This is a genomic window from uncultured Roseovarius sp., from assembly GCF_947489715.1.
In the GTDB taxonomy this organism is placed as follows: Bacteria; Pseudomonadota; Alphaproteobacteria; order Rhodobacterales; family Rhodobacteraceae; genus Roseovarius.
In genome coordinates, this window is record NZ_CANLER010000003.1 from 339,993 (window position 1) to 394,515 (window position 54,523).

A 54,523-nucleotide genomic window follows, 5' to 3' on the forward strand; every position below is an offset into this window, starting at 1 on the left:
TGCTGCTGGCCGAGCAGGTTTCAATTCGAAATCTTCCCCTCATCATCGAGGCCACGGCAGAGGCACGTCAATTGCACACTCAAACCGAAACGATTTGCGAACATGTCCGTCAGCGGCTGGGCTTCCAGCTTGTTGCGAATTTGCAGCGTCCGGACGGCAGTCTACCCCTGATCCAACTGGCCCCCGAATGGGAAGATACATTCACCACCTATCAGATCGACAATGACCGCGGACGTATGGACGTGGCGCTGCCACCTGAAATTTTCAACTCGCTTACCGCGTCAGTCACAGAACAGGTGACACGGGCAGGTGAACAAGGGATTTTTCCGGCAATTGTGACATCGACTCTCCGTCGCCGTTTCCTCAGAACAGTGCTGTCGGCGCGCGACATTTCAAACCCGGTTCTGTCGTTTGAAGAAATAGGCCTTGATACGAAACCGTCGCTCGTCGGGGTCGCCGCGGCATGAATGCTGCTGCAGAACTTCTGCAAATCTCACAACAGATTTTGTGGTTGAATTTCATTGTTTTCCTGCGTGTCGGGCCTGTGATGTCTTTGTTTCCTGGCTTTGGCGAACGTTCGGTTCCCGCACGTGTGAAACTGATTCTTGCCCTCATGTTTACGGTTGTCGTTTCGCCCGCGGCCGAACCATTTCTTTCTGACGCTGTGAAACAACCACCACCGCTGGCGTGGCTTATCTTAAGCGAGACGGCCGTCGGGGTGGTAATTGGCATCGGCATCAGATTATTCCTCATGGCCCTTCAAACCGCAGGCTCAATTGCGGCGCAGGCGACATCCCTCGCACAAATCCTGGGCAGCGCCGGTGTCACACCCTTGCCGGCGATTGGACATTTGCTGGTTGTTGGCGGGCTGGCGCTGGCGATGATGTTGGGGTTGCATGTTCGCGTCGCTGAAATGATGATTCTGACCTACAATCTGTTTCCGGTTGCCCAATTACCCGATGCCGCCGCGATCACACCCTGGGGTATCCGGCAGGTTGCTGCATCCTTCGCGCTGGCTTTTACGTTGGCCGCCCCGTTTGTCATCGTCTCTGTCCTTTACAATCTGACCCTCGGCATCATCAACAAAGCGATGCCCCAATTGATGGTCGTGTTCGTTGGCGCCCCGGTCATTACGGCCACCGGATTGGGGTTATTGCTTCTGTTGGCGCCAACCATGCTGACCATCTGGGTGCAAGCAATCGAGTCATTCGTTACCAACCCTTTCGGAGGTAACTGATGGCAGGCCAAGATGACGATACCGAAAAGACCCATGAACCGACGCCGCACAAACTAAACGAAGCACGTAAAAAGGGTGAGATTGCCCGATCTGCAGACCTGACCACCGCGGCCGCCTATGGTGGATTTCTGCTGGCGGCGCTGGCAATCGGCGGAACGTCGGTAAAACAGGTCAGCACTTCGTTGATGGTATTGATCGACCAGTCAGAGAAACTGGCAGATCTGTTTTTCAACGGCCAGGCAACGACCGCAGTCGGCGGATTGCTAGGAGCGATTGGTCTGGGTCTACTTGGTTGGTTTCTGATACCCGCCACGACATCCATTTTATCGGTGGTCGCGCAACGCGGTCTTGTATTTGCCCCCAGCAAGCTTTCATTCAAAGCGTCACGCATCAATCCAATACAAAATGCCAAAAATAAGTACGGACCGTCGGGTTTGTTTGAATTTGGCAAGAGCTTCGCAAAATTGCTGTTCTATTCGATACTGCTGGGTGTCTTCCTCTCCTATCGTATCTCAGACATGGCAGGGGCCCTTCACGGCGATCCAAAAATAGTCGGGTCGTTGATGGCGCGTGTGATTATCGAGTTCATGTTTGTTGTGCTGCTTATCGCGTTGGGTGTTGGCGCCATAGATTTCATGTGGCAACGCCACGATCATCTTCGAAAAAACCGCATGTCGCATAAGGAAATTCGGGATGAGCACAAACAACAGGAAGGTGATCCATATATGAAGCAGGAGCGCCGCCAGCGCGGAGCTCAGATCGCCTCGGAACAAATGATGGCGGACGTACCTACAGCCGATGTCGTTATCGTCAACCCGACACATTATGCCGTGGCCTTGAAATGGAGCCGGGCACCCGGTGCCGCGCCTGTCTGTGTCGCCAAGGGTGTCGATCACGTTGCCCATTCGATACGGGAATTGGCAATTGAAAGTGGTGTGCCTATCCACAGCGATCCGCCCACAGCGCGGGCAGTTCATGCGGGTACTCAGATCGGCGAGGAGATCGACCCGGATCAATATCGCGCGGTTGCCGCGGCGATCCGCTTCGCCGAAGCGATGCGCCGCAAGGCAAGGAGTTTCGGCTGATGAATGACCCGCTCAAGGATCTTTCAAATTTGACCGATGCGCTCTATCAGGCCGAGCTTGGAAAAATGCGGGCTGTAAACGCACGCGAAGCCAGCCTGAGGCATGACCTGGCAGAGCTCGAAAACCTTCGGCGCAACAACATGACCCTGCCACAAACCGAGCTGCATACTGTGCGTCAAATCGGAGCAGACGTTTTGTGGGAAGGGTGGGTGAGCCGCACACGCGCCGACCTGAACACCCAATTGGCCCAGGTACTGGCGCAAAAGGCGCGCATGACCGCCGAACTGCGCCGCGCTTTTGGAAAACAGATTGCCGCAGGGGAATTGCTGAAGGAGGCTACTGATACCAAAAAACAGAACCGTGAAAAACGGAAACGCCAGGTTCAAGATGACCTGCAACTGATCAGTTCGCAGAAACCATAACGCGCAGAGCTGCGCTTAAATGCCTGACCGAGAAGTGATCAGACGTCCTGTCGGGCGATATCGGTGATCAAAATACCACTGACAGTATCACCCGCAATTTTTTGCGCGACTTCAGTCAACGCTGTTTTCAGTACTTCAAGGTTTTTTGCATTGGTAAATTCACCTCGAAATCCACCGATATTCGCGTGATCGAAAAGAACCTGCAAAAATGCATCACGCAGCTTGGGCTCGCGCGAAAAAATCATCTCACTCTGCCCGGCTGAGACTTCGATGCTCAACGACATGACAACCAGGGCCTCGATCAATTGATCGGACACAACCGGTACCAGGAATTGGTTGTTCAGTTTGACATATTCCCGGAGGTCTTCTTCGTTATCTTCTGCTTTGCTGTCATGCGTGTCATCTGCATGTGCCATGTCATGACCCACGTCGCCACAGGGATTTTCCATGGCCATTTCCGAAGGTGCCGGTTTGAGGGCTAAACCAGCCCCCACACCGCCGCCAACACCAATTACAGCCAGCAGAACCGGCAAAAGCTTCCCAATCATCACACCCTCCTAGAACGGTAACACCGCATCAAGTACCTGTTGACCGATGCGCGGTTGCTGCACGTCGGTGATCTGTCCGCGTCCGCCATAGGAAATTCGGGCGGCGGCGATTTTGTCATAGGTGATTTCATTCTGACGCGAGATATCCTCCGGCCGGACATAGCCGCTGACCAGAAGCTCCCGAAGCTCGAAGTTGACCCGAACCTCCTGCGTGCCTTGAATGGAAAGCACACCGTTCGGCAGAACTTCCATCACGGTTGCGGCAACCCGCAAGGTCAGCTCTTCTTTACGGCTGACGGACCCATCGCCACCCGAACTCCCCTTGGAATCAACCGAAACCGCATCATCGGTAGAAGCCCCTTCGGGCAATCTTTTATTGATGCGCTGTGGAATGCCAAACAGGTGCGGAACACTCAACGATTCCGATGCTTTACGTGATCTTTCGGTCGAGTTTGAAATCTCGGCCTCCTCATCAATTTCAATCACGACAGTCATGATATCACCGCGTTGGATCGCCCGACGATCCCCAAGCAAAGATTGACGGCCACCGCTCCAAAGGGACGCCCGGTCAATCTGGCGTTGCGGTTCAAGCGTCAGCGGCAGACCGGGGTTGAGCATGGCAACATGTTCGTTCGATTCGCGGGTCGGCGTGAAGGTTGGTGGCTTGCCAATGTGGTCAAAGCGACTGCATCCAGCGACACCAAGCAAAACACAGAGACAAAGGCTGACTTTTTTCTCGAACATGACACTTCCTATTGTGAAACAAAAATCCGTCCGTCAGGCATGACCCGACCGGAAACAGTTGCGCGCGATGACAGGTTCATCACGCGGACAAAATCGCCAGCACCGGCCCGCGACAAGGAACGACCTTCGGTCGAAATCTTCAGACCGTTCTGCTGAAAGACCAGCGGCACAATCTGATTACGCTTGACCAGCGCAGGCGGCCCAATATCTGCCAGCGCAATTGGCCGACCGGCGTATAGAGTGACCCGCGCTTCGGAGCCGATCAATTGATCCGGGCTGCTGGCGGTGCCGACAAGTTCCCCTGCTTTGACCAATACATCTTCTGCGGTGATGATCCCACCTGGCCGGATTGTCCGTGCGGCCAGCATTATATCTGCCGTTGCCTGATTGGCCACGAGAAGGCAGGCAATGATCAAAGGAAGTTTCATCAACGCACCTGTGTGGTTGCGCCCAGCATCTGATCGGATGCTGAGATGACCTTGGCGTTCAGCTCATATCCACGCTGCGCTTCGATCAGTTCAGTGATTTCACGCACCGGATCCACGGAGCTGTCCTCAAGATATCCCTGTCGCACAGTACCCAATCCATCCTCACCAGGGGTTGCGACATTGGCTGGACCCGAGGCTTCGGTCTCGGTGAAAAGGTTGCTGCCAATGGCTTCCAAACCCTTTGGATTGGTGAAGCTGGCCAGACTGATTTCGCCGATGGACTGGGCTTCGGTTGCGTCGGTGAAATAGGCGAAAACCTCTCCCGAGGGATTGATCGAAATGCTACGGGCGTCTTCGGGGATGACGATCTCGGGCGTCAGTGGGAAACCATCTGAGGTCACGATCTGCCCCTCAGCCGATCGTTTCAGCGCCCCGTCGCGGGTATAGGCCGACAGCCCCGAGGGCAAAGATACTTCCAGATATCCTTTCCCGTCGATCGCGACATCCAGATCGCCATTGGTGACCGACAGCGATCCCTGTTGCAGGTTGACCGAAACCGCGGCCGGGCGAACGCCCAAACCCAATTGTACGCCCGTTGGCAATACGGTGCCATCGGCGGCATTTACGGTGCCTGCTCGCGCAAGCTGCTGGTAATGCAAATCCGAGAATTCTGCCCGCCGGGCATTGTAGCCTGTGGTCGACATATTGGCGAGGTTGTTCGAGATGGTTTCGACCCGCATCTGCTGGGCGGCCATTCCGGTAGCGGCAATTTTCAGGGCGCGCATAGGCACCTCCTTGGGTTACTGGTTAACGGGTGAATGTATCCAGGGCAGACAGGATGCGTTTGTTTTCTGCATCCAGAAAGCTCTGGCCCATTTCATAAGCACGTTGCACTTCAATCATACGGGCGATCTGACCCACCGGATCCACGTTGGCTCCTTCAAGAAAACCCTGCAAAACCCTGCCATCTTCTATTGGCTCAACCTCACCCTCGGTACGAAACATCACGCCATCTTCGCGGATCAGGTCAATTGGATCGACGGGTTGAACCAATCCGATCTGTGAGATTGGCCTGCCATCAGCACTGACCGTACCATCCGGAGAGATGCCCAGGCCTGTTGCATCAGGTGGGATGAAAACCGGCGCACCGCCCGCATCCAGAACACGAAACCCGTCATTGGTAACCAGATCGCCTTCGGCGGAAAGCGCAAAATTACCAGCACGCGTCAACCGCTCACCGCTTGGGGTTTCGATCATGAAAAACCCACCACCTTCGATGGCCAGATCCAGATCCCCACCGGTTTGCGTCAACGCGCCTTGCAACATCGAAGTGTTGCGCACATCGGCCGACGCCATCGACAGTGACGGACCATCACCCGTGCTGCGGACGAATTCGGAAAAGATCAGGCCTTCCTGCCGGAAGCCGGTTGTTGCGCTGTTGGCGATGTTGTTGGCAACCACCTGCATCTCGCGCAGCAGGCCGGTTTGCCGGGTCAGGGTTGTGTAACCTGTGTTTTCCATCTCTCAACCTCCGATGATCAGGGGGATCAGCCTGTCGTGAAAAAAAGCGACCAGTGTCTGGGTCATGAATCCCATCGACAGCCAGAACACCACGACGATCGCGGCCAGCTTTGGCACGAATGTCAGCGTCAGTTCCTGGATCGACGTGAGGGCTTGGAACAAGCCCACCGTGACCCCGGCCAGCAAGGCAACGCTCAGGATCGGGAATGAGATGATCACAGCCACCCACAGCCCCTGTCTCAGGGTGTCAAAGAAAACCACTTCGTTGAGCATGAGATCAGACCGGCATCCGCAGTATTTCCTGGTAGGCCTCGACCACCTTGTCGCGCACCGTCACCGCCGTTTCGACGGCCAGTTCTGTCTGGGCCAGCGCTTGTACCAGCGCATGAGGATCCGCCTCACCTGTCATCGCGGCTTTGGCAATGTTTTCACTTTCCTGAAGGGTGGTGGCGAAATCTTTGGCGAGACCCTTGAAGGCCTCACCCGCCCCGCCCAGACCGGCGTTTGGCTCGGTCACGGGGCGGGAGGCTGCATATTTCTGAACAGCATTTAGGGCTTTGATATCCATTCTGGATCTCCTTTATCGACGTAACAAATCCATCAGGCTGGATGACATTTTCCGTGCCTGGTCGAACATTTTGAGGTTCGCCTCATAGCTGCGCTGCGCTTCGCGCGCGTCAGCGATCTCGATGACAAGGTTCACATTCGACCCATCATAATGACCCGTCTCATCGGCCATCGGATGGCTGGGATCATAAACCTTGGGCAGTTCACTTCGGTCCAGATGGACCCGGCTGGTTTCGACCCGGCCGATGTCATCACCAATCCCGAATTCGAGTTCAAACGAAACGCTCTTGCGCCGGTAGCCAGGCGTATCGGTGTTGGCAATGTTTTCTGACACATGACGAAGACGTTGCGCCTGGGCTTTCAGACCACTGGCCGAAACAGAAAGAGATTTCATGAAATCACTCATAACCGCGCCCTCCTATCGGCGACCGAGTGCTGATCGCAGCACCGTGAGGGAAGACTTATAAATGGCCAGCGCCCGATCGTGATCGCGCTTGACATCAACGGCCTTCATCATCTCGGTTTCAAGCGAAACGGAATTGCCGTTGGGATCAGTCTCGACATCGCGCATTTTCGCGATGCCCATATCAAAAGGTAGCGTGGCGGCATGAAGGTGCCCCGAGCGAGTGGCGCGGGGAACAAACCCCGAATCACCGCCTTCGATAATCTCTTTGAACGGTTTCACATCGCGGGCGATGTAATCCGGTGTGTCCGCATTGGCCATGTTCTGGGCCACGACTGACTGGCGTGCGCCCGCATGGGTGGCCAGGGCATTCGCAATGCGAAAGATTTCAAGTTTTTCAAACATCGGGGCTTCTCCCTCGATTGGCTTCAACCAAGGCTTAACCCTGATTCCTTTAGAAATTGTTTTCAGAAGATGATTGGAGAGTTCGATGATCAAATCCGGGCTGGCCTGCCTGCAGGCTGAAATCGCGACATTACAGGCGGAACGCGTTATTGGGCGGGTTCGCGCCGTTCATGGCAACACGCTTCGGATCAGCGGATTCGGTGGAGAGGCGCGGCTAGGTGATCGAATCAGAGTGACGCGCCGTGAAGGTGGCTGGCTGTCGGGCGAGGTGCTTCAGATGGATGAAGACAGCGTCCTGATGCTTCCTGATGACGCACCAACCGGAATTTCTTTAGGAGATCGGGCGTCCCTGCTCGAAGCCAGCAATATCGCCCCTACCGATGGCTGGGTTGGCCGCATAATTGATCCTTTCGGGCAGCCCTTGGATGGGCGACCTCTGTTGCGTGGCCCTGAATCGCGACCGTTGCGTGCCGATCCGCCGGCTGCCGCAAAACGCCGGTCGCTGGGCAATCGCCTGGATACAGGGATGACGGCCTTTAATACCCTGCTCCCCATAGTACGCGGACAGCGCCTTGGCCTTTTTGCCGGCTCCGGCGTCGGCAAGTCGAACCTGCTGGCGCATCTGGGCCGAAACATGGAGGCTGACATCGTCGTCTTTGCCCTGATCGGTGAACGCGGCCGCGAGCTTCGCGATTTCGTAGAGAATGTGCTAGGTCCCGAAGGGATGCGCCGCTCGATCGTTGTCGCCGCGACCTCGGATCAATCGCCTTTGGTGCGCCGACGCTGCGCCTGGACCGCGATGAGTGTGGCCGAACATTTCCGCGATCAGGGAAACCACGTTTTGTTCCTGGCCGATTCGATCACCCGATTTGCCGAAGCGCACCGCGAGGTCGCCACCGCCGCCGGCGAAATGCCTGCCTTGCGCGGATTTCCTGCCTCGACGGCCCACATGATCATGTCGCTTTGCGAACGTGCCGGACCGGGTGAAGAAAATAGCGGCGACATCACCGCCCTGCTCAGCGTTCTCGTTGCGGGGTCGGACATGGACGAACCCGTGGCAGACATTCTGCGCGGTGTTTTGGACGGGCACGTCGTGCTTGACCGGCAGATCGCCGAGCGTGGGCGATACCCGGCCATCGACCTGCTACGTTCGGTTTCCCGCAGCCTTCCGAAGGCAGCCAGCGACGATGAGAACCAGTTGATCCTGCGCGCGCGCCGCCTGTTGGGGGCTTACGCCCGTTCGGAAACAATGGTCAAAGCTGGCCTATATGCTGAAGGGACCGATGCCGAACTGGACCAGGCGCTCCGCGTTTGGGGAGACCTGGACAGCTTCTTGGCCGAAAAAGAAGCCGTATCGGTACAAAACAGCTTTGACCGCCTGTCGATCATCCTACGCCGCGCCGGACAAGCCAGGCCTGTGGCTGGAGCCGCCAAACAACAATCCACACCGCATAAAACCCAGAAAACGGCCGCAAGAGCAGAGCTTCCCTCGTTGGGGCAAAAGCGCCCGCTTTCGCGGTGACGTACTTTTAGCGTGTCGGGTCTCAGAGGTAGATGTGCGCATCTTTGCGACACGACAAACGGCTGCGAAAAGAAGCGTGGCTCTTCGCACAGCGGTGTTAGGACGTTAGAAGCATGTCTGAACTGGCGTCAGGCGTCCCTGAAGTAATTCGGCGCCGATTGAAGCAAGGTCAGAGCAATCGAATTACTTGATTGGAACTGGAACGAAGCGATTTGATCACGCAGCAGGTAGCGCCGGATGAACTCTTCATTCGTGTCTTCTGATGCCAGATCAGCAAGAGACTCGATCCCCAATTGCCTGCTCGCCTGAGTCTTGAATGTCTCCAACTGACGGTCAATATCAATCTGACCAAAACTGCTTGGCAAACCCAATGCCACTTCAAAGACTTTCCGAAGCGGCGGATTACCCATGATCGCGAACCATTTGGCATTATCCGATTCGTCACCGGTTACGATGTCGGCAAGCTCTCGTTGCGCGTTCATCGCCAGGCGCAAACTCTCATCCTGTTCGCCCACGGCCACTTCGAATTCAAGCTCACGAAACTTATCTGTAATCTCGCGGCCAAACCCGGCCAGTTGCGTTCGTGGCAAGGCCAGCTCGCCAAATCCGAAAGCATCGGTAAACTTCTTATACCGTTCATCCGCAAGCCGATTTGCCAGCGCATCATCGGAAACGGTCCCCTCCTCCAGAATACGTTTGACGAGCGCCTGGCTGTTAAGATCTTCTCCCAATCCGAATGCGCCAAGCGCCACCCGTAAAAGCCGCCGATCATCGACCAGTTGCTCTGCGGATTGAATCTTGCCTATGTTCTGCTCAAAATAGTCCGTATCGCGCACGATCTGCGGCGATTTGTTGAACACTTCGGTCTGGCGTTCCATGGTCTTGTTCAGCAACACCCAGCCCGGCAGACCGCCCACGGGAACCAACGGTTGAAAATTCATGACGGCCAATGCGCCAGCAGCCGGTCTTCGCGCGGCAGCAATGCCCGCAACGCTTTCAGGCATTGATAGTGCTGGTCCTTCAAAAGGGCATCGGTGGCCTGGGTCAGATGCGACCGGCTGTCCGCATCAGTCAGAACCTGGCTCAGTTCCTCGATATGGCGCAATAACTGCAACCGCGACTCTTCCGGCTCGGCATCGCCGGACAGGATAAGCTGCGCTGCATAGCAGACACGCCGGACCGGCGTCGTGGCCTCTTCTGGATGGATTGCATCGCGCAGCCGCAGGATATTCGCATTCGGCGTCATGATCGACAAACGCGACCGGCGATCGCCATTTTCAATCACCGCCCCATTGATCAGGACACGCTCCTTGGGGCTCAGTTTCAGGACAAGACCTGTCATTATTTCACCCTCTCGTTCCGCAAACCGCGCATGATTGCGGTGTTAATCTCAATAAGAATGTCAGCCGTGGCCTGACCCATCAGGACCTTGCTACTGTGCTGGCGTGTAAAATCGGAAAGATATGCGATGCGGGCGCGTAACGCCTTCGGCAAGGTATTGGCGCTGTCAGCTACATCCGTCACCAGAATAGCCCAAAGCTTTCTGTTATCGTGCAGGGCATCCACCAAATCCCGAAACCCCTCTTTGCCTCGGCCTGAATAGGTCTTTAACCGATGCGTGATCTGGGCAAATGCGTTATATTCCGTGTCTCGATCGGTTCGAATAAGCTGTGCGTCATTACGGTACGCGTTCTGCGCCTTGGTAATCGCGTTCATTTCATGTCCTTCCGGGAAATCTTTCACTTGTTACGGCGTTCAGGGGCGCCAAAAAAGCGCCCCTGAAATCAAGCTTGTTAACGGAACAGCGACAAGATTGCCTGCGGTGCCTGGTTGGCGATCGACAGCGACTGCGTTGCCAGCTGCTGCTGTACCTGCAGGGCTTGCAATCGGGCCGAGGCCTCTTCCATGTCGGCATCAACCAATGCGCCGATACCGGTTTTCATGGCGTCAGTCAGTTTACCGACAAACTCATTCTGGTCACCGATACGCTTGGCCGAGGCACCAAGGTTGGCAGCGCCTTCAATGGCAATCTGCAAATAGCCTTCGATCTCGGTCAAAGCGGTCTGGGCAGTTGCCGCGTCAGCGATATTCGTACGGCCCGGAACGTCCAGGTTGGCTTCGAAATCTACCGATGCCACGTCAATCGTCGAGATGGTCGGTGCGTTACCGTTTGCAGACGTGTTTGCACCCGCACGGTCAAGCGACGACAGCACAGTCAGCTGAGAGCCACCGTTACCATCCACATCGGTCAGCAGCAGGTTCACACCATTGAACTGTGCTGCGGCCTGGATAGAAGCGATCTGCTCTTCTTTCTGAAGCATGTCGGCTTCGATCTTGGCATGGTCCGCGGTTTCGCTGACACCAGCAACCGCAAGCGCTTTCATTTCCTCCAGAACGCTCACGATCTGTTCTGCGGCAGTCGAAGCCACCGAAACAGTCGATTCTCCGACGGCAAGTGAGTCGGAAATCGCGTTGAAGCTGGACACATCCGATTCCATGACCTTGGAAATCGCCCAGATCGCCGAGTTATCCTTGGCGGTCGCAACCGATTTACCAGTCGAAATCATGTCCTGGGTTTTGGCCAGGCTCGAGTTGATCGATTTCAGGGTTTGCAGCGCTACCATTGCGCTGTTGTTTGTCAGAATGCTGGACATAGCATTTTCCTTTAGCTTTTTGGCGCTTTTGCGCCAGTTTCACGTCCCGCCCCCACTCGGAAGACGGCCTAGCTGTCTTTCTGACATCTGCAGTTGAGCGTGATCGCCCTGCCGCGCCACCCGTTCTTTCGGATGCCCGCATAACATGGGCTTCGAAGTGCTAATGGAGTGCTAAATGCCGCCTTCTAACTACCCGGCATTTGAGACAAATCTGCTCAGGCGCGCTTCTCGACCCGGCGTTCGGTTTCGCCCTGAATCGTGCGTTTGCGCCCGGTTTCGTCATATGTTTCTAAAGAACGACGAATACGCCGAAAGGCCGCCATGCGAGCCGCTACCTTTCGGATGCCCTGAAGTGCACCATCCAGCAGCGCCTGATTTCGTTCAACTTTTAACTGTAATTCCTCAAGGCTGAGGCTGGCATCCGGCTGACCGGCATTCAGCGCATCAATCAGGCGCTCTTTTTCTTCCAGTAGGACCGGAATCTTATCCAGCTCCCCCTGCAACAATGCGGCACGTTCAAGTTCCAGCAATTCGTCAAGGCGGGTGATGATGTCTTGTTGCGTCTCAGTTTTCATCGCTCTTCTCCATCATGGATTTATAAAATGCTTCGGCCAGCCCGATACCGCCCCTCTTGACCATTTGTTCAGCCATCGCCGTACGTTGGAACGAGGCGAACTGGTCCTCTCCAGCGCTACCACTGAACGAGTTTTCCTGCTCACCAAAACCGGCCGATTTCAGCATTTCGGCCAGAAAGGTAGCTTCCAGTTTTTCCGCAGCCTGCCGCGCAGACATCTCCTTGATCACCGTCGCTGTGGGCGGCCGGGTCGCGGGAATTGGTAAAGAATCTGTCACGGGAATACCTCGAATTGGATGAACTCTGATCCATTGAACCTCAATTCGGTAAAGAAGCAGTAACCGTGTTCTGCGATGTTCCGTGCCACGTGGAAGAATCCCGGAGAGTAGACCTATGAATTCATCAATCAGCCCGGTTGCATCCAGCCAGAACGCCAGCCTGATGCCCGTCGTGACGGGAAATGGTAACGGCAACAATCAGGACGCACCCGCGCGGAACAGAGAAACTTTCCAATCGGTCATGGCCGAAAAATCCCGCTCGGGCGACATCGATGCAAAACGTGACGGACGTGGTCGAAACGACAAGGCCCGCGCGACGGATGACCCACAGGGTAAACCACCGGAAAATTCATCCGCGGAAGAATCAGACGCTTTGGCAGATGCCACTGCGTCAGACACCGAAACAGAATCGGATCACGCCGAATTCAGCGAAACAGAGCCGTCGCAACTGCTGTCAGACGCGCCGGATAGTGAAGAGGTCACCATCACAACCGATGTGCCCGTATCTGAGGCTGATCCGCAAGCAACCACATCGGAAAAAGGTACGACAGCCGGGGCGTTCAGCGGGTCGGAAACCGGCGTACCGTCATGGTTTGCCGCCACGCCGGAGGCCAGCGGCAAGACAGTCCAGACCGGGCAGACGGGCGCACAATCGACCGCTGCACAGGCTGCTGCGATGCCAACGGGCGCTGCATCTGCAGGCCGCACCGGTGATCTCAGCAGCACCCCGCCGGCACCTGACGATGCGCTCGTCCCCGGTGGCAATCAAACCAAAGCGCAGGGTCAAAGCGGTGATGCCGCCGGAAGTCAGGTTAGATCCGCCGCCGCCAACACGGCCAGCGCCAATCTTGCGGCGCTTGCCAATGCGCCTGGTCAAACAGCAAAAACAGACAAACTGCCTGACCATGTGACCGTGCGGAAGGACGCAGGCCACGACATGACGACCACATTCGCGACATCACGGGCGGACAAGCCTGCAATGGTCGCGCCGGTTCTGCCACCGGTACAGGCCGCGATGATGCAGAACCCGGGCATGTCGCCGGGCAGCGCCGGTGACGATGGCAAAATTCGCTGGTCGTCCGAGGCAAGTTTTACCGCCGACATTGCCGCGTCCGAGATGCCGGCCACCTCAAGGCTGCAACAAGCCACGCTGCTTCAGCAACCGGATCTGCCGCGCAACATCGCGGTTCAACTGGCGCAGGCCATGCGGCAGGGTGGGGCCGAGCGCCCTATGGAATTGGTCCTCAATCCGGCAGAACTGGGCCGCGTGCGCATTTCAATGCAGGCCGGCGATGGCACAATGACCGTACAGGTTTTGGCCGAACGCCCTGAAACGCTTGACCTGATGCGCCGCAATATCGACGTGCTGGCCCAGGAATTCCTCGACATCGGCTTTGGCTCGGCGGAATTCGCCTTTGGCCAGAACGCCCCGGACGGCGACGGCTCACCGGATGGTGAAGCCACTTCGGACACCCGGGCAACTATCACCCAAATCAGCGACGCGGACGGTGAGAATATGCCTGACGCTCCGGCGCATCTCTCCATTCAATCCGATCGCGTCGATATCAGGCTTTAGAAAGGCATCAACATGGAAGTTTCCTCAACCACAACCGCCGCAGCACAGGCCAGCCAGAACGCTGCCGCCACCCAACCGCAACGCAACGCCATCAGCTCGGATTTTGAGACATTCATCAAGATGCTGACGACCCAAATGCAAAATCAGGATCCGCTCAATCCTATCGAGTCGGCAGATTTTGCGGTGCAGCTCGCCACGTTTTCCACCGTCGAACAACAAGTGAAAACCAATGACCTGCTGACATCTCTGGCGGATCGCGTTTCGGGTCTGGGCGTGGCGCAGCTCTCGGGCTGGGTGGGCATGACCGCCCGGGCCGAAATGCCGGTGGCCTTCAATGGTGCCCCGGTCTCATTGACGGTCAAATCCCCACCCCAGGCCGACCGTGCGGAACTGGTCGTGCGCAACAGCTCTGGCGAAGTGGTCATGCGTCAGGCCGCGCCTGCCGAAAGCGGCACCCTGGATTGGGCCGGTGTGGATGAAACCGGCGCGCCACTGCCGATCGGCACCTATTCCATCGCCCTGGAATCCTACGAAGACGATGAGTTGCTGGAAGCAAACCCGGTCGAGGTGCATGACCGCATCGTCGAAGCCCGCAACGAGGGCGGCCAGACCATTCTGGTGATGTCGGGCGGGCAGGAAGTTCCGGCAGCCGACGTTCTGGGAATTCGCGAATCCGATAGTTAAGATAACAAGCGGGCGACCATCGCTGCCCGCTTGCCCCCTTCTCCGGTCTGACGTAGCGTCCTGCGACCCGACGCCAACCGACTGGACCCTGCTTCGTGCCGCAACTCAGAACGAATACATGTGGCGATGCGCTTGCATATCAGCTTCGGGCGCGCGGTCATGTGGGGGCGGCTTCGCGGTGGACACCGCTTCGTGGTGGACGGACGAACCGACTCTGGCAAGTTTCGCGACCCCATGGCGATATCGTGATCAAACTCTTCACCGGCCCGTCGAATAACCCGCTTTTCCCCAATGATCCGGCCAGCGAAATCCTGGCATTGCAGCATCTGGAAACCCAAGGCATCGCCCCACGGTTTGTCGACCACTTTCAGGTCGGGTCCGATACTTGCCTCGTATATGAACATTTACCCGGGCAGGGTTGGCAGGCAGGGGCCGCGAAGGTAGCCGAATTGCTTTACCGGGTACATCAACTGCCGCCGCCGCAAAACCTGCGCCGGGCCGCAAATGGCAGCCTTGCCCTGCAACACCAGACCCGCACCATCCTGGCGGCCTGTCCTAAACCGCGTGCGCGGGACCTTCACATGCTGGCGCCGACCGAGCATGCATCCGGAAACGGGCCGTCACGTTTTCTCCACGGCGATCCGGTTCCGGCCAACATAATCGCACATACAGAAACGCTCAGGCTGATCGACTGGCAGTGCCCCGCCACCGGCGACCCGTGCGAGGATATTTCGATCTTTTTATCCCCGGCCATGCAGGTGACCTATCGCGGGGCGGTGCTCCGCACCAAAGAGGTTGACGCTTTCCTGACTGCCTATCCCGATCAGCAGGTCATCAAACGGTATCACAGGCTGGCGCCCTGGTATCATTGGCGCATGGCGGCCTATTGCCTCTGGCAGGAATGTCGTGGCGATCCGGTGGCCAGACGCGCCGGGGCTGCGGAAATCGACGCGTTGCAGGCGTCCATTGCAGCGCAGGAGGATGCCGTATATTCGGTCTAGAACAGCCAGAACCCAGCGGCCATCGCTCCCGATCCGACCAGCACGCCCAGCGCACCCCATAACAGGTATGTCGGCCAGCGGCGTTCGGACACCTCTTCCTGGGGCATGGATTGCCGGATCAGCGCATTTTCCACGATGACCGGCAGTCGCGGACCGTAGCGCGCCAGAACCGCAAGGGTTTTGCCCAGATCCCGCAGTGCCGCCGCCGGGCCGATGCTCTGCTTGATGTAGCTTTCCACGACCGGCTTGGCGACCTTCCAGATATTGATATCCGGGCTCAGAGAGCGGGCGACGCCCTCAACCACCACCATGGTGCGTTGCAACAGGATCAGCTCGGTCCGGGTTTCCATGCCAAACCGCTCCGTCACCTCAAACAGGTAACTCAGCAGGCTGCCCATCGAAATCCGGCTGGCATCCATCCCGAAAATCGGCTCTCCCACGGCACGCAAGGCGCGTGCAAATTCATCCACGTCGCGGTCGGCGGGCACGTACCCAGCCTCGAAATGCACCTCGGCCACCCGGCGGTAATCGCGCTTGATGAAACCATAGAGGATCTCGGCATAGACCCGACGGGTATATTCGTCGATGTGGCCCATGATGCCGAAATCATAGGCGATGATGTTACCATTGGCCGCGACCTTCAGGTTGCCCTGATGCATGTCGGCATGGAAATACCCGTCGCGCAGCGCATGGCTGAGGAACAATTGCAGCACCCGCTCTCCCAGCGCCACCCGGTCGTGCCCGGCAGCATCCAGCGCGGCATTATCGCCAAGGGGCACACCATCGGCCCACCCCATCGTCATCACCCGCCGGCTGGAAAGGTGCCACTTTACGACGGGCAGCTCAAACCCTTCGTCACCTTCGGTATTGGCCGCGAATTCCGAGGCCGAGGATGATTCCAACCGCAAATCCAGCTCGCCCATCACGACGCCTTCGAAATGCGCAATCACCTCGGTGGGCCGCAACCGGCGCGATGCGGGCGACAGGAATTCGACCATCCTGGCGGCAAAGTAAAACGCGTCGATATCCTTGCGAAACGCTTTTTCGATGCCGGGACGCAAAACCTTGACCGCCACCTCATCACCCGTGTCGCGCGCCCGCGCCCGGTGCACCTGCGCGATCGACGCCGCTGCAACCGGCTCACTGAAATCGGCAAACAGCTCTTCGACCGGCTCGCCCAGCTCCGAGGCGACGCTTTTCTTGGCCAGCTCTGTGGAAAACGGCGGCAGCTTGTCCTGCAAGACCCGCAATTGCGTGGCCAGTTCGTCACCCACCAGATCGGGGCGGGTGCTCAGGATCTGACCGAACTTGATATAGGCCGGCCCCAAGGCGGTCAGCGCTCGCGTCGCGGGCGGCATGGCTTTATCACCGCGATAGCCCAACCACTGGAAGGGCCAGGCCAGGAACCGCATCGTGCCACGCACCAGCGGTGGCGCATCCATCGCATCCATGACCACGCCCATCGCGCCCGTGCGTTCCAGCGTGGCGCCGGTGCGCACCAGCCGCAAAATGTTGTGCGGACCTCTCATTCAGATTTTCCAACCTGAATGCAGACAGGCGACACCCATTGTCAGGTTGCGATACTTGGCATTTTCGAACCCGGCATCGCGCACCATCTGCAAGAACGTCTCCTGATCGGGGAATTGCCGGATCGATTCCACCAGATACTGATAGCTGTCGCGATCCCCGGCAATCGCCTGTCCCATGCGCGGGATGATGTTGAACGAATAAAGATTGTAAACCTTCTGCATCAGATCATTGGGGATCTGGCTGAATTCCAGCACCATCAGCCGCCCACCCGGGCGCAGCACCCGATACGCCTCGGCCAACGCATCGGCGGGCCGGGTCACGTTTCGGATACCGAAACTGATCGTATAGACATCAAAACTGTTATTCTCGAACGGCAGCGCCATCGCGTCGCCCACGACCCAATCAAGGCTTGCACCCAGCTGTTCCGCCTCGGCACGCTTCCGCCCCTCGACCAGCATCGGCTCGGTCAGGTCCAGCACCGTGGCATGGCCACTGCCCGCGCGTTTCAGGAATCGGAACGAGATATCGCCCGTCCCCCCCGCCACATCCAGCAGGCGCTGACCGGGCCGTGGCGCCAGCCAATCCATCATCGCGTCTTTCCAGACCCGGTGAATGCCAAAGCTCATGACGTCGTTCATCACGTCATATTTCGACGCGACAGAGCCGAAAACACCCTGCACCCGCCCCGCCTTTTCGGCCTCGGGCACGGTTTCAAATCCGAAATGCGTGGTTTTCTCGCTCATGGGTCTTGCCGTTCCTTCTTCCCGCCCTTCTTATAAGGCGCTGCCGGGCGGTGACAATGCGCCGTTTTCACACAAAGGAAAGGTCGAAATGCCTGAATTGCCAGAGGTTGAGACGGTTCGCCGCGGATTGACCCCCGCGATGGAAGGCGTGCAGATTGCTCGCGCCGACATCAACCGCCCCGATCTGCGCTGGCCCTTCCCGCCGCGCATGGCCGCGCGCCTGACCGGCCAGACCGTGCTGCGCCTGCGGCGGCGGTCCAAATACATCCTTGCCGACCTTGCCAGCGACGAAACCCTGCTTGTTCATCTGGGCATGTCGGGGCGGATGTTGATTTCGGGTGATCCGCTGGGGCAGTTCCTGCATGATCACCCCGCGCCTGAAAAACATGATCACGTAGTCCTGCACATGGCCAATGGCGCGCGCATCACCTTCAACGATCCGCGCCGCTTTGGCGCGATGGACCTGATGGAAACGGCCACGTCCGACCAGCATCCGCTGCTGGTCAAACTGGGCCCAGAACCACTGGGCAATGCCTTCAACGAAAGCTATCTGCAAGCGGCACTCAAGGGTAAGAATACCCCGATCAAATCCGCCCTGCTGGATCAGCGAATCGTTGCGGGGCTGGGCAATATTTACGTCTGCGAGGCGCTCTACCGGGCCCGAATTTCGCCAAAACGCCGCGCTGGGCAGATATCTGCTGCCCGTGTTGCAGCCCTTGTTCCGATCATTCGCGCTGTGATTGCAGAGGCGATCGAGGCGGGTGGCTCTTCCTTGCGTGATTTCCGCCAAACCGATGGTGAATTAGGTTATTTTCAACACCGTTTCGACGTTTACGACCGCGAGGGGCACCCCTGCCGCACCCCCGGTTGTACCCGCATCATTGCGCGTATCACCCAATCGGGCCGATCCTCTTTCTACTGCCCTCTATGTCAAAGATAGGTTGAACCCCCCGATAAGGGTGATAAGAAAACGGTCCTGACTGGAACAAGCGAAAGCAGATTTCATGGCCTTTGAGACGATCATCGTCGAACTGGAAGACCACGTCGCCCTCATCAAGCTCAACCGCCCCGATGCGCTGAACGCATTGAATGACCAGCTCCTGACCGAGCTGGCAACGGCATTGAGCGAGGCGCAGGAGAACGAAAAGGTGCGCTGCATCGTGATCACCGGCTCGGAAAAGGCATTTGCCGCCGGGGCCGATATCAAGATGATGAGCGAGAAAAGCTTTGTCGAAGTGTTCGGTGACGATCTCTTCGGCCCCGAGGCGGACGCCATCATGCGCATCCGCAAGCCGATCATTGCCGCCGTGTCGGGCTATGCGCTGGGCGGTGGCTGTGAATTGGCGATGATGTGCGATTTCATCATCTGCTCCGACACTGCCAAATTCGGCCAGCCCGAGATCAATCTGGGCGTCATGGCAGGCCTTGGCGGGTCTCAGCGCCTGACGCGCTTTGTCGGCAAGTCCAAGGCGATGGACATGAACCTGACAGGTCGCTTCATGGATGCCGAAGAGGCCGAGCGTTCCGGCCTTGTCAGCCGCGTGGTCCCGGCCAAGAAACTGATGGAAGAGGCGACATCGGCGGCCCACAAGATCGCCGAGAAATCCATGATCACCACGATGGCTGTCAAAGAGGCCGTGAACCGCTCCTACGAGATGACCCTGCGCGAAGGGTTGCTCTTTGAACGCCGCGTGTTCCACTCGCTCTTTGCGACCGAAGATCAGAAAGAGGGCATGGCCGCCTTCACCGAAAAACGCGAGGCACAGTTCCGCGACCGCTGATCGCCTGACAGCACCAATTCTGCAAAGCGGCCGCAAGATGCCTTGCGCGCCGCTTTTCTTTGCCCCACGGGACAACCAGAAAGCGATGGGTGGTCGATAAGAATTGACACCACGCGCCCCGGCTTTAGCAAGGCCAATGGGGGTACGGAAACGGCAATGTCGCTTATTCTTTTCATCGAGCAGGCACTCAACGGGCTGCAATTCGGCATTATGCTGTTTCTGATGGCATCGGGCCTGACGCTGGTGTTCGGTGTCATGGGTCTGATCAACCTCGCCCACGGCTCGCTTTACATGATCGGTGCCTTTGCAGCGGCAGCGGCAGCGGCCGCCACCGGGTCGTTTCTGCTGGCGCTTGCCGCCAGCGTCATCTTCGCTGCCTTCGCGGGCGTCCTGATCGAAATCATTGTCATCCGCAGGCTCTATGCCCGCGACCATCTCGATCAGGTGCTCGCCACCTTTGCCCTCATCCTGATCTTTTCCGAAGGCACACGTTGGGTCTTTGGCTCCTTCCCGCTTTTCCTCGACCGTCCGGATTGGCTTGCGGGGACGGTGTCGCTGCCCTTCGGGATCGAATATTCGCTTTACCGCCTCGCCATCATCCTCACGGGGCTTGTCATCGCCGCCGGTCTCTTCTGGATGATCGCCCGCACCCGCATCGGCATCCGCATCCGCGCCGGCGAAAACGACCGCGAGATGATCGGTGCCCTTGGCGTCAATATCTCGCTGCTCTACACCTTCGTCTTTGCCCTCGGCGCAGGGCTCGCCGGGTTCGCTGGTGCTCTCATCGGGGCGATCCAGTCCGTACAGGTCGGCATGGGAGAGCCGGTCTTGATCCTCGCCTTCGTCGTCATCGTGATCGGCGGTATCGGGTCGATCAAGGGGGCACTTGTGGGGGCAATCCTCGTTGGCTTGACCGACACCCTGGGCCGCACGCTTCTGCCGATGTTCTTCGGCCTGTTCATGGACGCATCCTCGGCCACGTCAATCGGCGCGTCGCTCGCCTCGATGTCGATCTATATCCTGATGGCAGGCGTGCTTCTCTTCCGGCCCAAGGGCCTTTTCGGGGTGGCATAAGATGCGCAAGGAAACCGCCCTCAACACAGCCCTTCTTGCGCTCCTGCTGGCCTTCCCCCTCTGGGCCTGGGCCGCGGATGAGCCGTTTCTGATCACCCTCACTACCCGCGCCGTGATCTTTGCCATTGCCGGCATCGGCTTGAACGTGGCGCTTGGATTTGGCGGGCTGGTCAGCCTGGGTCATGCGGCGTTTTTCGGCATCGGCGGCTATGCGATGGGCGTTCTTGCCTTTCACGCGCAAAACTACACACCGCTGATGACATGGCCGCTGGCGCTTGACGGCACGACCTCCATGCCGGTGATCTGGCTGGTGGCGATCATTCTCTCGGCCCTTCTGGCCCTTGCCATCGGCGCGCTATCCCTACGCACCAGCGGGGTCTATTTCATCATGATCACGCTGGCCTTTGCCCAGATGCTGTTCTACTTCGCCATCTCCTGGCCCGCTTACGGCGGCGAGGATGGGCTGTCGATCTACATCCGCAACGGCTTTCCCGGCCTCAACACCATGGACCCGATCCAGTTCTACGCGATCTGCTACGCACTCCTGCTCTTGGTGCTCTTCTTCGTCTGGCGCGCCGCGCGGTCCCGCTTTGGCCTGATGCTGGGCGCCGCCCGCCAGAACCCCGAACGCGTGCGCGCCATCGGCCAGACACCCTATCGGCTCTACCTCGTCGCCTTCACCCTGTCGGGGGCCATCACCGGGCTGGCGGGCGCACTTTTTGCCGACCTCAACCGCTTTGTCAGCCCGTCGATGTTTTCCTGGCAGACCTCTGGTGAAATCATGGTCTTTGTCATCCTTGGCGGCGTCGGGCGCGTCTTCGGTCCGGTGGCGGGCGCAGTTCTTTTCATCCTGCTGGAACATATCCTTGGCGGGCTCAGCCCCTATTGGCACATCTATCTGGGCGCGATCCTGCTGGGCGTGGTCCTTTTCGCGCGCGGCGGCCTTTACGGCCTGATAGCAGGCCGCGAGGTGGCGCATGACTGATCCGGTCCTCGACATTCGCGGTCTCAGCAAGAATTTCGGCGCGCTGACAACAAGCAACAACATCACCCTTGATCTGCACCCCGGCGAAATCCACGCGCTGATCGGCCCGAACGGGGCCGGAAAATCCACCCTGATCAAACAGATCACGGGCGAGCTGCCCCCGGATAGCGGCAGCGTACACTTCAACGGGCACGACGTGACCCACCTGCCCACCGCCGCCCGCGCACGTCTGGGCATGGGGCGCACGTTCCAGATTTCGTCGCTGGCGATGGATTACACGGTGTTGCAAAACGTCACGCTCGGCGCACTTGGGGCGCAGGGTGGCGTGTTCCGGTTCTTCCGCCCGGCGATGCAGGACAAGACCCTGCTGCACGCCGCCCGGCACGCACTGGAACAGGTCGGGCTTGAGGCGTTCCAGAACACCCGTACCTCAGAACTGTCACATGGCCAGCGCCGCCAGTTGGAGGTCGCGATTGCCCTCACGCTCTCTCCCAGCGCGTTCCTGATGGACGAGCCGATGGCGGGCCTTGGCGTTGAAGGCTCCCATCGGCTGATGGGGTTCCTGGACGGGCTCAGGCACAAGGCGCCGATCCTGCTGGTGGAACATGACATGGATGCGGTCTTTAAACTGGCAGACCGGATCAGCGTGTTGGTCTACGGGGAAATCATCGCCACCGGATCGGTCGATGAGATCAGGCAGAACTCAAGGGTTCAAAGCGCCTATCTGGGTGAGGAGACCCTGACATGAGCCTGCTCAGCCTTGAAAACATCTCGGCCTTCTACGGCCCCAGCCAGGCGCTTTTCGATGTCAGCCTGAAGATTGCGGATGGTCAGGTGCTGGCCCTGATGGGGCGCAACGGCATGGGCAAGACCACCACGGTCAAGGTCATCTGCCGCATGCTCCGGCATCGCGATGGGACCGCGCTGTTCGACGGGCATGATCTGGGCACCCTGCCGGCGCATCGCGCAGCACGGCTGGGCATCGGCCTTGTGCCCGAAGGCCGGCGCTGTTTCACCAACCTGACCGTGTTCGAAAACCTGATCGCGGCGGCCCGCCCGGGCGAGTGGGACTTTGCCGCCGTTACCAGGCTCTTTCCGCCGCTGGCCGAACGTCGGGACCAGCTTTCAGCGTCACTTTCGGGAGGCGAACAGCAAATGCTTGCCATCGCTCGCGCCCTGATGACCAACCCCCGCCTTCTGATCCTTGACGAAGCGACCGAGGGCCTTGCCCCCGTCATCCGGCAAGAAATCTGGGCCGCCATCGCCCGCCTCAAGGCCGAAACCGGCATGGCCCTGCTGGTGATCGACAAATCCATCAAAGAGCTGTCGGCAGTCGCCGATACCGCGGTGATCCTCGAAAAGGGTCAGTCTGTCTGGCATGGCAGTTTTTCAACGCTCAATGCCGACGTCACCGGCAAATATCTGGGCGTCTAGAGCGTTTCCAGTTTTCGTTGAAACAAGCATCATCGCTTTTTGCGTTCGAGCATGGCGAGAAGCAGCGAACAAGCGATTCAATGTGAACTGGAAACGCTTTAGGACAGCAGCAATGCGGTCTACTCAGCCCGGCGCGTGGAACTCTTCAGGCATTCGCGGGTTCTCCGGGTGGCACATGACGCCGATTTTCCGGAAGGTTTCCATTTTGCGCAATCAATTCATGAGCTTGATCCAAACGCTTAACCGCGCCACTCAAGGGCTCTTGTGGCGAAGCGTCAATATCTCTACTTTCCCTTCATGAGCGAGTGGGAACGGCGCACAGCAACCTTAGATCATCCGGACTATGTGGTTGCGATTGGCGCTTCCGCTGGTGGCCTTGCTGCGATCAAGGATCTGATAGCAATGCTGCCCTCTGATCTTGATGCCCCGATTGTCATTGCCGTGCACAGCGAACCCGCGTCCAAACTCACCGAGGTTCTGAAGCAGGCCAGCGCTCTGTCCATCAAGAAAGTCGAAGATTGTGAAGAGTTGAAGAAAGGCTGGATTTACATCGTTCCTGGCGCGACGCATGCCTTTTTCCGGAACGGCAAGGTTCACCTGTCCGAGCTTGTGCGGAATTCCGGGTTCCGCCCCTCGATTGACGCCTTGTTCATAACGCTCGCTGCCGAATACGGGGACAGAGCCATCGCAGTGGTTCTCTCAGGCGCATTAAAAGACGGGATGAGAGGCGCCCAGGTGATCTACGACATGGGCGGACAAACGATTGTACAGGACCCGCAAGAGGCTGAGTTTGCCGGCATGCCAAACAGCGTCATTTTCGGCGATAACCAGGAAACGGTCCTGTCAGCCGCAAAACTTGGTGTTTGGCTTCGGGACCTGATCGGACAATCCACGCCAGGCTGAAGACCTTGGGTCGCTGCTTTTTCGATGGCGAATTGTCTTAATCTCTTGAGGGCCACGAGACGTCTCTTCCAGCACGCGTGGCGCGCCCTAAGCGTCAAGCACCTCAGCCGATGATCAGCTTGGCCGCGATCGCCCACATGGTCAGCCCCACGATCAGGTCCAGCACCCGCCAGCTACCCGGCTTCTTGAACAGAGGGTCCAGCACGCGCGCGCCGTAGCCCAACCCGAAGAAGAAAACAAAACTCGCTGTCATTGCCCCGATGGCAAAATTCAGCTTCTCGGCATATTGCGCCGAAACCGATCCGAGCAGGACAACCGTATCCAGGTAGACATGCGGGTTCAGCCAGGTCAGCGCCAGACAGGTAATCAGCGCGGTGCGCAGGTTGCCCGTGCCGCGCGCGTCATCCAGTACCTCACCGCCGCGCCATGCCGCCAGCAGGTTGCGCGCGCCGTACCAGATCAGAAATGCTGCCCCGCCGTAGCGCATCGCCTGTTCCAGCCACGGCACAGCCTCGGCCAGCGCGCCAAATCCGGCGACACCGGCAGCGATCAGGATCGCATCGGACAGGGCGCAGGTCAGGCAGACGGCAAAGACATGTTCGCGCCGAAGGCCCTGCCGGATGACAAACGCATTCTGCGCCCCGATGGCAAGGATCAGGGAAAAGCCTAGAATGAACCCGGCAATCGCTGCCTGCATCGCCTGCGCCCTCCCCTATCTGCCGGTCAAAATCCAGCCAAAACATACGTTCCGTACACACCGCGCCAACCCGACCCCGGGTTACGTACGTTTCGGGCGTACATTCCGTACGGAGTTTACGTTTTGCCGGATCGTTTCAAAGCTGCTCCATCACCTCGTCACTGGCCTCGAAATTGGCCGTGACGCGCTGCACATCGTCGTCATCGTCCAGGGCATCCAGCAGCTTCATCAGCTTCTGCATTCCTTCCAGATCCAACTCCGTACTGGTGGTGGGCCTCCAGGTCAGCCGGGTCTCTTCCGACTCGCCAAGCTCGGCCTCAAGCGCGTTTGATACGTCATTCAAATCGGTATCGGCACACCAGATCGTGTGGCCATCCTCGGATGATTCCACATCTTCTGCCCCAGCCTCAATCGCGGCCATCATCACCGTGTCAGCATCACCGGCTTCCGCGGTATAGGTCACCTCGCCCTTGCGTTCGAACATGAACCCGACCGATCCGGTCTCACCCAGATTGCCGCCGTTCTTGGTAAAGGTCGACCGCACATTGCTGGCCGTCCGGTTCAGGTTATCGGTCATCGCCTCGACGATCACCGCCACCCCGCCGGGCCCATATCCTTCATATCGGATTTCCTTGTAATCCTCAGCATCCCCGCCCGTCGCTTTCTTGATCGCGCGGTCGATATTGTCGTTGGGCATCGACTGCGACTTGGCGCTCTTCACCGCCAGACGCAGACGCGGGTTTTTCTCGGGATCCGGGTCGCCCATCTTGGCGGCAACGGTTATCTCTTTGGAAAGTTTAGAGAAAAGCTTTGAGCGTGCCGCGTCCTGGCGCCCTTTGCGGTGTTGAATATTCGCCCATTTTGAGTGGCCGGCCATATGCGTGCCTCCGATAAGTCCTCAGGATTTTCGCCTCTATACGGCAGTGGCGGGTCCGCTCGCAAGCCGGTTGCTTTTGGCGTGCAGATACGATTGGTTCAGGTGACAGCGAAAGGACCGCATGACAACCGATCAGATACTTCTCTTCAGCCTCTTCGGATTGGTCTTTGGCTTCCTGCTTTGGGGCCGCTATCGCTATGATCTAGTTGCGTTTTCGGCCCTGATGCTAGGGGTCGTGCTGGGCGTCGTCGACACCAAGGACGCGTTTTCAGGCTTTGGTCACCCGGCCACGATCGTGGTGGCGCTGGTATTGGTTGTCTCCGCGGGGCTTGTCCGGTCCGGCGCGGTCTTCCTGATCACCCGCACGTTGATCGACAGCGGTCGGGCTTTGGGCGGGCACATCGCCCTGATGGGGGCCGTAGGTGGATTGTTATCGGCCTTCATGAACAACGTCGCAGCCTTGGCTTTACTCATGCCGGTGGATGTCCAGACCGCGCGAAAAGCGAAACGATCTCCGGGGCTTAGCCTGATGCCCCTTTCCTTTGCGACGATCCTTGGTGGCATGGCAACGCTGATCGGCACGCCGCCCAACATCATCATCGCCTCGTTCCGCGAAGATGCCCTTGGCGAACCTTTCAGGATGTTCGATTTTGCCCCGGTGGGCGGTTTGACAGCACTGGCCGGGCTGGTTTTCGTGGCATTAATCGGGTGGCGCCTGATCCCGAAACGCGAAGATGCCGCGCTTAGTGCCTCAGAAATCGCCCAATACATTGCCGAACTTACCGTGCCTGAAGGCTCGGATCATATCGGCAAGCGGCTTTTCGAGTTGGAAGAGGTCGCTCAAAAAACTGATATCGCCATTCTGGGCCTGATCCGCGACGGCAAACGCCGTTATGGCACATCACGCAACGCCGTACTCAAGGTCGGTGATGTTCTGGTGCTCGAATCTACCCCGGACGCTTTGGATGAATTCCGAACGGCGCTGTCGCTGGCCTTTTCCGATGAAGAAAGGGAAAGCAAACTTAAAGCGGCAGGGGAAGGGTTGGACATCATCGAAATCGTGGTGCCAAAAGAGGCTCGGGTCGCCGGCAAGACGGTTCTGTCGATTGGGCTACACTGGCGTCATCATGCTGTTTTAATGGGCATTTCCCGACAAGGTAAGAAGATCACGCAGCAAGTGCGCAAAACCATCGTACAACCCGGCGACATACTGCTGGTTCTGGTGCCCAAGGATACTGGCGGCGTTGTGACAGATTGGCTGGGATGCCTGCCGCTCGCAGATCGCGGTCTGGCCGTCACCCAAAACAGCAAGACGTGGCTTGCCATCGGTCTCTTTGCTGCGGCTGTGCTGGCGGCCAGCGTGGGGCTGATTTACCTGCCAATTGCACTGGGTTTGGTCGTGATCGGCTATGTGCTTGTCAAAATCGTACCGTTGAGCGAGCTCTACACCCATATCGAATGGCCCGTCGTTGTGCTTTTGGGGTCGATGATCCCGTTGGGCGCGGCGTTGGAAAATTCGGGTGGGACCGAGCTGATCGCAGGCAGCTTGATCGCGCTGACTGGCAACTTACCTCCCTGGGCCATTCTGACCGTTCTGATGATCGTCACGATGAGCTTGTCGGACGTTCTCAACAATACCGCGACAACCATCGTTGCCGCACCGGTTGGCATACAGATGGCACAAGTACTGGAGGTCTCGCCGGACCCGTTCCTGATGGCCGTTGCAGTCGCTGCATCCTCTGCCTTTCTCACGCCCATAGGACACAAGAACAACACCCTGATCCTTGGCCCCGGCGGCTATAGTTTTGGAGATTACTGGCGCATGGGATTACCGTTGGAAGTCTTGGTCGTCGCCGTATCTATCCCGGCCATATTGGTCTTTTGGCCGCTTTGATATTGCGGCGATCTATAGCATTCTAATCGTTTTGAGCGTTCCCGCCACCGCCCTGATTAAGCCTTGTTTAAATCGTTTGTGTAACCCTCGCATAAATCGAAGAAAAAGGTGCGCGGTCCAGAATATGACTCAAAAAATGAATTGCCTTGTCATCGAAGACAGCCTTTTCGATCAAAAGATGATTAAACGTGCAGTAGCGGGCGCGCGGATCAGTGCCGACCTGGCATTTGCCGATACGCTGGACGCCGCACGGCACGCACTGGCACGTAATCGTTATTCGATCATCCTTTGTGACAATAACCTGCCCGACGGGAACGGTTCTGATTTCGCTCAGGAATTGTCGCGTGAACCGAAATTCCGTGATGTCGCCATTGTTATTATTTCAGGCTGGCCTTCACCATTCATGTGGGCAAAGGCAAGAGCCGCTGGATTGCAGGTCATTGACAAGAACGACCAGCCACAAACCAAAGTGCTGGAAATTTTCAAACGGAAACTCGGGCAGAATCCTGTGGAAAAATCTGTCGCGACAGCTGGCATGAAAAAACAATTTCTACAGTAGCGACAAAAAAACCCCGCCAATATGGCGGGGTAGGTAAGTAGTGCACGTGGAAGTCAGACCACAAGCACCGGCGGTGTCCTTTAAAACTTTCAGTTCGACATTTCTGCGCGGATTTGCTGACGTAGCAGATCTATCGGAACAGTCTTTCCGTCGCGTTTGAAGCACCAGTAAGTCCACCCGTTACAGCTTGGCGCGCCTTCGAGATGAGCGCCAACCTGATGAATGGAACCCTTGATATCGTCACCGATCAACGTGCCATCGGCACGAACTTTGGCCTTGTGCCGCTTGTTCATCGAATAAAGCTCTTCGCCCGGTCGCAGCATCCCGCGCTCAACCAGTTGGCCAAAAGGCACGCGCGGCTCTGCCCGCTTGCTGACGGATACCTGCAATGCCTCCCGGTCGTATTTGCGCGTGGCTGCAAGCCGTTTTTCAGCGACATTTCTATAGGCCGCTTCCCGTTCGATCCCGATATAATTGCGACCCAGCATCTTGGCGACAGCGCCTGTTGTGCCGGTGCCAAAAAACGGATCCAGCACTACATCGCCAGGATTTGTGGACCCGACCAGAACACGGTGCAAAAGCGACTCGGGCTTTTGCGTTGGATGCGCCTTGTCGCCCTTTTCATCCTTCAGGCGCTCATGGCCCGTACAGAGCGGCAGCACCCAGTCACTGCGCATCTGGATACCTTCATTCAGTGCCTTAAGAGCTTCGTAGTTGAAAGTGTATTTTCCACCTTCTTCTTTACTGGCCCAGATCATCGTTTCATGCGCGTTGGTAAATCGCTTGCCACGGAAATTGGGCATCGGGTTCGATTTACGCCAGATCACATCGTTCAGAATCCAGAACCCGGCGTTCTGCAATGCAGCGCCAACGCGGAAAATGTTGTGATACGAACCAATCACCCAAATCGCGCCGTTGGGTTTCAGCAATCGGCGCGCTGCTTTCAACCAGCCCCTGGTAAATCTGTCATACACCTCAAAGGACGAAAACTGATCCCAAGCGTCATCAACCGCATCCACCTGGCTGTTGTCGGGGCGATGCAGATCACCCTTAAGCTGCAAGTTATATGGGGGATCGGCAAAAATCAGATCAATACTTGCCTCCGGCAAACTGTTCATCACGTCGATGCAGTCGCCGGAAAGAATCGTGTTCAACGGGAGCGCAACAGCGCCCTTTGCTTTGCTTTTGGTCGTCATTTTCTGCCTCTGTCCCTGGCGCTTCGGCGCTCTGGATCGTTGGGTTCAAAGATGATTCAAAGCTGATTCGCCGTCAATTTCTTTTTTGAATCAAAAGCTTAGTTATTTTCTTGATACAAGATATTGTGGACCGGCTTGAAGGAACGTCTATGGTGTGGGGTCACACCAAGATTTTGGAGCGCCTCTCTGTGTCTTTTTGACGGATAGCCCGCATTTGTTTCCCACCCATAGCCCGGATACTGTTGCGCCAAATCCCACATGATCTGGTCACGGCAGGTTTTCGCGACAATCGACGCCGCAGCAATCGAGACGGAAATCGCGTCTCCCTTTATGATGGTCTGGGCGCGAATAGCCAAACCCTTTGGAATCATATTGCCGTCAATCAGGGCCAAATCCGGTGTTTGTCGCAATCCGGCTATCGCGCGCTCCATCGCCAGATGCGAGGCGCGTAAGATATTCAGCTCGTCAATCTCTTCAACACTTGCATGGGCGATCGAGACATCAGCACAATCAATCAATTGAGTATTCAATTCGTTCCGGCGCTTGGCAGGCAAGCGCTTTGAATCGTTCAAACCCTTCGGGATACATGTCGGGTCCAGTATAACCGCAGCGGCAGTCACCGGCCCTGCAAGTGGGCCACGACCGACCTCATCCACACCTGCAACAAGGGCTGCGCCGGATTCATGTGCGCGTATTTCAAAAGAATAATCTGGACCGTCCATGCTCGTGTCAAAACACATGCGGTCTGGGAATGCAAAAAGGAAGGGCCGCGCCCTTCCTTAACACACCAGCATCAGGTCATTCAGTAATTAGCGGCAGCATATCCGTTTTTGATTAGGCAGCGATCATTGTAAACAACGGCACGTCTGTTGTTGTGCAGCACCCGCGCACTTGTCGCACAGCGCCCCGGAAGCGATCTGATATGCGTGTATTTTCTTTGCAGGCACCAATTGCTGTAGGCTAGGAAATCACCGTGGCGATTGCGCGCGTGAACCCGGCAGGATGCTGGCAACTGCTTGGCCTGTACCCGCTTGGGAAGGGGACGTGCATAATGGTCGTTGCGATGGTGGCGGCGCTTGTTGTCAATCCGGTGACCACAATTGGCATGGTGCTTATGGCCATGATGCTTGTGACCATGATGTCTGGTTCTTGGACGATGGTGTTGTGTGTGCCTCGGTTTGGGAGTGTAGTAATCATATCGTCGCGTGACGTCATCGTTTCTGTCTTTGTTTTTGGCAATCGCGGATCCGATGATTGCTATCGCAGCAACACCGCCAAGGATCTTGAGCAGATCGTTTTCTGATGCACGTGCGGGCGCGACTGTCAGGCCGGTTATAGCAACGGCGGTTGCCAGAATAACCGCTATGAATTTACGATACTTCATTGGCTTTCCTCTCGAACCTTTTGGGTTTGGATTCTCCTTGGGGGCGGAGAATGAATTACGATCCGAGGATGGGGTCAGTATCGAAAGACAGGCAATATCGACACAATGTTATCTAATAACAGGGGAATTCAGGGGCCTTTTACCTCAGTTGTTATTGAATAGCTGCGAGCGGTCGCGCATGTTCGTGCCATGAGACGTGTATTGATCACCCCCGTTATCGTCGTGACCCTTTTGCTTGGTGCCCAGGCGGCAAATGCTGCTTGTTCGGTTGAATACAAAGCCAAGCGCGACAACCCGCTTGAACTTTTTTACGATGTCGCGCAGGTAGGCGGCGATTGTAGCATTGCCGCAGTCACGCCAAAGCTGGCAAAGAAGCTCAAGAAAAAAGGGCTTACATTGCTCAAGGTTTTGTCTGTGAAGAAGCAATAGAGCCGGGAAGGATCGGTCTTGCATGAACTGACGAATTCTGCCGCCGACGCACGCCGCACCGGAAACCGAGCCGTTGTATTCGGCCTGGCTGGTGTTGTCCTGATTCTCGTGCTTGCAGCAGTTTTGCTTTTCATCAGCCTTCCGGATGCCAATGCATTCAACGCACGGGTCGAACGTATTTTTGTCGAAAACGATGCGCTGACCACAGATGCCGAGATCAAATTATTGGAAATCCTCGCTCTCTCTGGCACAGCATTTTCTGAAACGCTTGTCAGCTACCGCATGGTGATTTTCGTACTGCTGGTCTTTGCTGCCTCTCTCCTGATTGCTGCGCTGGTGTTTCTGATCATGCTCATCACCATGAACCGCCGCATGGCGCAGATCGAACGCTCGGGAATTCAGGTCAGTTCGCTGCTGATAAGCCGGGAAGAAAAGACCGTTTATCTGAATAATATGGGCTTCAAGTTGACAGAGGCGGCGATGGAAACACTCTCCATACTGGCCGAAGCGCGGATGGACGATGACGTCCTGTCCGGGGCCGAGATTGAGGGTATGATCTCAGGTCGTAGTGCGTCTGACTGCGAAGAGGCCGCAGGGGCGACCCGGATCAAACGTTTGCGTGATACGTTGGGCAATCAGTTGGTCAGCGAGTTACTGGTCAAAAACATCGCCCGTCGCGGATATATGCTGGCCATCGACAAGGAAGTCATTCGGGTCATCTAAGCAGCGCTGCGCCCAAGCTTAAGGTTCATCAAAAAAGCTCCAGCAATTTGAAAATTGCTTAATGTCGATGCCATGCGCCTGGCGACTTTTATCCATTCTGGAAAAAATGGATTTCGAAGCTTTCGCACGGGCAAGGAATTCGCACACAACGCGCCCGGCAACCTGATCTTTGGCAGACAGCTCCAACAACAATGCATTGGTGTTCAAAATCAGATCGGATCCACCCAGTTTGAAGCGATCCAACCCGGCAAACCCCATCTTTGTTTTAGGCATCTTATCTGGATAAACAGCGTCCGGCGGCATGCTCTCAAAGGCACGCTCAGCCTCATATGCCTTTAGCATGTTGGCATAGAAATAGGCGCCTGATCCGATCACTTTCTGATGCTCATTGATCCCATGATCAAGAAATGTCTGGAAGCTGGAGATCAGCCATCTTGTCGGCAAAAGCCCCAGCAGGACTTTGTACTCTTCTTTCCATAATCGTTGGAAAAGTGTCGCTGCATGCTGCGTATGCGGCGTGTTACGTCGCAGGTAGCTGATGACGAGCCCCAGCAGAAAACAGACCTCTGTCTGACCTCGGAAACGAAAGGTTAGAATTTCCGCCTGGTTCACCATTTTACCCCGACTGATTTCGGGTAGATCACCATCGGCGTCCACGATACGGTGCCGCAAGGATCGCAGATCAACATCTAGATCGGGCATCAGATTAGGTTGATCCTGTGTTGCCACACGTTTCTCTACACGTTTCCACAACGGCATTAGCGCTTTTGGCAGATCGGTGGGCCGGTCCGGTGTTTCCAGCCAGACCGACGTGGCAGACATAGCTACCGGTACTCTTTTATCGTTCGGTTCGAATAAAGAGAGTTTGGCGCGCCTCTTTGCTTCATGCGTTGCGCTCGACCTGTTTATCGCCTCCATCACCGCGATATCCTTATCATTCGCGGTTTGATTGGCTGTTGTCTCAACAATCGTCTGGAGATCTTTCCCTGCACAACCCGGAATAGCCGCAAGCAGAGATCGCATAGCAGTTTGTTTCGTGGCAGACGGATACTCAACAATCACAAAAGATTTTCCCAGCTTACGCAGGGGGATCGAGATCACATCGTCCCAAAGCTCGTCCATGTTCAGGAAATTGGCGAAATCATCGAACCTGCTGAATTTCTGGCGATGCTTTAGATTTTGCACATAGGCACTTCTGGCCCACTCTGCGGGTTGGCGCAAAAAGAAATAGTAACGACGGTCATACGACGCAAAGACGTTCTCCAGAACCTCAAGATTGGTCCAAAGATTTGGATATAGCTTCCGCTTGCCTCGCGCGCCCGGAATGGACCCGGAAAAATCCTCGCACGAAATGATACAATCTCCGTCAGCATCGGCGCAGAGGTCGGCGACGCTTTCCAGAGCTACCACAGCATCTTGGGTCCGGTCAGAATTCAGGAATTTTGCCGCCTTGGGAATGAGCGGGCTTTTAATGTTTGTCAGGCCAAAATCCGCACTCAAGACAGCCGCATTTTCACGCAGGGCGCGTTGAATGGCGGTAGAGCCAGTTTTGTGCGGCCCCAGATGAAAGTGTATTGTCTTTTTGGCCATCCACTCACCTGCTGCTATCTCAACGCCGCCAGCGCTATTTCGGAGATTGTTGCGCCAATGTCTTCAAACATTGGACAACTTTCAATGCTGTCGTGCTGGAAAGCAAAAGGTGTTGCAAATTGTTTTTGCCTGTGAAGCCACATCGCCATCATCACAGAGGAAACGTACTTAAGGAGAGCCAACAGGCTTAGAGGCTGAACAGGTCGTCCGTCACATCGACCGCTGCGACAGAGCGCAGTTCGATGATACTCTCTCCATCGACTTGCAGCTCGACTCCGTCATCCGTTGAAACAACGTCAATATCGTCAAACGCGATATTGAGGTCTGTCAGGTCAAGCAGGTCTTCAGACGTGTCGAAATCGAGGATTACATCCGAGCCACCATCGCTGCTGTAGACAAACGTGTCCTGACCTTCCCCGCCGCTCAGCGTATCGTTGCCCTGGCCACCATCAATCGTGTCATTCGCCGTGCCGCCATAAATGACGTCATCATCAGCACCTCCATCGACAGCCACTTCCGCAGCATAGGACAGCAATCTGTCGTTACCTGCGCCAAGTTCGACATTGGCGCTACCGAATTCGGCCAGAACGAAATCATTGCCGCTGCCGGTATCAACATCGGTTTCATCCCCCCCAAGAAAGCGAATAAAATCATCGCCACCGCCACTTTCTACAGAAGAGGTCGTGCTGTCCGTGACGATCGTATCGGCGTAGTCCGAGCCCACAAAATTTTCTACGTTCGAGAAACTATCAGTGTTTCCGCTACCATCTTCTTCGGCCATGCCATCACGCGCGTAGATACGCACACCGGCATCGCTTGATGCATAGTCCAGCGTATCTTCACCGGCACCACCATCAACCGTATCTGATCCTGCGCCGGTCACGAAATGATCATCGCCGTCGCCACCTTTGATAAGATCATCACCGGCGCCGCCTTCAAGGGTGTCATCGCCGTCGCCACCACCAAGTGTATCTGCGTCCGCTCCACCATTCAGCAGGTCATCGCCATCAAAACCTCTCAGTTTGTCCTGACCATCGAAACCCCATATCTCATCTGCATTGGCGCTGCCGTATAAGATATCATCGGTTGCGTTTTCATCGTCCCCAAACAGTTTTACCCCCGTGCCGGTGGTGATGACGATCTGAACAACCTCGTAAGCACCAAGGTTAAAGGTATGCTTACCGCTGTTGCTAATGGCATGGTCATTGATCGCAGTCATTTGCGCAACGGTACGGTAATCCGTTGCGTTAGAGCCTGCGGCCGTCCCCAAAACAGTGGCGTGTACATGTGAGCCAGCTTTCATGTAATGGCCAAAATCCACATCCAGATCGATATCCTGACCGACACCCGAAGCAAGGTAGATGACAGTCTTGTCCTCACCTTGGAAAACATATGAGCGTCCGATCCTGTCACCGTCAGCATCGAAAACGGCATCGTTTTGAATCGTATCCACCGCCTGGGTATCAACCAGTTCGCGTCGCATCATACGATAAAGATAGCCCGTTGCCGTCAGGTGGTCGTCACCCTCCTTGTTGCTCAACGCAGCCGGACCAGGCGCCTGTGCCGTCCAGATCGCGGACAGGTCCACACCTTGCTCCATCATGTTGGAAAACACGTTCAACAGTGCCACGTTACGCATTAACCCGGTGACCGATGTGTTATCTGGCCCATCACCACCGATATTCCATTCGGTAACCACAAGATCGAGCCCGTTCGCACCCGACGTATTCCAGTGCTGCTTTATGACATCCAAACGGTTGTGGACATTCCCACCAAGGATCAGCGGATTGCCTGAACTGGTGGACGCGTAGAAATGCGAAATCAGCCCGTCGACAGCATCCAGTTCTTCCTGGGTGAATTGCGCTGCAAGCTCCTGATCGTCTGCGATACCATTGTTATCATCATCCCCGCGTCCAGCCTGAATATAGACGCCCACATCTGACCAGGTGGGGTCTTCCTGAATGACCTCGTTGATCCAGACGCCCATCTGGCTTTGAAATTCACCAAATTCAGCAGCGCTCCAGTCAAATTTGGTCTGGTACCATTCATTCCCAATCTCGAAACCCTTGATCACAGCATCACCATAATCACCGGCAAGGACGGCCCGAACGAAAGACTTGATAATTGCCTCTGCCGCAGGATCTATCTGACGCGTTGCTTCGTCGAAATAGCGGTAAGTAGGCAGAACGATCACTGCCGCGGAACCAGACTGCTGTGCGAAATTCAGAAATTCCTGAATAGGGGTCACTGTTTTGTCCGACCGGCCGAATGTGCTGGGCTGGACCGTGGCCGTCGGATTTGCCAGATCGAAGAATTCCTCGGTGATGGTTCCGCCAGGATATCTGATCAGATCGATACCAACACGGTCAATCACCTGCGGAAATGTGCTGTCCGCCTCAACCCGGTCATGGTGAAACAAATAATTGGTTCCGAAATGATCGGCACCGATAACGGACCCGACCGAATTCCCACCTTGGAATTTATAGCTCGAACTAAGCGACATTTGTTACCCACCGATACAGGCGCCCCCGACGCCTTATGGCAGATACGCGGTTAATGATTTGCCAATTTCCGCTACGAAAGCGTCAAGCATTTTCACCGCATTTTATCTATGTTGCAGGCCCCACGACATTGATCTGGACAGAGCGGGGAAATTATCGCTACCTGAGTGAACCAGACCCGCACCGCATGTGCATTTTGACCGAAGAGATACTGATATGAATAAGGAAACTTCGGTGATCTGCGTACTGCATCCGGGAAAAACCGGTGGCACTTATCTTAAATCAGTAATCCGGCACAATAAGGGCAGATGGACCCGGCCAATCAAACTGTTGAGCCATCGCGAAACGGTCGCATCAACCGCCCAAGACTTCGGACCAGATCGCAAGCTGGCGTTTACTTTTCGCGATCCGTTTGACCGCTTCATATCTGCTTTTGAAAGCAGGCGCAGGCAGGGCCGGCCAACCTACAACAGGGTATGGTCCCCAGCCGAAGCGACGGCGTTCCTTTATTTCGATACTCCAAATGCGTTGGCTGAGGCGCTGGATGCGACCGATGAACGAACCAAGTCGGCGGCCTATTTCGCGTTCAATGCGATCATACATCTTCGGTCAGATTATGCGTTCCACTTTGAAAGTCTGCAAACGCTTGAGGAAGAGCGCGATAATATCCTGGCCTGCATAGATGTAAGTAATTTGGACAGCACCTTATCGGGTTTCCTGAACCACATCGGTATAGATACCGCTGAAATCCCCGAAAACGCCCGAAAACACGCAAATCCGGCAGCCGTCGAGGCGCTTTCGGACCGCGCCGCAACCAATCTTAGCCAGTATTGGGCCGTCGAGTTCGAATTCTATGCTGCTTTCAAGAAAATCGAAGCGCGTGGGAACCGATGATCAGGCCACAAATGCGTGGCTGCAAATGCCGCGAACCTATCCGAAATTTCGCAGGTTATCTGCGCCTACATACCCACAGCAATACTGACAGAGTCGAGCGAAAATCCATTTTTGGCTGAATGGCCAAAGACACCAGGGCGCACCCGGTTTGGTCTTCTGATGCTGCCCATTTCGGACCGAAGCTCAGCTCGTTTCGCTTCGTCTATTTCAATCCCGATATATGCCTCCGCCTCAAGAAAGAACTCGTCGTAGCTTTCGGCGGAAAACTTGATCGGCTGCTCGGAAAACGCCTCGTCACATAGTTGAAACTGCATCCTGTTAACGCTGCTGTTTCCTCCTCGTTGGAGAACGAAGTAGAGGCCACAGACCTCAAATCTCGTAAATTTCTTCATATCGACACTGCCCCAATAGTACCAAACGGGGAGAGTATCCGCGTACCAAGTTACGATGCGCTTTAACTAATCTGACTATATGACAAGCATTTTTCACAATTGCTTTTTATCTCACGCCAGCTACGCGCAGGAAAACAGGCAATCCTTGTCCGATTCAATCCCACCAAGTGTAATAGCACCGGCGCGACGCGAAACGGGATACGCAAAGCTTCATGCGCATCCCTGCTAGTGTTTAGAAATCAAGGTTTTCGACGCTAAGAGCGTTTTGCTGGATGAAGTCGCGACGCGGTTCCACCACGTCACCCATTAACTTGGTAAAGAGGTCATCCGCTTCAGCCACATCATCAATGCGAACCTGCAACAATGTCCGTGCCTCGGGGTCCAATGTGGTTTCCCACAACTGATCGGGGTTCATCTCGCCCAACCCCTTGTAACGTTGCAGCGAAAGGCCTTTTTCACCCTCTTTGAGGATCGCATCAAGCAGGTCGACCGGCCCGTGAATCAATTGCGACCGTTCCTTGCGTACCAATGAGGCAGGTAGCGTATAGACCTCACGCACTGATGCGGAAAGCTGCCCCAGCTTGCGGGCTTCGCCAGAGCGAAGCACCTGCCCGTCCAGCGTGCGCACTTCCTCAACACCGCGCAAACTGCGGCTGAGGCGAATGCCCTTGTCCTGTGTCGGACGCCCTTGCCAGCCGCGCTCGTATTCCAAAGCGATCTGATCCAACCGCTTGGCAATCGCATCGGCTACACCTTGCAAGTCCGCATCAACACGGCCCGAAACAAACGCCTCGGCGATTGCGGCCTGTTCTAATATGTGGCGTGGGTAATGGGTAGGAAAGGCCTCAAGAATACGCTTGATCTGCCGCGCTTCTTCGACAACCCGCACCAGATCCTGCCCTACGATTTCTTCGCCCGACCCAAGGCGCAGCACGGCATCTTCGGTGCCCTGGGCAATCAGGTAATCGTCCATTTCAGCCTGATCTTTCAGGTAGACCTCGGACTTGCCACGACTGACCTTATAGAGCGGCGGCTGAGCAATATAGAGGTACCCGCCGTCGATCAGTTCAGGCATCTGCCGGTAGAAAAACGTCAACAGCAGCGTCCGGATATGCGCGCCGTCCACGTCGGCATCGGTCATGATGACGATCTTATGGTAGCGGAGTTTCGAGATATCGAACTCGTCCCGCCCGATCCCGGTGCCAAGCGCCATGACCATATTGCCGATCTCCTGAGAGCCCAGCATCCGGTCGAAACGAGCACGCTCAACATTCAAAATCTTGCCCTTAAGGGGCAGGATCGCTTGCGTTTGTCGATCACGCCCCGTCTGCGCCGAACCACCGGCGCTATCGCCCTCGACCAGGAAAAGCTCAGTATTGGCCGGATCCTTGTCAGAGCAATCCTTGAGCTTGCTGCTAAGGAAGTTCATGTCCATCGGATTCTTGCGGCGCGTCAGATCACGTGCCTTGCGGGCAGCTTCGCGCGCCAAGGCCGCCTCGATGATCTTGCCGACGATCAATTTGGCTTCGTTTGGATTCTCTTCGAAAAATTCCGACAGTTTTTCATTCATCAGCCCTTCTACAGCGGGGCGCACTTCTGAACTGACAAGCTTGTCCTTGGTCTGGCTGGAGAATTTCGGATCCGGCACCTTGACCGACAGCACACAGGTCAGCCCTTCGCGCGCATCATCGCCGGTAAAGCTGACCTTCTCTTTCTTGGCGATACCGCTGGTCTGAGCGTAGTTGTTGATGGTTCGCGTCAGTGCCCCCCGGAACCCCGCCATATGGGTGCCGCCATCGCGCTGCGGGATGTTGTTCGTGAAGGGCAGCACAGTCTCATGGTAGCTGTCATTCCACCACATCGCCACTTCGACACCGATATCGTCCTTCTCGCCGGTGATAAAGATCGGCTCGGGCATCATCGGCGATTTGTGACGGTCCAGATACTTGACGAATTCCTTGACGCCACCCTCGTAATGCAGCTCGGTTTCCAGGGCTTCGGCAGGGCGTTCGTCGCGCAGCAGGATACGAACGCCGGAATTAAGAAACGCGAGCTCACGCAGGCGTTTCTCCAGTGTTTCATAGCTGTATTCGAGATTTGAAAAGGTGGTTGTAGAGGCCAAAAACCGAACTTCCGTGCCTTTGCGTCCGTTGGCATCGCCTACGACCTTGAGGTGATCAGCCGTAAACCCACCCTCAAACCGGGCGATATGTTCCTTGCCGTTTCTCCAGATGCGCAGCTCCAGCCAATCGGACAGGGCGTTTACCACCGACACGCCGACGCCGTGCAGACCCCCGGAAACCTTGTAGGAATTGCTGTCGAACTTACCGCCGGCATGAAGCTGGGTCATGATAACTTCGGCCGCCGAGACGCCTTCTTCTTCGTGGATTTCCACAGGAATGCCGCGGCCGTTATCGCTGACGGAAACGCTGGAATCCGCGTGAATTGTGACGGTGACGCGGTCGGCGTGGCCGGCGAGGGCCTCATCGATACCGTTATCGACGACCTCGTAAACCATATGATGCAGGCCCGAACCATCATCGGTGTCACCGATATACATACCGGGGCGTTTTCGGACTGCTTCTAAGCCTTTGAGAACCTTGATAGAATCGGCACCATATTCTTCGGGCGCCACGGCGGGTTCGGACATGCGAATTTCCCTTGGTTATTTTACGATTTTATACGATTTTCCGGCGGGATTGTCACGTGCGGACCACAATATTTTGTGGTTTTCGTGGCCGACGGGACAACGCGCGGAAACCTCGAAAACTCGGCGGCCATGTTGCAACTGTGTAAACTGTGTACGCGGATTGTGTACACATCTGCGTAACGCGCTTTCTGGTCACTTATCCTTGCGTGACAGACGACACGCCATCCGTTTCGGTCACCTCGACATATTGCGCGCGACCCCCCAGTTCCGCGAAAAGCTCGGCGCCGGTGCCGGTCATCCAGGCTTGTGCCTTGAGCCCGCAGATTTCATCGTAGAGCGCCGCGCGGCGGGTGGCGTCAAGATGGGCGGCGACCTCATCCAGCAGCAGCAGAGGCGGCGCGCCGAAATCATCCGCCAGCGCGCGGGCATTGGCGAGAATCAGAGACACCAGAAGCGCCTTTTGTTCACCGGTAGAGCAATCCCGCGCAGGCACGCCCTTGGCGGCGTAGACACCGTAGAGATCGGCACGGTGGGGCCCGACCAGCGTGCGCCCCGCGGCCAGATCACGAAACCGGCTTTCGTGCAGCGCATCGCGAAGATCGGGGACCGTCTGAGGCATTGCGCCCTCGGTCTGGGTCAATTCAAGCTCGGCAGTGGGAAAGGCGGTCTGAGCCTGCGCCTGCGCGTCGGCGATCTGGGCCAGCGCGGCAAGACGGTTCTGATGGATGTCAATCCCCGCCTCGGCCATCTGCCGTTCGACGGCGACGTACCAATGCCCGTCGCGCACCTGATCCTTGAGCAGCCGGTTACGTTCACGCATGGCCTTGTCATAGGCCAGCGACACCTCGGCATGGGTGGGAAAGAAACTGAGCGTCATGCGATCAAGAAACCGCCGGCGCCCCTCGGCCCCCTCGATCCAGAGCCTGTCCATCGCCGGGATCAGCCAAAGCACGCGGGCGATCCGGCCCAGTGCAGTCTGCGCCGCGGTCTTACCGTCAATCCGGGTCTGGCGCGCGGCCCCTTCCTCGGAAAAAAGCTCGACCTCGTGCATCTGGTGCAGGGAATGCAGAATGCCGGTGAGCTTCCACCCCAGCACCTCGGGGCGACGGGCCATGTCCTGCGCCGAGGCCCGCCGAAGCCCCCGGCCCGGAGAAAAGAGCGACACAGCTTCGATGATATTGGTCTTGCCCGCACCGTTGAGGCCATGAATCGCAAGCGGCCGTGCATCCAGTTCCAGCACCGCGGATTTATGCGACCGGAAATGCGACAGCGAGAGCCTGGAGAGGTGAAGCGACATTCAAATTGAGTAGCCCGAGACCGGAAGGCTTACCAGAGGCAAAAATTTCACCGCCCCGAGAAGAACCCGGCAAAGGCAAAACGCGGGCACCGTGCAGCATAAAGATTTGGTTATCGCGTTTTCCTGCGGCTATGAGCCTATATTGCCGAGTGCTGCAAAACGTATGAATGCCGAGTTTTCCCTCTGGCACGAGAGCTGTGAGAACAAGGATTTATACGTTGAAAAAGCAAGCCAGTATGCGTGTTCCTGCCAAACGCGATTCAGTCAAAAATACGATACCTTTAGTCGCGACCAAGTTATGTATCTGTCATCTCGAACAACGATTTTCCGCTTTCTAGGCCAGGCAAAAATGATGCCTCTCATGCGATTGGTGCGCACAACTGGCCGGTGTCAGATGAATGCCTGCTGGACAGGGTTAGGCATTTTTCGGGGCAAGCGTCGAAAAATCTGAACGCGGCTTTTCAGTGAGCGTTTTTAGGGTCCGCGCCATCCACAGATCAAACGGTAACTCAAGGATCGCTCTAGAAATCAACCTCGACGCCGGGCAGGTCCAGCGATTTGATCAGTTCGCGCAGTTCCTGACGGGCGGCGACGTTCGAGATGTTCAGGCCTTTGACGCCGATATCCTTCAGGTCCAGCAGCGTCAGACCGCGCGGAAACAGCTCTCGGAAGATCACCCGTTCGTTGAAGCCCGGCGCGGTGCGAAAGCCTATACGTCTGGCCAGGTTTTCGATTGCCTCGCCCATCTTCTGCTTGTTGACCATCTGCTGAGCACCCATCCGGTTGCGCACCACGATCCAGTCGATCGGTTTCAGCCCGGCTTGTGCCCGTAGCTGGCGGGCGTTCCAGACCATCTCGGAATAGACCGAAGGCCCCAGGATCTTGCGCCCGTCCACATCGACATGGGCCAGCAGGTCAAAGTCGATGAAACTGTCATTGAGCGGCGTGATCAGCGTATCGGCCAGCGAATGCGCCACCTGGCTCAGACGGGTATGGGAGCCCGGGCAGTCAATGATGATGAAATCGCTGTCGGCTTCAAGTTCGGCCACCGCCGCCGACAACCGCCGGTCATAGACATTCTCACCCGGTTGCAGCACCGCCGGGTCGATCTCGGGCAGGTCGTGGTAATGCGGACCCGGCAGATCAAGGCCCGCCTTTTCCATGAAGCGGGCGCGGTTGGCAGTGTAACGGCCAAAGGTCTTTTGCCGCAGGTCCAGATCAAGCGCGCTGACCTTGTGACCCATCCGCGCCAGGGCTGTCGCGACATGCATCGAGACGGTGGATTTGCCTGCCCCGCCCTTTTCGTTGCCGACGACAATGATATGCGCCATGTCCTGTTCCCCTCGACCCGCGCGATTTCGCTCACGCGTTTTGCGGCACATTATCGGCGGTTACGGCAATTGGGAAGAGATGACGCGGCTGGAAACGGCATTTCCGAACCGGTAATTTTCAGTTTATGCTCGATTGCAACGCGTTCTCGTAGGCACGCCGCCGCAGGGTGGTTCACCGCGCGCGGTTTGCAGTTGTAAACCAGCGGTGCAGACGCCAGGAGAGGCCGGGTTCAATGCGCGAAAGGGCGGGATGATGAAAGTTGTGGTGATGGGTGCGGGTGTAATCGGCGTGACCACCGCCTATTACCTGGCCAGGCAAGGCGCCGAGGTGATGGTGCTGGATCGGCAGACCGGCCCGGGTCAGGAAACCAGCTATGCCAACGCCGGGGAGCTATCCTATGGCATGACGTCGCCCTGGGCGGCACCCGGCATTCCGGTGAAGGCGATCAAGTGGCTGTTCATGAAGCGCCGCCCGCTGTTCATCTGGCCGCTGATCAGCCCGACCATGTGGATGTGGTCGATCCAGATGATCCGCAACTGCAATGCCGAGAGCTACGCGGTCAACAAATCCCGCATGGTTCGGATTTCGAATTACAGCCGCGACGTGATGCCCGATCTGATCGACGAGACCGGGATCGAATATGATGGCCGCGCACAGGGCACGCTGCAACTGTTTCGGACGCAAAAGCAGTTGAAAGGCTCGCGCGCGGATCAGGAGATCCTGGCAGAATTCAACAGCCCGTTCGAAGAGCTGGATCGTGACGGCTGCATTGCGGCGGAACCGGCGCTGGCCAACGTGCGCGACAAATTCGTGGGCGGGTTGCGCCTGACGGCGGATCGCACCGGCGATTGTCGGCTGTTCACCATTGCTTTGGCCGAAAAGGCCGCCGAGCTGGGTGTGCAGTTTCAATACGGGCAGTCCATTCGCGGCATCGCCGTCGAAAATGGCCGCGTAGCGGGCGTGGATACCGAGATGGCGGGCCGCATCACCGGTGACAGATATGTCTGTGCCCTTGGCAGCTATGCGCCCCGCATCCTCAAACCCATCGGTCTGAAACTGCCGGTCTATCCGGTCAAGGGCTATTCGGTCACGCTGCCGGTCACCGACGATGCCAAGGCCCCGCAATCGACCCTGATGGATGAAACCCACAAGGTGGCGATCACCCGTCTGGGCGACCGGATCCGGGTGGCGGGCACCGCCGAGATCGCCGGCTATTCCAACCGGCTGGGGCCGCATGCAACCGATACGGTGAAACACGTGATTGGCGATCTTTTTCCCGGTGGCGGCGATCTGAGCCAGGCCGAAGGCTGGACCGGTCTCAGGCCGATGACACCCGATGGCACGCCCATTCTGGGACCGACGAAATATGACAATCTTTTCCTGAATACCGGCCACGGCACGCTGGGCTGGACCATGGCCTGCGGATCAGGCCGGGCCGTGGCGGATGTGGTGCTGGAACGTGAGCCGGATATCTCTTTTGACGGGCTGACGGCCGCGAGATACGCCAGCTAACACCGCTTCACAGCTCGGTTCGGGCATAAAACCATTTCCGGCCTTAAGGAGTGCCGCCACGCCGGGCAGCGGTTGGCGCACCATTGATCCGACCGAAATTTGCGACACCACACGCGGTCGGGCACGGGCCCTCTGCCGGGCCAGACCCGCAGGGTGGCTTTGCCCTGCTCATAGCCTCTCGGGGAACATTCATAAATTGGGTTTTTCTGATCGCTGATACGCGCCGCCCTGGCGGTATTTGCCCGGCAAGGCGTTTATGCATATTCTCGCGCCATTAGCCGAAGTCGAATTTACAATGAACAAGGAGCTTTTCCCGTGACCTATCAGGACATGCTGAATGCCATTCTTCTGGAATCCGAGACCGAACGCCGCCGCCTGATCCGCGACCATTGGCGCGATGCGTTCTCGGACGGGTTCATCGCCTATGTCCAAAGCCAGATCGACGCGGCCGAGGCGTTTGTGAATGGTGAAAAACGCGGGCTGGCTGCGTGGCTACCGGACATCATGCAGGATGTGGCCATGGCCGGGAACAAGCTATACTTGGGTCAGCTGGTCACGGTCTGGGACAGCATGAAAACGGTCTATGCCCAGCTTGCCACCGCCAGCAAGGCGGAGGGCAGCCCAACCGGCATTGCCGCCACCGCCAAAAGCAATGGCACCATGCCACGGGGGGCCACGATTTCGATGGCCACCAGCTGCTCGCGCTGTGGGGCCGCGTCGGATGGCGGGCTGTGTACGGCGTGCTCGGATCACGAAGATTTCGTCGAAGCTGATCGATTGGAATATGAGCGCCTGCAATACGAACAGCAGGAGTACGAAAACCAGCTGAACGATCAGGACTATTTCCAGCAGCAGGCCGATACCTACCAGGCCGATACGAGCTATTACGACAGGCAGATGGATTTCAACGAGAACAACTAGCGCGCCCAGAGGTGTTTTTCAGGCGGAAATGCGCAATTTGCTGCCGAATTCCCCTCTGATTTCGCTTGGGCGACGCGCTGTTATTGCATAACATTGCCGCAGACCCGACCTAACGGGCGTGAATAACGAGGCGAAAATTATGACATACACAAAGAAACCCATCCTGCTTCTGGCGGGCGCATCCCTGTTGATGGCCACGGCCTGTACCGATCCCGGCTATGTTGGCGGCGGCGGTGGCGGCGCGCCGAACAATGCCCAGAAAACCAAGACAGGCGCCCTGATCGGCGGTCTGGTCGGTGCCGGTGTTGGCGCAGCGGTCAGCGACAAGAAGGGCAAGGGCGCCCTGATCGGTGGCCTTGCAGGAGCGGGCATCGGGGCGGGCATCGGCTATTCGCTGGACAAGCAGGAGGCCGAGCTGCGCCAGCAGTTGGAAAATGAGGATATCCGGATCACCAATACCGGCGATCGCCTGATCCTGACCATGCCGCAGGACATCCTGTTTGCCACCGATAGTGCGCGGGTGAATGGCGGTCTGCGCAGCGATCTGCTGAAAGTGGCGAACAGCCTGCAGCAATACCCGCAATCGACCGTGCAGGTCGTGGGCCATACCGATAATACCGGAGCCGCAGCCTATAACCAGGATCTGTCGGTGCGGCGGGCCAACTCGGTCGCCGATGTGCTGCTGGACGGCGGCGTGGCATTCAACCGCATCAACGCATTCGGCCGCGGCGAAGATCAGCCCATCGCGTCGAACCTGACCGAAGCCGGCAAGGCGCAGAACCGCCGGGTCGAGATCGTGATCCTGCCGACCTCGTGACCGCGCGCTGAAATCAGCAAGAACCCCGGCGGGCCTGACCTGACCGGGGTTTTTCTTTGACTGGCGTTGATCTGATTGAGTGCGCGGACGCGCACGCCTGATCTCTCGTCGTCGGCCTCCGGCCTTCTCCTCGGGCCGCCTGCCGCAGCGTTGGTAATCCGGGCTGGACCCGGCGGCGCGGGACGGTAATGTGGCGATAAGGCACGGAAGGGACAGCGATGCATTCTTTGATCACGCAGGCGCATATCGAGGATTTTCAACGCGATGGGGTCGTGCTGATCCGCGGGCTTTTCGCCGATCATGTCGAGAGCCTGCGCGCCGGTATCGAGCGCAACATGGCCGAACCCGGACCCTATGCAGCGGAGAACCTGAAGAGCCACGAAACCGGGCGGTTTTTCGACGATTACTGCAACTGGCAGCGCATTCCCGAGTTTCGCGAGGTGATCGAAACCTCGCCCGCCGCACAGGTCGGGGCCGAACTGATGCAATCCGAGTCCGCGCAGATGTTCCACGACCATGTGCTGGTGAAAGAACCCGGGACGTCGAAACCGACGCCGTGGCATCAGGACGGACCTTACTATTTTGTAGACGGGCGGCAGACGGTCAGTTTCTGGTCACCGCTGGACCCAGTGCGCGATGCCTCGCTGCGCTGCGTCGCGGGCTCGCATCTTTGGGAAAAGCCCGTGCTGCCGACACGCTGGCTGAGCGAGGATGATTTCTATCCCGACGCGGATACCTATATGCCTGTCCCCGACCCGGATGCCGACGGGATGCGGATCACCGAATGGGCGATGGAACCGGGCGATGCGGTGGCGTTCAACTATGGCATACTGCATGGTGCGCGCGGCAATGAGACAGGCCAGCGCCGCCGCGCCTTTTCGCTTAGGCTGGTGGGGGATGACGCTCGCTATACCGAGCGTCCCGGGCCGACATCGCCGCCCTTTCCCGGACATGGCATGACCCAGGGTGAGAGGCTGCGCGCGGACTGGTTCCCGCAGCTTTGGCCGCGCCCTTAAGACGTCACCAGATCGTAATGCTTGATGTTGCGCGCCTGCACCATCACCGCCTCTTCGGGCAATATGTGCGGGTTGGCGTAATCCTCGCCAACAAATGCTTTCAGCGCCTCAAGACTGTCCCAGATCATGACCATGCAGAACTCGTTCGGGGTTTCGGGGCGGGCAGCACCAAAGGTGACACTGTGCAGCCCCTCGGTGCGCTGCATCAACGGGATCGCGGTGCCGTGGAAAAAGCTCGCAAACTCAGCTTCCTTGCCCGGATGGGTGGTGACCTGGAATACGCGTATGATCATGGCGCCCTCCTGTTTCTGGGCCATACTATAGCACGAAACCGTCCTTTCCGGCGCCGGGGTAGAGATAACCTGACTTGATTTCGCCCGGCCCAACGGGTCAGATTGCGCAAAAACAAGACACCCCAGGGACGGACGGGACAAATTTCATGCGCCTATTGGCTTATCTGGTCGCGTATCTGATCATCGGGTTCGCGCGTTTCATCACCGCCGTGCGCGCCAACTGGCGGGACGAGGCGCCGCGGGACGCGCAGACAATCTATTTCGCCAATCACACCAGCAATGGCGATTTCATCCTGATCTGGGCGGTGCTGCCGCCGCGGCTGCGCTGGAAAACCCGGCCCGTGGCCGCCGCCGATTACTGGCTGACCTCACCCATTCGCAGCTATATCGGCCGACAGGTAATCAACGCCGTGCTGATCGACCGCCGCCCCGAAGCGCGCACGCTTGACCCTGTGGACCAGATGGCCGAGGCGCTGGATGGCGGCGCCAGCCTGATCATCTTTCCCGAAGGCCGCCGCAACGACACCGGCGAGACGCTTTTGCCGTTCAAGACCGGCATCTACCATGTCGCCAAAAAACGGCCCGATGTGCGCTTCGTACCGGTCTGGATCGAAAACCTGAACCGTGCCCTGCCGCGTGGAGAGGTCATTCCGATCCCCTATATCTGCACCTGCACGTTCGGGGCCGCGATGCAGCTGCGGGATGGTGAAACCAAGGAACAGTTCCTGACCCGGGCACAGGACGCGGTGCTGGCGCTGGCCCCCGGCAATGGGGAGACCTCCGATGGATCGTGAAACTCTGATGACCCTGATGCTGGGCGTCTTCCTGGTGCTGGCGGTGGCAACGCTGACCGGCGGCTTCCTGTCCATGCGGGTAACGGACGGCCCCAACCGGTCGGTCGTCGAAAACCTCAATGCGCGGATCTGGGCGTGGTGGGTGATGGTGATCCTGCTGGGGCTGTCGTTCCTCTGGGGGCGCACCGGGGTGACACTGCTCTTCGCGGTCTGTTCATTCAACGCCCTGCGCGAGTTCATCACGCTGACCAACGCGCGCCGCGCCGATCACTGGATGCTGGCGGCGGTGTTCTTCGTGGTGCTGCCGCTGCAATATTACCTCGTCTACACTGACTGGTACGGGTTCTACACCGTGCTGGTGCCGGTCTATGTCTTCCTGCTGATGCCGGTGATCTCGGCGCTCAGGGGCGTGGTCAAGGATTTCCTGATCCGCGTGGCCGAGGTGCAATGGGCCGCCATGGTCACGATCTATTTCGTCAGCCACGTGCCTGCCCTGCTCAGCCTCAATATCCCCGGTTTCGAGGATCAGAACATCCAGTTGGTCGCCTTCCTGATCATCGTGGTGCAGGCCAGTGACGTGCTGCAATATGTCTGGGGCAAACTGATCGGCCGCACCAAAATCGCACCGTCGCTGTCACCGTCGAAGACCGTCGAAGGTTTCGTGGGCGGTGTGGCCAGCGCCACGCTGCTGGGGGCGTGTCTTTACTGGGTGACGCCCTTCACCTTCTTTCAGGCCGGGGTGATGTCGCTGATCATCGCGCTGATGGGGTTCTTTGGCGGGCTGGTGATGTCGGCGATCAAGCGCGACCGTGGGGTCAAGGACTGGGGCGACGTGATCATGGGCCATGGCGGCTTCATCGATCGGCTGGATTCAGTGATTTTCGCCGCCCCGATCTTCTTTCACCTGACCCGCTACTGGTGGCACGTTTGATTGCCCGCCTGGCGCAGAATACGGGCGTGCATGTGGCGGTCGGGTTCCTGGCGATGGGCAGCTGGGCCGTTTATGCCAACAGCGCGCATCCGATGCCGAAACCGCTGCTGGCGGGGCTGGTGCAGGGCGCGCTTTCGGGGGCCATCACCTATGCGCTGAAGCGCAGCCTTGACGGGCTGAGGGCCCGCATGGCGCGGGGCTTGGGCTGGTGGCTGCCACCCCTGATCGCGCTTGCCCTGTCACTATGCCTGCTGGTTGGCGCGCATTTTCTGGCCGGCACGCCCGAGATTGCCCGCACCATCAGCGTGCCCTATTCGGTCGCCTGTCTCTACGCGGTCACCTACAATTTCCTGATGTGGAGGAGAGACGCCAAATGACCGACCGCCGCCCCATCGCCAGCCGCGAAACCGGCTGGGCCCGTGGCCTGACCCGCGCGCTGGCCAGGACATCCGTGACGCCCAACCAGATCTCCATCGCCAGCATGGGCTTTGCCGCGCTGGCGGGGGTGGGTTTTTATCTCGGCGTCGGAGCTGAGGGCTGGGCCCGCGTGGTCCTGCTTCTGCTGGCCGCCCTTTGCTGCCAGCTTCGGCTGATCTGCAACCTGATGGACGGGTTGGTCGCGGTCGAGGCGGGCAAGGGCACGCCCGATGGCGCCTTTTGGAACGAAGCGCCGGACAGGGTGTCCGACATCCTGATCCTGACCGGCATCGGCTATGGCATCGGGTTGCCCGGTCTGGGTTGGGCCGCGTCCGCACTGGCCGTGAGCACCGCCTATATCCGCGAACTGGGCCGCGCCGCGACCGGAGAGAATGATTTCTGCGGCCCGATGGCAAAACCGCATCGCATGGCCGTGATCACCCTTGCTGCCGTATTGGCCGCGTTCTGGACGGTCGCACCGGTCCTGCAAGGCGCGCTATGGGTCGTTGCCATCGGTGCAGCCGCAACCGCCTTGCGCCGAAGCTACCGGATGATCGACCGTCTGAAGGCAGAGTAACCATCGCTGGGCGGACTGGCGTCAAACCTCTGAGCACGGAACGAGTGCCAGATCATTGAGGTGACAAGCAGGAACACGCGGTTTGATATTTGGACAAGAGCCCCGATAGGACAGCAACCGACCTTGAGGAGGTTGACAACGGGATTTCGTCGCGAAAGCACTCACCGGGGGCAAGCTGTATCAATCAGCAAAATGCACACAAGGCGATCTGCTGCAGCTGGAACTTTCCGAAATCAGTAGACACGTTCATAAGCCGCGCAGCGTGCGCTGGTGTCTTTGTCTTTCAGAAACGCAATCTCACCCCGTTTATGGGCGGTGTAGACGGCTGGGAAAGCAGCGGGAAACCAGCCGCAGACGGTTTTGTTTTCCTCAAACCGGCGGAGCGCCTCTTCGAGCGTTTCGGGCAGGCGGACATACCCGCGCACCGACAGCTCATTGGCGGACAATACCGACAGATCTTCTTCGGTGACGTTTGGGGCGGGCAAGCCATCTTCGATCCCCTGCGCCCCGGCGTGAACAATTGCGGCAAGCGCCAGATAGGGCGAGGCGGCGGCATCTGCGGCGCGGTATTCAAAATTGTACTGGCGCGCGATGCTGGACGGATCTGTCGCCGTCACCGGACAGATGCGCACCGAAGCTTCACGGTCTCTGAATCCAAGGTTATTGTAGGCCGCAGACCAGCGATGTGGGGTCAGCCGCAGATACGAAACATCAGACGGGGCCGTCAGGGCGATGATGCTTTCGAGATATTTCAGCACGCCGGCAATAAACGAACCGGTGACCTTTGACATGCCCGCAACGCCGCTTTCATCGTAGGTTGCGGGGGCGCCGTTTTCGTCCAGAAAGCTGATATGGATATGCACCCCGTTGCCGACACCGTCGGGATCGCGGATGGGGGTGAATGTCACCTGTTCATCCAGGCGTTTTGCGGTCATGCGCGTGACCTCACGCAGCACCGTGGCCTGATCGGCCGAACGGTGATCCTGGGCGGGTCCATTGGTAACCTCGTATTGGTTGGCGCCATATTCCTTCATGAAGGTGTCGGGGACCAGCCCGGCCTGGTCCAGTGCCGCCATTAGCGCTTCGCCAAATGGGCGGCGCTCGGCGAACCCGCTGAGGGTGTAGGCCTCACCTGGTTGTTCACCGCCGGTCTTGAACTGAAACTCATGCTCGAAGGCGGACATAAGACTGACGCCACCTGCGGATTTCAGTCTATCCAGTGCTGCTTTCAAGAGAGAACGCGAGCAGAAATCCCACGGCCTGCCGTCAAGATCGGTGATGTCACCCAGCATGAATTGCTCAACCGCACCACCGTCTTGGAAATCCAGCACCACATTCGTATATTCATCCGGGATCAGCAGCAGATCGCCAAGTGCACCAAAGGGGCTGTCGGCGATTGCATCAAAGCAGGTGATCATCACATTCGTCGGCGTCCAGCCAACCCCCCGTTTCAGGCGTTTTTCCAGATCAGACGCAGGAAAAGCCTTGCCACGAACCTTACCGGCAAGGTCCGACGTGGCCGCAAAAATCATTGGAGTCTTAATCATCGTCATGCTCTCCAAAATCCAACCGCACTGAATCCCATTCTTCGATGCGGGTTTTTGTATGGTCCCAGTTTTCCTCGGCGATGCGGGTCACAAGTGCCTCGACCAATGCCAGCGCCCCGGTATAGCTGTCCCACAGGGTGCCGCTGTCAATCGGCACGGCCAGAACTTCGCTGGCGCGTCCCGAAATCGGCGACAGCCATTCATCCGTCAGCAGGATCACCTGCACATTGCGTTTATCAATTGCCTTCTGGGCAAGGGCAGACAGGCTGTTTTGATAGCGTCGAAAATCAAAGATGAATAATACGTCGCGCGGGCGCATCCTCAGCAAATACTCCGGCCAGACCTCGGGGTCCGAGGGCAGGTGAAACACTTTGGCGCGGATCTGGCGCAGGTGCAGCGACAGGTATTGGGCCAGAGTGTCACTCATCCTGCCGCCAATCACATAAATGCTGCGTCGCTCATCCGCCAACATAGCGGAAATGCGCCCAAACTGGGCCTCGGACACGGCCTTGGTCGCGTCTTTCACCACGGCCCCGGCGCGCTCAAGGAAACTTTCGAGGAAAGCACCGTGGATGGGGGCACTGACGGCTTGCAGCTCTACCGGCGAGCGCTGGCCCTGTTTCAATTCTCCGATCAAATGGCGTTGAAAATCCTGAAATCCCTGAAATCCCAGTTTGGTGACAAAACGCGAAATACTGGGCGGCGAGGTGTTGGTGGCCCGGGCAAGCTCCTGGATCGGCTCTAACCCGGCAAACGGATAGTCCAGCAACAGCGCCGTCGACAGCTTGCGCTCGGTCGATGTCAGGTCGTCCGACAATTGTTCTATGCGTTCACGAACTTGCATTCTGCCTCCTGCCCGACAATGGAACCACTATGAAAAGAATTTGTCAATTAATGCAACACAGTTGACTTTGAAAAATATAGATCACTATGGTATCTCAACAGATCTTTGAGATTCTACATGATTACATCACCGCGCAAACACATCATTGTCTCGGTCACGGCTATCGTTCTGGCGGTTGTCGTGGCAGCGGTTCTGGCGACGGTACTGGGCACGGCAAGTGAACGGGTTCTGACTGTGTTCTTCATCTCGTTGATCGCGGTGGTCGGCATGGGGGTCTATAGCGGAAATTCCGGGATTTTGACGTTTGGGCACCTGTCGTTCATGGCCATCGGGGCCTATGCGGCATCTCTGCTGACCCTTCCGGCACAGCTCAAGATCGCGACCCTGCCAAAGCTGCCCGAATGGTTGGCGACAACGGAAATGGGCCTGTTACCGGCAACCTTGATCGCCGTGCTTTTGACCTGCGCGGTTGCCCTGCTGATAGGCCTGGCGATTGGCAAGCTTGAAGGGTCGGCGGCCGTGATCTCGACCCTGGGGCTGTTGATCATCGTGCACGGCATCGCCATTGGCTGGCGCGATGTGACACGCGGATCGCAGACCTTCTTTGGCATCCCGCGCGAGGCCTCGCTTTGGGTGGCCGCAATCGGTGTCATCATCGCGCTGATAGTTGCCCGGCTTTATCGCGATTCCATTTCAGGACTGCGCCTGCGGGCGGGTCGTGAAAACGCCATTGCCGCCAGTGCGGTGGGTGTCCGTATCCGGCGCGAACGGCTGATCTCGTTTGTTCTCAGTGCCGCCCTGATGGCCCTGTCCGGTGCATTGATCGCACATTTCCTGGGCGCCATCAGCCCCAAGAAATTCTACTTCACCGACACTTTTTTGCTGCTTGCCATGCTGATCGTCGGCGGCATGACAACGGTGACCGGCGCCATAACCGGTGCGGTGACCATCACCATCGTGATCGAGGTTTTGCGCCGCTTCGAAGGTGGCTTCACGCTGGCAGGCTGGGACATGCCTGCGATTTTTGGCACCACCCAGATCGGCATCGGGTTGATCATCCTCTTTGCCATGTTCCGCAAACCCGACGGGTTGGCGGGCCTCAAGGAATGGGAAGAACGCCTGTTTCCCGGCAGACCCGGTACCAAAGCCGCACCTGACATCGCTCAAAGCGCAAAGGCCGAGCCCCTGACCGCCACGGGCATGACCATGCAATTTGGCGGATTGGTTGCGGTGAATGATGTCGCCCTCACCCTGAACCCGGGTGAAATTACCGGGCTGATCGGGCCAAACGGATCGGGCAAGACAACCCTGATGAACATGTTGTCAGGCGTATTGGTGCCCACCAAAGGCAGGTTCTACCAGGGCACCACAGAACTGTCGGGCCTGGTATCGCACGAGATCGCAAACCGCGGAATTGCACGGACATTCCAGAACATCCGCCTGTTTGACACCCTGAGCGTCTATCAAAACGTGTTGGTCGCGGCCTTGTCGACAAACGGGGGCAAGAATGCCCACGGCCGTGCCCAGGCCGCGCTGACGCGGATGGGCGTTGCGGATCACGCGGACGAGGACGCCGGAACACTGTCTTACGGCGATCAACGCCGGGTCGAGATTGCCCGCGCCCTGGCCTGCCAGCCATCGCTGTTGTTCCTGGATGAACCGGCCGCAGGCATGAACCGCGATGAAACCGATAACCTGACCGAAACCCTGCGCGCCCTGACCCGTGATCTGGGGCTGGGGATTTTACTGGTCGATCATGACCTGAAGCTGATCAACCAGCTTTGCGATCGCATCGCAGTGCTGAACGAGGGCCATCTGATCGCCGAAGGCACCCCACAAGACATCCGAAATAACCCTGTCGTGATTGAGGCCTATCTTGGCCCCAACCGACAAGACTGACCAAAACCAACAGGAGGAAGATAAATGAAAAAGACATTACTTGCATCAACCATGGTGGTCGCAGCCGCACTTGCCGGGCCTGTCTCCGCCGAAGCTTTGAAAATTGGCCTTGCGACCGCGCAAACCGGCGGGCTTGCCGGCTATGATGGCCCGGTAATCGAAGGTCTGCACATCGCAGTGGACGAGATCAACGCGGCGGGCGGCATCAATGGCAAAATCATGATCGAGCTGATTGAAAAAGATGTCCGCTCGGACGCGGCGCAAACCGCGATTGCGGTGCAGGAACTGGCGGATGAAGGCGTGTCCGTTCTGGTTCTGCCCTGTGACGCCGACCCGTCACTGGCGGCAATCGGCACGGTGACCACTGCGCAAATCCCAGCGATATCAACCTGTGCCTCGTCCCCTACCTTGCCAATGATTGGTGGGGATTACATGTTCGCC

Annotated in this window: 61 protein-coding genes (2 of these 61 only partly in view); 31 read left to right on the forward strand and 30 right to left on the reverse strand. The window is 57.5% G+C overall.

Annotated elements, in window-relative coordinates; translation table 11 throughout:
* The 4 genes in view from flhA to Q1B27_RS11180 are tightly spaced (each overlapping or abutting the next) and all read left to right on the forward strand, a layout consistent with a single transcriptional unit that may run on beyond the window.
* A protein-coding gene (flhA, locus tag Q1B27_RS11165) for a flagellar biosynthesis protein FlhA (protein ID WP_299847470.1) crosses the window boundary here: on the forward strand, window positions 1–467 show its 3' end. The gene continues 1,621 nt to the left of window position 1, outside the view; only the last 467 of its 2,088 coding nucleotides appear in the window; its start codon lies beyond the left edge, outside the window; the stop codon is at window positions 465–467.
* Complete coding sequence (locus Q1B27_RS11170; protein ID WP_299847472.1) at window positions 464–1,237, forward strand: flagellar biosynthetic protein FliR; 774 nt, start codon at window positions 464–466, stop codon at window positions 1,235–1,237. The genes flhA and Q1B27_RS11170 overlap by 4 nt, the downstream gene beginning before the upstream one ends.
* Window positions 1,237–2,322 (forward strand): flagellar biosynthesis protein FlhB, encoded by a 1,086-nt coding sequence (locus Q1B27_RS11175; RefSeq protein WP_299847474.1) that lies wholly within the window; start codon window positions 1,237–1,239, stop codon window positions 2,320–2,322. The genes Q1B27_RS11170 and Q1B27_RS11175 overlap by 1 nt, the downstream gene beginning before the upstream one ends.
* Window positions 2,322–2,744, forward strand: a complete 423-nt coding sequence (locus Q1B27_RS11180; RefSeq protein WP_299847476.1) for a hypothetical protein — start codon at window positions 2,322–2,324, stop codon at window positions 2,742–2,744. Before Q1B27_RS11175 ends, Q1B27_RS11180 begins: the two co-directional genes overlap by 1 nt.
* Window positions 2,745–2,782: 38 nt before the next feature.
* Here the strand turns inward: Q1B27_RS11180 and Q1B27_RS11185 are convergent, their stop codons facing one another.
* The 9 genes from Q1B27_RS11185 to Q1B27_RS11225 are packed head-to-tail and all read right to left on the reverse strand — an operon-like array spanning window position 2,783 to window position 7,360.
* Window positions 2,783–3,292 carry a flagellar basal body-associated FliL family protein gene (locus tag Q1B27_RS11185; RefSeq protein ID WP_299847478.1) on the reverse strand — a complete coding sequence of 170 codons (510 nt, stop codon included), beginning with the start codon at window positions 3,290–3,292 and terminating at the stop codon, window positions 2,783–2,785.
* 9 nt (window positions 3,293–3,301) lie between these two features.
* Window positions 3,302–4,036: a flagellar basal body L-ring protein FlgH gene (gene flgH, locus Q1B27_RS11190; protein ID WP_299847480.1), complete on the reverse strand. Its 735-nt coding sequence runs from the start codon at window positions 4,034–4,036 to the stop codon at window positions 3,302–3,304.
* Window positions 4,037–4,044: 8 nt separating this feature from the next.
* Window positions 4,045–4,464 (reverse strand): flagellar basal body P-ring formation chaperone FlgA, encoded by a 420-nt coding sequence (gene flgA / locus Q1B27_RS11195; protein WP_299847482.1) that lies wholly within the window; start codon window positions 4,462–4,464, stop codon window positions 4,045–4,047.
* The gene (gene flgG / locus Q1B27_RS11200; protein WP_299847484.1) at window positions 4,464–5,249 is read right to left on the reverse strand and encodes a flagellar basal-body rod protein FlgG; all 786 of its coding nucleotides are present in this window, start codon (window positions 5,247–5,249) and stop codon (window positions 4,464–4,466) included. Before flgG ends, flgA begins: the two co-directional genes overlap by 1 nt.
* 22 nt (window positions 5,250–5,271) lie before the next feature.
* Window positions 5,272–5,985, reverse strand: coding sequence for a flagellar hook-basal body complex protein (locus tag Q1B27_RS11205; RefSeq protein ID WP_299847486.1), 714 nt, complete (start codon window positions 5,983–5,985; stop codon window positions 5,272–5,274).
* A gap of 3 nt (window positions 5,986–5,988) precedes the next feature.
* A complete protein-coding gene (locus Q1B27_RS11210; RefSeq protein ID WP_299847488.1) occupies window positions 5,989–6,258 on the reverse strand; it encodes a flagellar biosynthetic protein FliQ in 270 nt (89 codons plus the stop codon).
* A 4-nt stretch (window positions 6,259–6,262) separates the two neighbouring features.
* Window positions 6,263–6,553: a flagellar hook-basal body complex protein FliE gene (fliE, locus tag Q1B27_RS11215; protein WP_299847490.1), complete on the reverse strand. Its 291-nt coding sequence runs from the start codon at window positions 6,551–6,553 to the stop codon at window positions 6,263–6,265.
* A gap of 12 nt (window positions 6,554–6,565) precedes the next feature.
* Window positions 6,566–6,958, reverse strand: coding sequence for a flagellar basal body rod protein FlgC (gene flgC / locus Q1B27_RS11220; protein WP_299847492.1), 393 nt, complete (start codon window positions 6,956–6,958; stop codon window positions 6,566–6,568).
* 12 nt (window positions 6,959–6,970) lie between these two features.
* On the reverse strand, window positions 6,971–7,360 hold the full coding sequence (locus Q1B27_RS11225) for a FlgB family protein (protein ID WP_299847494.1): 390 nt from the start codon (window positions 7,358–7,360) through the stop codon (window positions 6,971–6,973).
* Between the two features lie 85 nt (window positions 7,361–7,445).
* Here Q1B27_RS11225 and Q1B27_RS11230 point away from each other — a divergent pair, with 85 nt between their 5' ends.
* Window positions 7,446–8,882, forward strand: a complete 1,437-nt coding sequence (locus Q1B27_RS11230) for a FliI/YscN family ATPase (RefSeq protein ID WP_299847495.1) — start codon at window positions 7,446–7,448, stop codon at window positions 8,880–8,882.
* 128 nt (window positions 8,883–9,010) lie between these two features.
* Here the strand turns inward: Q1B27_RS11230 and Q1B27_RS11235 are convergent, their stop codons facing one another.
* From Q1B27_RS11235 to Q1B27_RS11260, 6 genes are all read right to left on the reverse strand, one after another.
* The gene (locus Q1B27_RS11235) at window positions 9,011–9,823 is read right to left on the reverse strand and encodes a DUF1217 domain-containing protein (RefSeq protein ID WP_299847497.1); all 813 of its coding nucleotides are present in this window, start codon (window positions 9,821–9,823) and stop codon (window positions 9,011–9,013) included.
* Window positions 9,820–10,224, reverse strand: a complete 405-nt coding sequence (gene flbT, locus Q1B27_RS11240) for a flagellar biosynthesis repressor FlbT (RefSeq protein WP_299847499.1) — start codon at window positions 10,222–10,224, stop codon at window positions 9,820–9,822. The genes Q1B27_RS11235 and flbT overlap by 4 nt, the downstream gene beginning before the upstream one ends.
* The gene (flaF, locus tag Q1B27_RS11245; RefSeq protein ID WP_299847501.1) at window positions 10,224–10,598 is read right to left on the reverse strand and encodes a flagellar biosynthesis regulator FlaF; all 375 of its coding nucleotides are present in this window, start codon (window positions 10,596–10,598) and stop codon (window positions 10,224–10,226) included. Before flaF ends, flbT begins: the two co-directional genes overlap by 1 nt.
* Window positions 10,599–10,675: 77 nt before the next feature.
* Window positions 10,676–11,536, reverse strand: coding sequence for a flagellin (locus Q1B27_RS11250; RefSeq protein WP_299847503.1), 861 nt, complete (start codon window positions 11,534–11,536; stop codon window positions 10,676–10,678).
* A 215-nt stretch (window positions 11,537–11,751) separates the two neighbouring features.
* The gene (locus Q1B27_RS11255) at window positions 11,752–12,111 is read right to left on the reverse strand and encodes a flagellar protein FlgN (RefSeq protein WP_299847505.1); all 360 of its coding nucleotides are present in this window, start codon (window positions 12,109–12,111) and stop codon (window positions 11,752–11,754) included.
* Complete coding sequence (locus Q1B27_RS11260; RefSeq protein WP_299847506.1) at window positions 12,101–12,388, reverse strand: rod-binding protein; 288 nt, start codon at window positions 12,386–12,388, stop codon at window positions 12,101–12,103. Before Q1B27_RS11260 ends, Q1B27_RS11255 begins: the two co-directional genes overlap by 11 nt.
* A gap of 115 nt (window positions 12,389–12,503) precedes the next feature.
* Between Q1B27_RS11260 and Q1B27_RS11265 the strand changes: the two genes are divergently transcribed.
* From Q1B27_RS11265 to Q1B27_RS11275, 3 genes are all read left to right on the forward strand, one after another.
* Entirely contained in the window at window positions 12,504–13,964 is a 1,461-nt protein-coding gene (locus Q1B27_RS11265; protein ID WP_299847508.1) for a flagellar hook-length control protein FliK, read from the forward strand.
* A gap of 12 nt (window positions 13,965–13,976) precedes the next feature.
* Window positions 13,977–14,648 carry a flagellar hook capping FlgD N-terminal domain-containing protein gene (locus tag Q1B27_RS11270; RefSeq protein ID WP_299847510.1) on the forward strand — a complete coding sequence of 224 codons (672 nt, stop codon included), beginning with the start codon at window positions 13,977–13,979 and terminating at the stop codon, window positions 14,646–14,648.
* A 161-nt stretch (window positions 14,649–14,809) separates the two neighbouring features.
* Window positions 14,810–15,649, forward strand: a complete 840-nt coding sequence (locus Q1B27_RS11275) for a phosphotransferase (protein WP_299847686.1) — start codon at window positions 14,810–14,812, stop codon at window positions 15,647–15,649.
* On the opposite strand, the gene ubiB is transcribed toward Q1B27_RS11275, so the two are convergent.
* Both ubiB and ubiE read right to left on the reverse strand, forming a co-directional pair.
* Entirely contained in the window at window positions 15,646–17,178 is a 1,533-nt protein-coding gene (gene ubiB / locus Q1B27_RS11280; protein WP_299847512.1) for a 2-polyprenylphenol 6-hydroxylase, read from the reverse strand. The two genes, Q1B27_RS11275 and ubiB, sit on opposite strands and share 4 nt — an antisense overlap.
* Entirely contained in the window at window positions 17,179–17,922 is a 744-nt protein-coding gene (gene ubiE, locus Q1B27_RS11285) for a bifunctional demethylmenaquinone methyltransferase/2-methoxy-6-polyprenyl-1,4-benzoquinol methylase UbiE (protein ID WP_299847514.1), read from the reverse strand.
* Between the two features lie 88 nt (window positions 17,923–18,010).
* Between ubiE and mutM the strand changes: the two genes are divergently transcribed.
* The 7 genes from mutM (at window position 18,011) to Q1B27_RS11320 (ending at window position 24,099) form a co-directional block, all read left to right on the forward strand.
* Complete coding sequence (mutM, locus tag Q1B27_RS11290) at window positions 18,011–18,862, forward strand: bifunctional DNA-formamidopyrimidine glycosylase/DNA-(apurinic or apyrimidinic site) lyase (protein WP_299847516.1); 852 nt, start codon at window positions 18,011–18,013, stop codon at window positions 18,860–18,862.
* Window positions 18,863–18,926: 64 nt separating this feature from the next.
* On the forward strand, window positions 18,927–19,703 hold the full coding sequence (locus Q1B27_RS11295; protein ID WP_299847518.1) for an enoyl-CoA hydratase: 777 nt from the start codon (window positions 18,927–18,929) through the stop codon (window positions 19,701–19,703).
* A gap of 156 nt (window positions 19,704–19,859) precedes the next feature.
* Window positions 19,860–20,777: a branched-chain amino acid ABC transporter permease gene (locus Q1B27_RS11300; RefSeq protein ID WP_299847520.1), complete on the forward strand. Its 918-nt coding sequence runs from the start codon at window positions 19,860–19,862 to the stop codon at window positions 20,775–20,777.
* A gap of 1 nt (window position 20,778) precedes the next feature.
* A complete protein-coding gene (locus Q1B27_RS11305) occupies window positions 20,779–21,762 on the forward strand; it encodes a branched-chain amino acid ABC transporter permease (RefSeq protein WP_299847522.1) in 984 nt (327 codons plus the stop codon).
* The gene (locus Q1B27_RS11310; protein WP_299847524.1) at window positions 21,755–22,510 is read left to right on the forward strand and encodes an ABC transporter ATP-binding protein; all 756 of its coding nucleotides are present in this window, start codon (window positions 21,755–21,757) and stop codon (window positions 22,508–22,510) included. Before Q1B27_RS11305 ends, Q1B27_RS11310 begins: the two co-directional genes overlap by 8 nt.
* On the forward strand, window positions 22,507–23,196 hold the full coding sequence (locus Q1B27_RS11315) for an ABC transporter ATP-binding protein (protein ID WP_299847526.1): 690 nt from the start codon (window positions 22,507–22,509) through the stop codon (window positions 23,194–23,196). Before Q1B27_RS11310 ends, Q1B27_RS11315 begins: the two co-directional genes overlap by 4 nt.
* A 264-nt stretch (window positions 23,197–23,460) precedes the next feature.
* Window positions 23,461–24,099 (forward strand): chemotaxis protein CheB, encoded by a 639-nt coding sequence (locus tag Q1B27_RS11320; RefSeq protein WP_299847528.1) that lies wholly within the window; start codon window positions 23,461–23,463, stop codon window positions 24,097–24,099.
* A 103-nt stretch (window positions 24,100–24,202) separates the two neighbouring features.
* On the opposite strand, the gene Q1B27_RS11325 is transcribed toward Q1B27_RS11320, so the two are convergent.
* Together Q1B27_RS11325 and Q1B27_RS11330 are read right to left on the reverse strand one after the other, a co-directional pair.
* Window positions 24,203–24,796: a LysE/ArgO family amino acid transporter gene (locus tag Q1B27_RS11325; protein WP_299847530.1), complete on the reverse strand. Its 594-nt coding sequence runs from the start codon at window positions 24,794–24,796 to the stop codon at window positions 24,203–24,205.
* Between the two features lie 136 nt (window positions 24,797–24,932).
* On the reverse strand, window positions 24,933–25,673 hold the full coding sequence (locus Q1B27_RS11330) for a YebC/PmpR family DNA-binding transcriptional regulator (RefSeq protein WP_299847532.1): 741 nt from the start codon (window positions 25,671–25,673) through the stop codon (window positions 24,933–24,935).
* A 121-nt stretch (window positions 25,674–25,794) separates the two neighbouring features.
* Here Q1B27_RS11330 and Q1B27_RS11335 point away from each other — a divergent pair, with 121 nt between their 5' ends.
* Entirely contained in the window at window positions 25,795–27,567 is a 1,773-nt protein-coding gene (locus Q1B27_RS11335; RefSeq protein WP_299847534.1) for an SLC13 family permease, read from the forward strand.
* Window positions 27,568–27,691: 124 nt separating this feature from the next.
* Window positions 27,692–28,126, forward strand: a complete 435-nt coding sequence (locus tag Q1B27_RS11340) for a response regulator (protein WP_299847535.1) — start codon at window positions 27,692–27,694, stop codon at window positions 28,124–28,126.
* 89 nt (window positions 28,127–28,215) lie between these two features.
* On the opposite strand, the gene Q1B27_RS11345 is transcribed toward Q1B27_RS11340, so the two are convergent.
* Window positions 28,216–29,322 (reverse strand): site-specific DNA-methyltransferase, encoded by a 1,107-nt coding sequence (locus tag Q1B27_RS11345; protein WP_299847537.1) that lies wholly within the window; start codon window positions 29,320–29,322, stop codon window positions 28,216–28,218.
* Between the two features lie 98 nt (window positions 29,323–29,420).
* A complete protein-coding gene (locus Q1B27_RS11350; RefSeq protein ID WP_299847539.1) occupies window positions 29,421–30,044 on the reverse strand; it encodes a ribonuclease HII in 624 nt (207 codons plus the stop codon).
* Window positions 30,045–30,295: 251 nt separating this feature from the next.
* Here Q1B27_RS11350 and Q1B27_RS11355 point away from each other — a divergent pair, with 251 nt between their 5' ends.
* The 3 genes from Q1B27_RS11355 to Q1B27_RS11365 all read left to right on the forward strand — a co-directional run bounded on the left by Q1B27_RS11355 (window position 30,296) and on the right by Q1B27_RS11365 (window position 31,858).
* Entirely contained in the window at window positions 30,296–30,625 is a 330-nt protein-coding gene (locus tag Q1B27_RS11355; protein WP_299847541.1) for a hypothetical protein, read from the forward strand.
* 282 nt (window positions 30,626–30,907) lie between these two features.
* Window positions 30,908–31,135 (forward strand): hypothetical protein, encoded by a 228-nt coding sequence (locus tag Q1B27_RS11360; protein ID WP_299847543.1) that lies wholly within the window; start codon window positions 30,908–30,910, stop codon window positions 31,133–31,135.
* 18 nt (window positions 31,136–31,153) lie between these two features.
* The gene (locus Q1B27_RS11365; RefSeq protein WP_299847545.1) at window positions 31,154–31,858 is read left to right on the forward strand and encodes a hypothetical protein; all 705 of its coding nucleotides are present in this window, start codon (window positions 31,154–31,156) and stop codon (window positions 31,856–31,858) included.
* Window positions 31,859–31,876: 18 nt separating this feature from the next.
* On the opposite strand, the gene Q1B27_RS11370 is transcribed toward Q1B27_RS11365, so the two are convergent.
* Together Q1B27_RS11370 and Q1B27_RS11375 are read right to left on the reverse strand one after the other, a co-directional pair.
* Entirely contained in the window at window positions 31,877–33,448 is a 1,572-nt protein-coding gene (locus Q1B27_RS11370) for a hypothetical protein (protein ID WP_299847547.1), read from the reverse strand.
* A 187-nt stretch (window positions 33,449–33,635) separates the two neighbouring features.
* Window positions 33,636–35,951 (reverse strand): calcium-binding protein, encoded by a 2,316-nt coding sequence (locus Q1B27_RS11375; protein WP_299847549.1) that lies wholly within the window; start codon window positions 35,949–35,951, stop codon window positions 33,636–33,638.
* Window positions 35,952–36,165: 214 nt separating this feature from the next.
* Here Q1B27_RS11375 and Q1B27_RS11380 point away from each other — a divergent pair, with 214 nt between their 5' ends.
* Complete coding sequence (locus Q1B27_RS11380) at window positions 36,166–36,843, forward strand: sulfotransferase family 2 domain-containing protein (RefSeq protein ID WP_299847551.1); 678 nt, start codon at window positions 36,166–36,168, stop codon at window positions 36,841–36,843.
* Between the two features lie 65 nt (window positions 36,844–36,908).
* Here the strand turns inward: Q1B27_RS11380 and Q1B27_RS11385 are convergent, their stop codons facing one another.
* From Q1B27_RS11385 to Q1B27_RS11400, 4 genes are all read right to left on the reverse strand, one after another.
* The gene (locus Q1B27_RS11385) at window positions 36,909–37,235 is read right to left on the reverse strand and encodes a hypothetical protein (RefSeq protein ID WP_299847553.1); all 327 of its coding nucleotides are present in this window, start codon (window positions 37,233–37,235) and stop codon (window positions 36,909–36,911) included.
* Window positions 37,236–37,467: 232 nt separating this feature from the next.
* Window positions 37,468–39,885 carry a DNA topoisomerase (ATP-hydrolyzing) subunit B gene (gene gyrB, locus Q1B27_RS11390; protein ID WP_299847555.1) on the reverse strand — a complete coding sequence of 806 codons (2,418 nt, stop codon included), beginning with the start codon at window positions 39,883–39,885 and terminating at the stop codon, window positions 37,468–37,470.
* Between the two features lie 196 nt (window positions 39,886–40,081).
* Window positions 40,082–41,182 carry a DNA replication/repair protein RecF gene (recF, locus tag Q1B27_RS11395; protein WP_299847557.1) on the reverse strand — a complete coding sequence of 367 codons (1,101 nt, stop codon included), beginning with the start codon at window positions 41,180–41,182 and terminating at the stop codon, window positions 40,082–40,084.
* A gap of 521 nt (window positions 41,183–41,703) precedes the next feature.
* Complete coding sequence (locus tag Q1B27_RS11400; RefSeq protein ID WP_299847559.1) at window positions 41,704–42,513, reverse strand: division plane positioning ATPase MipZ; 810 nt, start codon at window positions 42,511–42,513, stop codon at window positions 41,704–41,706.
* Window positions 42,514–42,766: 253 nt separating this feature from the next.
* Here Q1B27_RS11400 and Q1B27_RS11405 point away from each other — a divergent pair, with 253 nt between their 5' ends.
* The 4 genes from Q1B27_RS11405 (at window position 42,767) to Q1B27_RS11420 (ending at window position 46,780) form a co-directional block, all read left to right on the forward strand.
* Window positions 42,767–44,026, forward strand: coding sequence for a D-amino acid dehydrogenase (locus Q1B27_RS11405; RefSeq protein WP_299847561.1), 1,260 nt, complete (start codon window positions 42,767–42,769; stop codon window positions 44,024–44,026).
* A gap of 315 nt (window positions 44,027–44,341) precedes the next feature.
* Entirely contained in the window at window positions 44,342–44,947 is a 606-nt protein-coding gene (locus Q1B27_RS11410) for a hypothetical protein (protein ID WP_299847563.1), read from the forward strand.
* 139 nt (window positions 44,948–45,086) lie between these two features.
* Window positions 45,087–45,764, forward strand: coding sequence for an OmpA family protein (locus tag Q1B27_RS11415; RefSeq protein WP_299847565.1), 678 nt, complete (start codon window positions 45,087–45,089; stop codon window positions 45,762–45,764).
* 218 nt (window positions 45,765–45,982) lie between these two features.
* Complete coding sequence (locus Q1B27_RS11420; RefSeq protein WP_299847567.1) at window positions 45,983–46,780, forward strand: phytanoyl-CoA dioxygenase family protein; 798 nt, start codon at window positions 45,983–45,985, stop codon at window positions 46,778–46,780.
* Here the strand turns inward: Q1B27_RS11420 and Q1B27_RS11425 are convergent.
* Entirely contained in the window at window positions 46,777–47,073 is a 297-nt protein-coding gene (locus tag Q1B27_RS11425) for an antibiotic biosynthesis monooxygenase (protein ID WP_299847569.1), read from the reverse strand. The genes Q1B27_RS11420 and Q1B27_RS11425 overlap by 4 nt on opposite strands.
* Before the next feature lie 146 nt (window positions 47,074–47,219).
* Between Q1B27_RS11425 and Q1B27_RS11430 the strand changes: the two genes are divergently transcribed.
* From Q1B27_RS11430 to Q1B27_RS11445, 4 genes are read left to right on the forward strand one after another with little or no spacing between them, the layout of a single operon-like run.
* On the forward strand, window positions 47,220–47,867 hold the full coding sequence (locus Q1B27_RS11430) for a lysophospholipid acyltransferase family protein (protein WP_299847571.1): 648 nt from the start codon (window positions 47,220–47,222) through the stop codon (window positions 47,865–47,867).
* Window positions 47,857–48,798 carry a phosphatidate cytidylyltransferase gene (locus Q1B27_RS11435; protein ID WP_299847573.1) on the forward strand — a complete coding sequence of 314 codons (942 nt, stop codon included), beginning with the start codon at window positions 47,857–47,859 and terminating at the stop codon, window positions 48,796–48,798. The genes Q1B27_RS11430 and Q1B27_RS11435 overlap by 11 nt, the downstream gene beginning before the upstream one ends.
* Entirely contained in the window at window positions 48,786–49,175 is a 390-nt protein-coding gene (locus Q1B27_RS11440; RefSeq protein WP_299847576.1) for a hypothetical protein, read from the forward strand. The genes Q1B27_RS11435 and Q1B27_RS11440 overlap by 13 nt, the downstream gene beginning before the upstream one ends.
* The gene (locus Q1B27_RS11445; protein ID WP_299847577.1) at window positions 49,172–49,792 is read left to right on the forward strand and encodes a CDP-alcohol phosphatidyltransferase family protein; all 621 of its coding nucleotides are present in this window, start codon (window positions 49,172–49,174) and stop codon (window positions 49,790–49,792) included. The genes Q1B27_RS11440 and Q1B27_RS11445 overlap by 4 nt, the downstream gene beginning before the upstream one ends.
* Window positions 49,793–50,025: 233 nt before the next feature.
* Here Q1B27_RS11445 and Q1B27_RS11450 read toward each other — a convergent pair whose 3' ends face one another.
* Together Q1B27_RS11450 and Q1B27_RS11455 are read right to left on the reverse strand one after the other, a co-directional pair.
* Window positions 50,026–51,339: a glutamine synthetase family protein gene (locus tag Q1B27_RS11450; RefSeq protein ID WP_299847579.1), complete on the reverse strand. Its 1,314-nt coding sequence runs from the start codon at window positions 51,337–51,339 to the stop codon at window positions 50,026–50,028.
* Window positions 51,332–52,183: a MurR/RpiR family transcriptional regulator gene (locus Q1B27_RS11455; protein ID WP_299847581.1), complete on the reverse strand. Its 852-nt coding sequence runs from the start codon at window positions 52,181–52,183 to the stop codon at window positions 51,332–51,334. Before Q1B27_RS11455 ends, Q1B27_RS11450 begins: the two co-directional genes overlap by 8 nt.
* Window positions 52,184–52,300: 117 nt before the next feature.
* Here Q1B27_RS11455 and Q1B27_RS11460 point away from each other — a divergent pair, with 117 nt between their 5' ends.
* Together Q1B27_RS11460 and Q1B27_RS11465 are read left to right on the forward strand one after the other, a co-directional pair.
* Window positions 52,301–54,082: a branched-chain amino acid ABC transporter ATP-binding protein/permease gene (locus tag Q1B27_RS11460; protein WP_299847583.1), complete on the forward strand. Its 1,782-nt coding sequence runs from the start codon at window positions 52,301–52,303 to the stop codon at window positions 54,080–54,082.
* Between the two features lie 24 nt (window positions 54,083–54,106).
* Window positions 54,107–54,523, forward strand: the 5' end (the start) of a protein-coding gene (locus Q1B27_RS11465; RefSeq protein WP_299847584.1) for an ABC transporter substrate-binding protein. Its footprint extends 744 nt past the window's final position; the window shows 417 of its 1,161 coding nt (coding positions 1–417); its start codon is at window positions 54,107–54,109; its stop codon lies beyond the right edge, outside the window.

What these genes read in the sequence shown, in the direction of transcription:
- flgC (WP_299847492.1), bottom strand. Translation starts at nt 6,958, where the DNA reads ATGAGTGATTTCATGAAATCTCTTTCTGTTTCGGCCAGTGGTCTGAAA.
- Q1B27_RS11345 (WP_299847537.1), bottom strand. Translation starts at nt 29,322, where the DNA reads ATGACGACCAAAAGCAAAGCAAAGGGCGCTGTTGCGCTCCCGTTGAAC.
- Q1B27_RS11180 (WP_299847476.1), top strand. Translation starts at nt 2,322, where the DNA reads ATGAATGACCCGCTCAAGGATCTTTCAAATTTGACCGATGCGCTCTAT.
- Q1B27_RS11450 (WP_299847579.1), bottom strand. Translation starts at nt 51,339, where the DNA reads ATGATTAAGACTCCAATGATTTTTGCGGCCACGTCGGACCTTGCCGGT.
- Q1B27_RS11210 (WP_299847488.1), bottom strand. Translation starts at nt 6,258, where the DNA reads ATGCTCAACGAAGTGGTTTTCTTTGACACCCTGAGACAGGGGCTGTGG.
- ubiE (WP_299847514.1), bottom strand. Translation starts at nt 17,922, where the DNA reads ATGAGCGAGAAAACCACGCATTTCGGATTTGAAACCGTGCCCGAGGCC.
- flgA (WP_299847482.1), bottom strand. Translation starts at nt 4,464, where the DNA reads ATGAAACTTCCTTTGATCATTGCCTGCCTTCTCGTGGCCAATCAGGCA.
- fliE (WP_299847490.1), bottom strand. Translation starts at nt 6,553, where the DNA reads ATGGATATCAAAGCCCTAAATGCTGTTCAGAAATATGCAGCCTCCCGC.
- Q1B27_RS11430 (WP_299847571.1), top strand. Translation starts at nt 47,220, where the DNA reads ATGCGCCTATTGGCTTATCTGGTCGCGTATCTGATCATCGGGTTCGCG.
- Q1B27_RS11330 (WP_299847532.1), bottom strand. Translation starts at nt 25,673, where the DNA reads ATGGCCGGCCACTCAAAATGGGCGAATATTCAACACCGCAAAGGGCGC.
- flaF (WP_299847501.1), bottom strand. Translation starts at nt 10,598, where the DNA reads ATGAACGCGATTACCAAGGCGCAGAACGCGTACCGTAATGACGCACAG.
- Q1B27_RS11460 (WP_299847583.1), top strand. Translation starts at nt 52,301, where the DNA reads ATGATTACATCACCGCGCAAACACATCATTGTCTCGGTCACGGCTATC.
- Q1B27_RS11325 (WP_299847530.1), bottom strand. Translation starts at nt 24,796, where the DNA reads ATGCAGGCAGCGATTGCCGGGTTCATTCTAGGCTTTTCCCTGATCCTT.
- Q1B27_RS11205 (WP_299847486.1), bottom strand. Translation starts at nt 5,985, where the DNA reads ATGGAAAACACAGGTTACACAACCCTGACCCGGCAAACCGGCCTGCTG.
- gyrB (WP_299847555.1), bottom strand. Translation starts at nt 39,885, where the DNA reads ATGTCCGAACCCGCCGTGGCGCCCGAAGAATATGGTGCCGATTCTATC.
- Q1B27_RS11420 (WP_299847567.1), top strand. Translation starts at nt 45,983, where the DNA reads ATGCATTCTTTGATCACGCAGGCGCATATCGAGGATTTTCAACGCGAT.
- Q1B27_RS11375 (WP_299847549.1), bottom strand. Translation starts at nt 35,951, where the DNA reads ATGTCGCTTAGTTCGAGCTATAAATTCCAAGGTGGGAATTCGGTCGGG.
- Q1B27_RS11455 (WP_299847581.1), bottom strand. Translation starts at nt 52,183, where the DNA reads ATGCAAGTTCGTGAACGCATAGAACAATTGTCGGACGACCTGACATCG.
- Q1B27_RS11445 (WP_299847577.1), top strand. Translation starts at nt 49,172, where the DNA reads ATGACCGACCGCCGCCCCATCGCCAGCCGCGAAACCGGCTGGGCCCGT.
- Q1B27_RS11350 (WP_299847539.1), bottom strand. Translation starts at nt 30,044, where the DNA reads ATGGACGGTCCAGATTATTCTTTTGAAATACGCGCACATGAATCCGGC.
- Q1B27_RS11435 (WP_299847573.1), top strand. Translation starts at nt 47,857, where the DNA reads ATGGATCGTGAAACTCTGATGACCCTGATGCTGGGCGTCTTCCTGGTG.
- ubiB (WP_299847512.1), bottom strand. Translation starts at nt 17,178, where the DNA reads ATGAGAGGTCCGCACAACATTTTGCGGCTGGTGCGCACCGGCGCCACG.
- flbT (WP_299847499.1), bottom strand. Translation starts at nt 10,224, where the DNA reads ATGACAGGTCTTGTCCTGAAACTGAGCCCCAAGGAGCGTGTCCTGATC.
- Q1B27_RS11225 (WP_299847494.1), bottom strand. Translation starts at nt 7,360, where the DNA reads ATGTTTGAAAAACTTGAAATCTTTCGCATTGCGAATGCCCTGGCCACC.
- Q1B27_RS11250 (WP_299847503.1), bottom strand. Translation starts at nt 11,536, where the DNA reads ATGTCCAGCATTCTGACAAACAACAGCGCAATGGTAGCGCTGCAAACC.
- Q1B27_RS11300 (WP_299847520.1), top strand. Translation starts at nt 19,860, where the DNA reads ATGTCGCTTATTCTTTTCATCGAGCAGGCACTCAACGGGCTGCAATTC.
- Q1B27_RS11335 (WP_299847534.1), top strand. Translation starts at nt 25,795, where the DNA reads ATGACAACCGATCAGATACTTCTCTTCAGCCTCTTCGGATTGGTCTTT.
- Q1B27_RS11265 (WP_299847508.1), top strand. Translation starts at nt 12,504, where the DNA reads ATGAATTCATCAATCAGCCCGGTTGCATCCAGCCAGAACGCCAGCCTG.
- Q1B27_RS11270 (WP_299847510.1), top strand. Translation starts at nt 13,977, where the DNA reads ATGGAAGTTTCCTCAACCACAACCGCCGCAGCACAGGCCAGCCAGAAC.
- Q1B27_RS11310 (WP_299847524.1), top strand. Translation starts at nt 21,755, where the DNA reads ATGACTGATCCGGTCCTCGACATTCGCGGTCTCAGCAAGAATTTCGGC.
- flgG (WP_299847484.1), bottom strand. Translation starts at nt 5,249, where the DNA reads ATGCGCGCCCTGAAAATTGCCGCTACCGGAATGGCCGCCCAGCAGATG.
- Q1B27_RS11315 (WP_299847526.1), top strand. Translation starts at nt 22,507, where the DNA reads ATGAGCCTGCTCAGCCTTGAAAACATCTCGGCCTTCTACGGCCCCAGC.
- Q1B27_RS11235 (WP_299847497.1), bottom strand. Translation starts at nt 9,823, where the DNA reads ATGAATTTTCAACCGTTGGTTCCCGTGGGCGGTCTGCCGGGCTGGGTG.
- Q1B27_RS11295 (WP_299847518.1), top strand. Translation starts at nt 18,927, where the DNA reads ATGGCCTTTGAGACGATCATCGTCGAACTGGAAGACCACGTCGCCCTC.
- Q1B27_RS11175 (WP_299847474.1), top strand. Translation starts at nt 1,237, where the DNA reads ATGGCAGGCCAAGATGACGATACCGAAAAGACCCATGAACCGACGCCG.
- Q1B27_RS11340 (WP_299847535.1), top strand. Translation starts at nt 27,692, where the DNA reads ATGACTCAAAAAATGAATTGCCTTGTCATCGAAGACAGCCTTTTCGAT.
- Q1B27_RS11400 (WP_299847559.1), bottom strand. Translation starts at nt 42,513, where the DNA reads ATGGCGCATATCATTGTCGTCGGCAACGAAAAGGGCGGGGCAGGCAAA.
- Q1B27_RS11185 (WP_299847478.1), bottom strand. Translation starts at nt 3,292, where the DNA reads ATGATTGGGAAGCTTTTGCCGGTTCTGCTGGCTGTAATTGGTGTTGGC.
- flgH (WP_299847480.1), bottom strand. Translation starts at nt 4,036, where the DNA reads ATGTTCGAGAAAAAAGTCAGCCTTTGTCTCTGTGTTTTGCTTGGTGTC.
- Q1B27_RS11305 (WP_299847522.1), top strand. Translation starts at nt 20,779, where the DNA reads ATGCGCAAGGAAACCGCCCTCAACACAGCCCTTCTTGCGCTCCTGCTG.
- Q1B27_RS11255 (WP_299847505.1), bottom strand. Translation starts at nt 12,111, where the DNA reads ATGAAAACTGAGACGCAACAAGACATCATCACCCGCCTTGACGAATTG.
- Q1B27_RS11380 (WP_299847551.1), top strand. Translation starts at nt 36,166, where the DNA reads ATGAATAAGGAAACTTCGGTGATCTGCGTACTGCATCCGGGAAAAACC.
- Q1B27_RS11170 (WP_299847472.1), top strand. Translation starts at nt 464, where the DNA reads ATGAATGCTGCTGCAGAACTTCTGCAAATCTCACAACAGATTTTGTGG.
- Q1B27_RS11385 (WP_299847553.1), bottom strand. Translation starts at nt 37,235, where the DNA reads ATGAAGAAATTTACGAGATTTGAGGTCTGTGGCCTCTACTTCGTTCTC.
- Q1B27_RS11230 (WP_299847495.1), top strand. Translation starts at nt 7,446, where the DNA reads ATGATCAAATCCGGGCTGGCCTGCCTGCAGGCTGAAATCGCGACATTA.
- Q1B27_RS11405 (WP_299847561.1), top strand. Translation starts at nt 42,767, where the DNA reads ATGAAAGTTGTGGTGATGGGTGCGGGTGTAATCGGCGTGACCACCGCC.
- mutM (WP_299847516.1), top strand. Translation starts at nt 18,011, where the DNA reads ATGCCTGAATTGCCAGAGGTTGAGACGGTTCGCCGCGGATTGACCCCC.
- Q1B27_RS11370 (WP_299847547.1), bottom strand. Translation starts at nt 33,448, where the DNA reads ATGGCCAAAAAGACAATACACTTTCATCTGGGGCCGCACAAAACTGGC.
- recF (WP_299847557.1), bottom strand. Translation starts at nt 41,182, where the DNA reads ATGTCGCTTCACCTCTCCAGGCTCTCGCTGTCGCATTTCCGGTCGCAT.
- Q1B27_RS11415 (WP_299847565.1), top strand. Translation starts at nt 45,087, where the DNA reads ATGACATACACAAAGAAACCCATCCTGCTTCTGGCGGGCGCATCCCTG.
- Q1B27_RS11425 (WP_299847569.1), bottom strand. Translation starts at nt 47,073, where the DNA reads ATGATCATACGCGTATTCCAGGTCACCACCCATCCGGGCAAGGAAGCT.